We start from the raw sequence: 56,223 nt of genomic DNA on the forward strand, positions 1-56,223 counted from the left end.
AAGTCGCGCCCGCGCGGCCCGGTCTTGCCGGCCTTGCATTCGGCCACATAGCGCTGCACAGGCGGCTCCCAGAAGCGCTCGTTGCTGGTGTTGATTGCAAACTCGCTGGTGTCGGCCGGAATCTGCAGATTGGGATGGGTGAGGATGAAGTTGCCGATTTCGCGATCGAGCGTGAAACCGTGCGTCCCCTTGCCGACGGTGAGCACCAGCATGGTGGCCGGGCCGTAGATGGCATAGCCGGCAGCCACCTGCTCGACCCCGGGACGCAGATAATCGGCCACGGTAGGCTCGCCGATCCTGGTGTGACGCAGTACCGAAAAAATGGTGCCAACCGAGACGTTGACATCGGTGTTGCTCGATCCGTCGAGCGGATCGAAGATCAGCAGATAGGGACCGCGCTCGTATTCCTTGGGCAGGGTGTAGGGCTCGTCCATTTCCTCGGACGCCATGCCGGCAACCAGACCACCCCATTCGCAGGCCTGGATGATGGCCTCGTTGGACAGCACGTCGAGCTTTTTCTGCACCTCGCCCTGTACGTTCTGGGTGTCGAGCGCGCCGAGAAAGCCGCCGAGCGCACCCTTGGAGGTCATCGCGGAGATGGCCTTGACCGCCGCGGTCACATCCACCAGCAGCGCGGCCAGATCGGCCTGGTCATCCGTGCCGTGCAATTGCTCGATGAGAAATTTTGAGACTGTGGTGCGACCGGACTGCATGGTATGGCTCCCAATGTTGAAGGGCCTCGGTCAGCATGTGGCCCCACCGACACCCGGCAGGACAAGCCGCTGGCGCGAGACCCGATGACTTTTTGAAAAAACCTGACACGAATGCGCCAAGTCACTTCAAAAAGCCCGCAGCCCCAAAACGGAGACTCGCATGAACAGACTTCATCGGCTGCGGTAAAAGCTCCGGAAGCGAACTTCGGAGCCCGTTCACAAACGGTGCGATGGCAGGGCAGGCCACGGCGCAGGCGCCACAGACCGAAATCGCAAGTTGCGTATTTAAGCGGCAATCGAAATTAAGGTAAATTCACGATTTATTGATCTTGAGATCAGGAACGCTGATGAAAAATGCCACACTGCGGCAACTTCGGGTGTTCAGCGCCGCGGCGCGCCACCTGCATTTTGGCAAGGCTGCCAAGGAAATGCACCTCACCCCGCCTGCCGTATCGATGCAGATCCGGGAGCTCGAGGCCCAGGTGGGGCTGCCACTGTTCGAGCGTCAAGGCAAGTCAGTCAGCCTGACCCTCACCGGCGAGTATCTGGTGGTCTATGCCCGCAAAGTGCTGGCCACGCTGAAGGATGCCGAAGATGCAATGGCGCGGCTGCGCGGTATCAAGGCAGGGCGGCTAACCATCGGCATGGTCAGCACGGCGCAGTATTTCGTGCCGCGACTGCTGGCGCGGTTTCATGCCGAGTATCCGCATGTGGAACTGCGGCTGTCAGTGGGCAACCGCGAGCAGCTGGTGCATCAGCTGCAGAACAGCGAGCTGGATCTGGCGATCATGGGCCGCCCGCCGCGCGACGTGGCCACCCGCGCCGAGCCGTTTGCCGCGCACCCGATGGGCATCATCGCCTCGCCGCAGCATCCGCTTGCCAGCGGAGGGCCGCATCCGGCGTCGGTGCTGACGCAGTGCAATTTCATCATCCGCGAGCCGGGCTCGGGCACGCGCGCGACGTTCGAGGAGTATCTGAACCAGCGCCAGATGGAATTGCCGATGTTCACCGAGATGCAGAGCAACGAGACCATCAAGCAAGCGGTGATGGCCAATATGGGCATCAGTTTTCTGTCGCTGCACACCATCGAGCTGGAGCTGCGCAGCGGTCTGCTGGCCGTGCCGCAGATCGAGGGCATGCCGCTGCTGCGGCGCTGGTACGCGGTCAACAGCCTGGCCAAGCTGCTCTCGCCGGGCGCGGAGGCGTTTCGCTATTTCATTCTCGAGCATGGCGAGTCCTTCCTCGCGGAGACGTTCGGCAATGTCATCTCGCCGCTGCTCGGCGAGCCAGCCATCACGCCCTGAGGCCAGGTCAAGGCCACATCGCGCTGTTTGGCCCCGCCTTGTGTGCGGCAGGTCTGGACCCTGTTCACACTAGGGACAGGACCGCACCAACGCGGCCAGCGGTGCAGTGTCGGCGCGCAGTATCCGGGGCCCGAGGCTGACCGGGCGAAACCCGGCAGAGATCAGTTGCTCGACTTCCTGTGCATCGAGTCCGCCCTCCGGCCCGGAGACCAGACACACCGACGCGCCGGGGGCGAAGGGCTGCAGCGGCGCGGTGGCGGTCGGGCTCAGCAGGCAGCGGTGCACATCGCCGGCTTGCTGCGCGATGTGCCGCAGCCAGTCTGGCAGGCAGGCGACCGGCGCGATCAGCGGAATGCGGTTGCGACCGCATTGTTCGCAGGCGGCGATCGCCACGCCCTGCCAGTGCGCCACACGGCGCGCGGCGCGCTCGCCCTGCAGGCGCAGCACGCTGCGGCGGGTCAGCAACGGCTGCAGTTGCGCTACGCCCAGTTCTACCGCCTTTTCCACCAGCGTGTCCATGCGCTCGTTGGCCGGCATGCCCACCGCGAGCAGCACCTGCACAGGCGCCTCGCGCTCCACCGCATGATGCTGGCCGAGCAGCAGGGTGTGGCCATCGTGCACCCGGGCGTCCCACTCACCGCCAGTGCCGTCGAACACGGTGACAGGGTCGCCTGGCTTTAGCCGCAACACCTTGAGATGCCGCGCACTGGCTTCGGGCAAGACGCAGGGACCGGGCGACAGCGCCGCCTCGGCAGGCGGGATGTAAAAGCGCATCGGGCGTAACGACAGAGGCGGGCTCAGACCTGTGCAAGCTGTTGCAGCAGCGCCTCGGTGTCGGCGCTGAACAGCCGCACGCCTTCGTCGAGCTTCTCGCTGGCCATGCGGTCGGCCCGCATACCCTGGACGAAGTCCGCCTGGCTGAGCCGCGGCGGCTGCGGGTCGGTGACCGGCCCGGGACGTGCGGCGTCGAGCTGGCGTGGCATGGCCCGGTCGCTGGCGGCCAGGGTGTCGAGCAGGACGGGCGGAATGGTCAGCAGGTCGCAGCCGGCCAGCGCGGCGATTTGGTCGATATCGCGAAAGCTCGCGCCCATCACCTCGGTGTGCGCGCCCTGCTGCTTGTAATAACGCCAGATACGCACCACGGCCTGCACCCCGGGATCGCGGGCGCCGCGATGCGCCTGGGCATCCCAGGCGGCGCCAGCCTGCTGCCGATGCCAGTCGGTGATGCGACCGACGAACGGCGAAATGAGCTGCACACCCGCCGCGGCGCAAGCCTGCGCCTGTGTGAAGCTGAACAGCAGGGTGAGGTTGCAGTGAATGCCTTCGGCCTCGAGCTGGCGCGCTGCGGCAATGCCTTCCCAGGTGGCGGCAATCTTGATGAGCACGCGCTCGCGCGAGACACCTTCTGCGGCGTAGCGCGCCATCAGCGCGCGGGCGCGGCGCACGGTGGCGTCGGTGTCGTGCGACAGCCGGGTATCGACCTCGGTGGACACCCGCCCGGGCACGCGCTGCAGGATTTCCAGACCGAAGGCCACGAGCAGATCGTCGAGGCGATCGTCCACGTCGGCGCTGGCGCGCACCGCCGCACCCACCAGCGCGTGGTAGCGCGGATCGGCTGCGACCTTGCGGATCAGGCTGGGGTTGGTCGTTGCATCGCGCGCACGCCAGCGCTGCAGCAAATCCAGATCGGCGGTATCGGCCACGACGACGGTGGACGCGGCCAGGGCATCGAGTGCGGACATGGGCAATGGCAAGGCGAGGTCTGCGATGACCCGATGGTACGGGCGCAGCTGCGCGCCGACCGGGTCAGAAGTTGTGAATCGTTCTGCTGCGCGGCCCGCTGGCCGTAGAGCGCGGTGCTCGGGCCTTGCCGATCTGATTGATTTGTCTCGACCCTGCGCGCCGCGCGCATGGGCAGCAGGCCGCTTGCGACGACATCTTCACAACTCAATCCTCGTCGTCGAGTTCGGGATTCCAGCCGTGCTGCTGCGCGCGCTGCATCGCCCGCGCATACAGCGCGCGGTGGCGCTCGGCGAGTTCGGCCGGCAGGCGGCTAGGCAGGTTGCCGTACTGATCCCACTGCGCCTCGACCTTTTGCATCAGGGCCTGCATGCGCTGCAGATCCCAGCCCTTGCAGTCTTCGGTTTCGGGCAGCAGACCGAACACCCAGGCATCGAGCACGATCCGCCCAAGCTGGGTAATGCCATGTGCATCGGCGTGATAGCCGCAGTAGATCGGTTTGTCTTGCATGGTGTGCGCCAGGAGGAAAAGGCTGCAGGCGCTGCGCGCGGATTGCGTGGATGGGGCGCTTCAGCCGGCCCAGCGTTGCAGATAGGCGTGGATGAGTTCCGACACTTTATCGGATTTGATGATCAGCCCTAGGTCGATCATCTCCACGCCCAGCGCCATACCACGGTTGTTGGCCGGCACCGGGGCGGGCACGATGGCATGCGCCTCTTCGCGGAAAAACACCGCGGCCACCACGCCGGCGAACAGCAGGTCGCGCGTGGCCTCGCGTCGCAGCGGCTGCGGTCCGCGGCGTTCGATGAACACCGGACTGCCGCTCGATCCGGGGTAGACCGCGGCATCGATCAGGAACTGGCGCTGGCCCTCGAAATCCAGCGCCGCCGGCGTGGCGGTAGTGCCGCGGCGCAGGATGGGCATGAGGTTGATCTGATCCCACACCCCGCTGGGATAGCCGACGAACAGCACGTCTTCCAGCGCGTCGAACTGCTGCCAGGTGGCCGCATCGGGAATCAGGCGGCTGTCGATTGGTTCGACATAGAGCTCCACGCCCTGCTGTTGCGCCGCCTGCTGCAGCGGCGCCAGCGGCACCAGTGCCAGATCGATCTGGGCATCGGGATGGAGAAACCAGGCGGCGGGAAACTCGTCGATGTTGATCTGAAAGCGCTGGCCGAACGCCGGCCGACCCTGGCGCTTTTGCGTGAACACCAGTCCGCCGCGCCGCACGCCCTCGACCAGATGCCGGTTGGTGACGACGAAGTCTGACACCCCCCGGCCATGCGCATGGCGCACGACGAATGCGGTACCCGAGCCCTCGCTGCCGTCTTCGAGCACGGTGTCCACCCGCACGGTGGAAAACAGCAGGCGTTTGGCGGTGGAGTCGATGTCCATGGGAGAATGTTGCGGTTCAGTGATGCGTGGCGGTCTGGTTCAGCCGCTCGATCGCGGCAATCGCCGCGCGCTGCGCCTCGGCGGCCTCGGCCTCGTTGCCCATCATGGTCAGCCGCCCATAGGTGCCAAACGGCCGCACGTCGACCAGAGTGACCTGCGCGGCTTTCTCGGCCTCGTTGGCCGCATAGACGATGTAGCCCGCCGGTTCGACCTCGAGGATGAACATGCTCTTGCCCGGCAGCAGCATCGAGCCCTTGCGGAACTGGCGGTTGATCAGCGTGGCGTGATCTGGGGTGATCGCGCGGATGATTTCGTTCCAGGCGACCTTGCAGCGCAGGCGCGAATCCTCCCGGGTGCCGAGCTGGGTCAGGATGGCTTCGCCGGCTGCCAGCACCTCGCTCTGGTTACGGTAGTGCAGCTCCATCGAGCCAAAGGAGCGCTCGACCACCTGCTCACCCATGCGCACACTGGTCTTTTTCAGCGCGGTGTCCGACAGGCTGTGCACCGCCATGCCGGGGGCCACCTCGACCCACAGGCAGGCATCCCCCGGCACCGGCAGAAAGCCTTGCGACGAGGTGGCCAGGTACGAGGCGAGCTGCGGCTGCAGCGCGTCGATGAACACGAAGGTGCGCAGGGAGATTTTCATGCGGCGCGCACCTTCAGCGGGTCAGGCTCATGTAAAGCATCGGAAGTTTTTCGGGCAGGCGCTCGACCTTGTCGATCACCGTGAAGTTCTTGACGCCGAAAATGCGCGAGACATACAGATCGGCATGCGGGTCGAGCGACAGGGCATAGACCGTGACGCCCTGCTGCAGCAGTTGCTCGACCGCGCGCTTGGTGTCGTGCCGCAGGTATTGCGGGTCGCGCACATCGTTGTCAGCGGGCTCGCCGTCGGTGACGATGAAGCAGATTTTCTTGCGCTTGGGCTGCTGCGCGAGGTAGTGGCCGGCGTGCCGCAGCGCGGCACCCATGCGGGTGGAATAGCTGCCCTTCATGCCGGCCAGCCGCGCCTTGACCAAGTCGCCATACGGCTGGTCGAAATCCTTGAAGCGGTAGTAGTGCACATCGTGCCGCCCGTCGGAACAGAAGCCGTGGATCGCAAACGGGTCGCCGATACGCTGCAGCGCCTCGGCCAGCAGCACGGTGGCCGAGCGGGTGAGGTCGAGCACCGAGTAGTCATGTCCGCGCACCTTGTCGTTGGACGACTCGGACATGTCGAGCAGCACCATCACCGCCAGATCGCGCTGCGCGCGTTTGAGGCGCACCATGATGCGCGGGTCGGGCTGCACGCCCATGCGCACATCGGTCATCGCGCGCACCGCGGCGTCGATGTCGATGTCGTCGCCGTCTTCCTGGTGGCGGATGCGCTGCAGGCCTTGCGGAATCATCGACTCGATCAGGAACTTCAGCCGCGATACCTCCGGCTTGTGCTCGGCGAGGATGGCCTCGATCACCGCCAGGTCGCCCACCGGCGGATGGCGTTCGAGCACGGTGACCCAGCTGGGGCGGTCGAGCTGGATCTGATAGTCCCACTCGGGGTAGTGAAACGGCTCGGAAATCGGCGGGCGGCCTTCGAGCGAGTTGATGGTCACGCCTTCCTGGTCGAGATAGAACTCGGTGGGCAGGATCCACACCTCCTGCGCATCGTCGCCGGCGAACTCGTTGTCCACCTCGTTGACCATTTCCATGACGTTGACCTTGCGCCGCACCTGCTGCCGGGTCTCCCAGGTCGCGGCCAGCGCCTGCGCCTCGTCGTACTCCTCCAGCTCCCAGATGGCGCGGTTATCGTCGCGGTAGATCGCGCGCAGGCCGTCGGTACGGCGGTTGTACTCGGGCAGGTCGAGCGCGGCCAGGCTGTGCGACAGGTCCACGCCCAGGTTCCAGCTGAACTGCGGATCGCGCAGATCGGGCTGGGTGCGGAACTGCGCCACCGCCTGCTGCACCCAAGGGTGCGGGTCGGCACTGCGATCTTCGAGCAGGGCGCGCGCCAGGCGGTTGAGCAGGTCGCCGACGGTCTTGGGCGCGCCAAAGTCGGGCAGCGGATGCAGCGCCAGCCAGGCCTCGCGCATGTTTGGAAACTGGGCGATGGCCAGCGCCTCGACCCGCGCGTCTTCGATCAGCTCGATCAGCCCGATCTGCAGCGGTGAGAGCATCTGCATCGACAGCGGCGCCAGGGTGAACACCAGATGCGCTGCGCAGTGATTGGCCGCGGCGCGATAGATGTCGAGCGCGCCGACCACCTGCTCGGGCGGGGTGTCCGGGCCGAGCGGGCGGTAGTCATCGTAGGCGTCGGCGATGTGAATCACATAGCGCTCGATATAGGGCCGCAGACCCTCGCGGTTCTCGAAGTCGCCCGCGGTGGGGCGCAGGAAAAAGTCGCGTCCCCACATCGCGCGCAGGTAGATGTTCAGCCGCCGCTGCACATCGACGAACAGCGTGCCTTTGCGCTCTTGCTGCAGCACCGACAGCGCGTCGGGGCTTTGCAGCGAGAAGTACGCCACCTGTCCGTCAAAATCGGCCTTGTACGCCTGCGCGCCCCACTGCGCCCAGCGGCGCAGCCCCCCGAGGGTGAGCTGCGACAGCAGGCGCTCGAGGTTTTCGAGCATGGGCCGCAGACCGCGCGGGGCCTGCGCCAGCATCAGCCCGAGCACGCTAAGGAATTGGCGGAACAGTTCTTCATCGCCCAGGCGCTGCGCGGCCAGCGGTGCGGTGCCGGCGATCAGCGCCAGCACTTGCCCCGAGGTCTTGGACGCCATCGAGAGCAGGAAGTTGACCAGGTCGGGCAGCACGTCCTCGCCAATGGCGCGCGCCAGCTCGGGCATAGACTGCAGGTAGGTGACCACCAGCTCCTCGCCGCGTCCGAGCTGGTGCAGCGCCAGCGCGCCCTTGAGGTAGTTGTCCAACCCGCGCGCCGAGAACGCGCGCGCCGCCTCGGCCCAGGACGCGCGCAGCAGATCCTGCGCGCCGCCCGGCAGCTCGTCGACGAGTTCCTGGAATTCCTCGAGGTGGATGGCCATGATGCAGACGCCCCGGCGCCCGCCGCGCGGGCGGGCACGTGGCGGCTTTTAGAAGTAGGTGGTCACCGCGGCGTCGAGTGCGTCGCGCATGTCAGGGTCGTCGGTGATCGGGCGCACCAGCGCCATGCGGCAGGCGGCCAGCGGCGCCACGCCCTGTGCGATCAGCGAGCCGGCGTAAATCAGCATGCGGGTGGACAGACCCTCGTCCAGCCCGTGGCCCTTGAGGTTGCGCGAACGCTCGGCAATGTGCACCAGATTCTTGGCCACATCCAGCCCTACACCCGATTCGTGCGCGACGATCTCGGCCTCGACCTCGTGCTCGGGGTAGTGGAAGTCGAGTGCGGCAAAGCGCTGCTTGGTCGACTGCTTCAGATCTTTCATCAGGCTTTGATAGCCCGGGTTGTACGAGATGACCAGCTGGAAGTCGGGGTGCGCCTGGATGATCTCGCCCTTCTTTTCCAGCGGCAGGATGCGCCGGGCATCGGTCAGCGGGTGGATCGCTACGGTGGTGTCCTGCCGCGCCTCGACCACTTCGTCGAGGTAGCAGATTGCGCCCAGCCGCGCAGCCAGCGCCAGCGGGCCATCCTGCCAGCGGGTGCCGTTGGCGTCGAGCAGAAAGCGGCCAACCAGGTCGGAGGCGGTCATGTCCTCGTTACAGGCCACGGTGATCAGCGGCTTGCCGAGTTTCCACGCCATGTACTCGACAAAGCGGGTCTTGCCGCATCCGGTCGGCCCCTTGAGCATCACCGGCAGCCGCACCGAATAGGCGGCCTCATAGAGAGCGACTTCGTCGCCCACCGCGCGGTAGTACGGTTCGCTGGGCACGCGGTAGGCATCCAGAGCGGACACAGGCGCAGCGGACAGGTCGGCCGCATGCCGGTATGCGGCGGGCATGACAGAACCGGCGCGCGCCACACGGACATCCTGGCGCGGCGCGTACGTGCGGACATAGTCGTCTTGACGCATGGCGTTTTTCTCGAAAGGGTCTGCAGAGTCAGGCCGGCAGTTGGGTTCAGTCCGGCCAGATGCGCTGCGGAAACAATGTGGAGGCCGACGGTGCGGGCTCTGCGGCCAGCGGCGAAGCGGCGGTGAGCGTTGCCGGCGCGGCTGCAGCGCGGGACGCCGCAGCGGTCTTGGCCGCAGGCGCCGGCCTGGCTGCAGGCTTGCGCGTTGGGGCGGCGGTTTTGGCAGGCTGGGCGGTGCGCGCCTGGCGCACGCTCTGGGTCAGTTTGTCCTTGATGCTGCTCATGATAGATCAATCTCCTTGAGGATGGCGTCGATCTCGGCCGCCGCCGCCTGGCCGCGGGCGCCCATTTGATAGACCGACAGGCCGTCGAGCGCCGCGGCGCGGTAGATGGCACGTCGACGCATGGCGGCGCGCAGCACGGGCAGGCCGAACTCAGCCAGCGCGTCCTGCATTGCCGCCGACAGCGCGCTGCGCTGTTCGATCTGATTGAGCACCAGATACGCGCGCAGGCCCGGGTTTTGGCGACGCGCGGCCTCGACCTCCTGCGGCAGGCGCAGGCTGGCCCACAGATCGACCGGCGAAGGCAGCACGGGAATGAGGGCGATGTCGCTCGAGCGCAGCGCCTGGCTGGACGCATGGCTGTCGAGCGATGGCGGGCAGTCGAGCACGATGTGCCGGTAGGCAAGGTAGGTATGGCGCAGCGCCGCGCCATCCCAGCGCCCGGCGATCTGCTTGACCATGGCCGGATAGGGCTGTGCGCCGGCTGCGCCCCACTGCAACGCCGACCCCTGCGGATCGAGGTCGATGACCACGGTCGGGCCACGCCGCGCCAGACCGGCGGCCAGATTCATCGCCAGCGTGGTCTTGCCGGCGCCACCCTTCTGGTTGATGACGGCCAGCACCTTGGCGGCAGCCATGATTCAGCGCGGCCCGGCCGCCAGCGCGTCGATGCGCGCGGCAAAGGCGTGTTCGGCAGCGCCCATGGTCTGGCCATCCTCGGCATCGAGGGTGATGTTGACATAGGTGGTGCCAAAGTTGATGTTCTGCGGATGCCGCCCGGTTTCCTCGGCCAGGGCGGCCAGGGCGTCGAGGAAGGACCGCGTCTGCGCGTAGCTGTCGAATGCAAAGCGTTTGAACAGCGTGGGCGGCTTGCCCTGCTCGCGCCAGCCGGTGGTGTGCTCAGCCATGCGGCTCTCCTTCGGTGTGTTGCACCCGCTGCAGATGCCGGGATTCTTCGTCGAGCAGGCGAGCGAACAGCGCGGCGGAATCATCGTCGCGCACGCGCTGCGCATGGCGCAGCGCATCCGCGTACAAACGCACCGCCGCGGCCTCAAGTTGCGCATCCTGCTGGCGCAGATCGGCAGGACTGCGCCCCAGCCGCGCCGGCGGCAGGTTACCGGCCGACGGCGCGATACCGTGCAGGATGAGCCTTTCCATCAGCGCGCGGGCATGGTCGAGTTCCTCCAGCGCCTCGCGGTGCAGTTCGGCCGCCAGCGCCGCATCGCCCCACAGCCGGGCCAGCACGCTTTGGGCGAGATATTGCTGCACCGCGGTCATTTCATGACCGAGTGCGCGCGTCATCCAGCCCAGAGTGCGGGAATCCACCGCCATGGCCGCTGCCGCGATCAGCTGCGGGTGGAGGTGATTTCGGCATCGCGGCCACCGCCGTCCGCGTCGGGCCGGGTCGGCAGGATGCCTTCGACTTCGCTGTGCACGCGGGCGATGATGTGCGCCGCCACCAGGCCGTCGCCCACCCGCTCGCAGGCGTCTGCACCGGCGCGCACCGCCGCGTTGACCGCACCGGTTTCGCCGCGCACCAGCACGGTCACATAGCCGCCGCCGACGAACTGGCGACCGATCAGACGCACTTCCGCTGCCTTGCACATCGCGTCAGCCGCCTCGATCGCCGGCACCAGGCCGCGGGTTTCGATCATGCCCAGGGCAATGCCCGTCACACTTGCCATTGCAGTTTCTCCTTCAGGTTGGCCCGAAACCCCCGCAGGCGCAAGCCATGCGGGCGGGGTGGGCGCATTCATGCCGCTTGCCGATTAGGCGCTCGGCGCGGAGGGCAGAATGCCCTCGACTTCGCTGTGCACGCGGGCGATGATGTGCGCCGCCACCAGGCCGTCGCCCACCCGCTCGCAGGCGTCTGCACCGGCGCGCACCGCCGCGTTGACCGCACCGGTTTCGCCGCGCACCAGCACGGTCACATAGCCGCCGCCGACGAACTGGCGACCGATCAGACGCACTTCCGCTGCCTTGCACATCGCGTCAGCCGCCTCGATCGCCGGCACCAGGCCGCGGGTTTCGATCATGCCCAGGGCAATTCCATTCACGTTTGCCATTTTTCGCTCCTATTGAGGTTGCAATTACCAATGCCGACCGCTGGGGATCAGGCGGTTGGCGCTTCGGGCAGAATGCCCTCGACTTCGCTGTGCACGCGGGCGATGATGTGCGCCGCCACCAGGCCGTCGCCCACCCGCTCGCAGGCGTCTGCACCGGCGCGCACCGCCGCGTTGACCGCACCGGTTTCGCCGCGCACCAGCACGGTCACATAGCCGCCACCGACGAACTGGCGACCGATCAATCGCACATCCGCGGCCTTGCACATGGCATCCGCCGCTTCGATCGCAGGCACCAGGCCGCGCGTCTCGATCATTCCCAGGGCAATGCCCATCCGTTCAGCCATTTGTCACTCCTTGTCGAAAATCGCCTTCACACCCATCGGCACCGGGCCCCTTGCCCGCATTGCCGTCTTTGCTCGCATGACTGCACGGAAAACCCGCGGTCGGGCTCACGCCTCCCAGTCGTCGATGATTCCGCAGATGGTCAGATCCGTGGTCACGGTCGGGTCGGGCATCGCCAGCCTGGCGGCACTGCCCAGGGTAGTGAACACCCACGTCCCCACCGGCGCGCCCACCGGATCGGTGGCCACCTCGATGTTGCCTCGTTGTCCCTGCAGCACGCGCAGTGACGCGGCTTTCAGCCCCGGCACCCGCCGCGTGCAAACCAGTTCATCCTTGACCCGCCAGATTTCCATCAGCCCTCCGGATTCCAGTGGTCGATGATGCCGACGATGGTCAGATCGGACGGAAAGTCCTTGCTGCCCGCCGCCTCGCGCGCCGCTGACGATCCCACACAGATGACCCAGTCGCCGGGCACGCAGCCCACCGCATCGACCGCCACGCTGCGCGTGCCGCCAGGCTTGTCCTGCACCACCAGCAGCGGGCGATGACCGAAGGAGTCGATCCGGTTGGTCGACACCAGGGTCTTTTCGACTCGCATGATCCGCATCGATCTGTCCTCAATGTCCTGAATCCGCCACCGCTTCATCGACGAACACGCAGCGCTCGGTGTCGAAACGGTCGGACAGCGCCACGCGGCAGATCAGCAGCTCGCGCGCGACCAGCGCCGGGTAGCGGGCTTCGATCGCCGCCTTCACCCGCCGGGCGCGCTTGAGCGCGCGCTCGCGCGAACCGGGCACACGTGACGAGTAGTAAAAATGCACGAGCACCGGCACGGCCAGGCCGTGCTGGACATTCAGGCCGGTGAAAATCTTGATGCCCACGTCGATGTCGGGCGCGCCTTCCTCGACCGTGTCCAGATGAGCGAAGTAGTACTTGTTGCGCATCTGCACATAGTCGGTGGCTTCTCCGGCGCAGATGAATTCCTCGTCATGCCCGAGCACGCTGTAGCGGCCCTGATGATGGTGGATGACGTACTCGATCTGCGACAGGTTCGCCTCGGCCAGGGCCAGCACCAGCCGGCGCATACCGGGCGCCATCGCGCCGCGGCCCTGTGCCCAGCCGTCCATGTTCTGCGCCTCGTCCACACGCTGCGCGATCAGCGCGCGCGCACCTTCGGCCGACAGACCAACGGTGTCCCGGTACAGTTCGGCGGTATCGACATAGCGATAGGGGTTGACGTCGCCGTCGGCGTCGGGCAGGTGGATGCGCAATGCATCCAGATCGGTGTCTAGGCCGATCAGCAACACGTCGGGCGCAGCGCCAATCCCATAGGTGCGCTCGATTGCAACGCGCAGTTCATCCAGGCGTTGTTTGGCCGACTCGACCGCCTGCTTGTCGTTGCTGGCATGAAAGGCACAGCCCTGCTCGTGCGCGTGTGAGCTGCTGAAGTGGTAGACAGCGATCTTGAGATAGTTCTGCGACTCGCCGCCAGGAATTCCGCCACTCAAGCGCTCAACTTCGCGATGCGCCCAGTCGACCATGTCGGCCTCGACATCGAACATCGCTCCGGCATAGGCCTTGAGGTAGACATTTCGGTTGGGCGCCATGCGCAGCACGAAGGGCAGCAGGCCCTGCAGCCGTCCATCTGCACAGGGGGTGATGTCCACGGTGTGGTAGCCGCAGTCCGCGAGGAAATCGGGCGTGATCGCCATGCGGTCGAGCCACAGCGCCTGATCCGTCTCGGTCTGGTCGACGCAAAGCTTGAAGCTCTGGAAAATGCAGTGCGCATGCAGCGCCTTCATGTCCAGCCCCGACACCCAGGCATCGTCGAGCAACTGCTGCGGCAGGGTGTAGCCCAGCCGTTGCTGGGCCAGACGCTGCGCGCTTTGCGCAAAGTCGGGGGCATGCTGCATGGCCGAGATCTGCTTGAGCACATCGACAATGCCGTTGAAGCGCCCGCGCACCCGATGCTCGTAGTCGGACAGGCGCTGGTTGAGCTCGGCGTCGACCAGCGCATGCTCGCAGCGCTGGCCCGGGCCGATGACACAGACCGGATGGCCCGTGCCCTGATCGACCACGCTGCGCGCCTGCCGCACCGCGGGCAACAGCGGCGCGGCAGGCGTCAGGCTGAGCGCCGTCGAGGTCACGGAGACACCGCCTGCCTGGAGAGCCATTCTGCGCTTGAGCGTATTCATGCCTGGAGTCCCGTGATCAGCCGCGCGCACCGCCGGAGACGGTGACCGGCGCGCCGCGCACGGTGGTGCCGGCCGAGCCGGTCACGCGAGAGGACGCAAGCTCGGGGCGCTCGATGTCGCGAAAGCTCATCGCATTACGACCCGCACCGCGCGGCTCGCCGCGCAGCGACGGATTGCGCACCAGGCTAGACGTGCCTTCGGTGCCAGTCACGCGCGACTTGTCCAGCCACACATCACCGGAAATCCGCGGGCCTTGCTGACTGCCTTCGCCGCTCAGGCGCTGGGCTGCGCTCTGCTGCAGCGCGTCTTTCTGCTCCTGCTGCAGCGATTGCAGGCGCTGCACGTCCTGCTTGCGGAATTCGGGCGTGCCGGTGATCAGGCCCTCGGCCTTGTTGATCGACCCGGTGATGCGCTCGGTGCCCAGCGCGCTGCCGGTCACGCCCTGATCGCGCTCGCGACCCAGCGAGGCATGGCCCGGGGTGACGATGCTGAACGCCCGGGGCGCAGCCTCGCGCACCGGCGGCTCGGCAGGGCGCACGCGCGGCACGAAGCGGCCGCTGGTAGCGCATTGCGCCGGCAGGGTGTCCAACCCGACATAGGGCGTGCCGGTGACCGGCTCACACGCGCCGCGCTCGTCTCCTGTCATCACCGAACCCCCAGCGCCAGGCCGGTCGCCGGTAATCGCACGAAGAAGAATGGTGGCGCTGTCGCGCAGCACGTTGCGCTGCTGCTGCAGCGCGGAAGGCGGACAGAACTGTGCATACTGCCCCTGACCGTAGTAGCCGTTGCCGCTGATTGGCGCGCAGGCGCCAGCCTCGGTACCAGTGACTTTAGCGCTGGGCGCAGGCAGACTGCCGGTGACCGGCAGACCACCCCAGGTCTGGTCGGTCGCCACCTTGGCGACCGGCTCGATCACGGGCGGCGCCTCGCAGACAACGGCCAGTTGTTGGGTGCCGATGTAATCGACGCCGGTGACGGGTTGGCACCCGTATGACTCATCACCGGACAATTTTGGGCTGGGCGCGACCTCCGAACCGGTCACGACACGGCCACCCAGGGTCTGCATGGCGCTGACCTTGGACGGGGCCGCATTCACCGCGCCGCCGAAATCCTTGGTGTTGAAATACTGGTTTCCGGTCACGGCACGCGACGCGCCAGCTTCGTTGCCGGTCACGCGCGGGCTGCGGCCCACGTCGGTGCCGGTCACGCTCTGGCCGTCACGGCTGGACATGACGCTGACCTTGCGCGGCGGCTTGGGTACCTCGGTATTGCAGAACTGCACGAATTGCTCGGTCGACAAGTATTGTGTGCCGGTCACCGGGCGACAGGCGCCGGCCTCATCGCCGGTCATGCCCTTGCGCGAGCCGATGCCGGTGCCGGTCACCGGCTTGCCCAGCAGGGTGGTCGTCACCTCGACCTTGTTCGGCGCCAGATCGGGCGCGGTGACGGTGTAGCCGGTACCAGTGATCACGCGGTCGGCACCCTGTTCACCGCCAGTGACCTTGACCGGACGGTCCACCAGCGTGCCGGTGAAGCGCTGCCCCATTTCAGTCGTGCCACGGCCGACCTTGACCGGCCCAGCAGGCGGCCGGGTGTCGCAGAACTGCTCGAAGCGCTCCGCACCAAGGTATTCGGTGCCGGTGACGATGCGGCAGGCGCCGGGCTCGTCGCCGGTGACCTTGGGCGAGCGGCCGACCTCGGTGCCCGTCACCCGCTGCTCGCGCAGGGTGGTGCTGACCCCCACCTTGGGTGGATTGGGCGCTGGGCGGGTACTGCACAGGGTCTCGAACTGTTCCGTGCCAATGTACTCGGTGCCGGTGATCACCCGGCAGGAACCCGGCTCGTTGCCGGTGACCCGCTGGCTGCGCTCGACCTGGGTGCCGGTGACGCGCTGGCCTGACAGGGTATGCCCCTCCTCGACTTTGGGCGGCACGGCTGCAGCGCGCAGGTCACGCGCTTTCATCCTGCCCGAAGGACGGGGGGTGCTGTCGCTCGCCGCCCCAGCGCGGCCGACCAGCGACTGCACATGGCGGCGCTGCATTGCCACCTGGCGCGCGGTGGCACCCTTGGTCATCGCAGCCTGCCAGTCCTGGCCTGGCAGCGATGCGGCAATCTTGGTGGCCTGCGCCACGCGACGCAACCCAGCCTTGCCATCTTGCGCCAAGGCGGCGCGGCGCGCCTGCGCCAGCGCACGCCCACTGGCCACTGGCACAGCACGTACGATGTCTCGCGCGACTTCCTGGTTTTCCGTGCCCGAGAATGCCGCCGCGCTGACAGACGCCGCCGGGGCGCAGCCACACTCGGCCTTCACCCCGCAGCCGCAAGATCCGGCCCGCCCGGCGGTCTCGCCAGCCCCCATGCCCGCTGAGGCACCCGGACGCAGATGCGCACTCGGGCGGCGGCTGGCGGGAGCGGCCTGTTGCGCCGGCAGCGCCGCCTTGCCCTGCTGCGACAGCGCAAGCCGGCGCGCCCTGGCCGGGCTCAGGCTGGCCGGCGGCAGGGCAGGCGGCGCCTCGAACGCCGGCATCGCCCGCACTGCGGCAGCGTAGGACGCAGCCGGCGCGGGCCGCTGCTGCGCCGACATCGGCGCGGCGGGCGACTCCGACCGGACACGCATCGGCGTGGCGGACGGTCTGGCCGCTGCGGCCTTGCCGTGCAAGGCCATGGCCTGGCGCCGCTTGAGTGCCAGCTCGCGACCCGAGAGGGTCGCCTGCGCATGGCGATCGGCAGGGTTTGTCATGGTGGACCTCGATGCAGAGAGTCGGGGAGTCGGGGATTCGGGGCGACCCAGGACGCGGGCCGCAGGACACGGCATCAGCGGCGGACGCGGCAGCAACAGCCGTCACGCCCGCCGGGGGGCTCAGCGGTAGACGACGAACGCGGTGCCCTGACTCTGGGCGTAGTTGTCGTAGGCCACGAAGCGCACCATGTGGTCGGGAAACTCGCGGTGGCAGGCTTCGATTTCGGCCAGCACCGCGTCGACGGACTGCTCACCAAACATCGGCAGCTTCCACATGTACCAGAAGCTCACTCTTGCGGGCGTGCCCTTTTCGGTGTGTTCAACCGCGGGATTCCAGCCCTGCGCGATGGCGTAGGCGATCTGGCGGCGGACCTGCTCGGGCGTCATTTGCGGCAGGTAAGAGAAGGTCTCGTACTTCTTGGTGGACTTGTAGGCTTGCACATTGGCCATGATGAATTCCTTTCGAGGCTATCGGTGGCAGGTGGCGGCAGCCGCGCAGGTGGCGACCGCCGCAGGCGCGATCACTTGTTGGCGACGTCCAGCTTGTCGACCGTGTCGAACTCGAACTTGATCTCTTTCCAGGTTTCCATGGCGATCTTCAGTTCGGGCGAGTGCTGGGCGGCAGCGGTGAGAATCTCCTTGCCTTCCTTCTCGACCTGACGGCCTTCGTTGCGGGCCTGGACGCAGGCTTCCAGCGCGACACGGTTGGCCGCGGCGCCGGCGGCGTTGCCCCAGGGGTGGCCGAGCGTGCCGCCGCCGAACTGCAGCACCGAGTCGTCACCAAAGATGGTGACCAGCGCCGGCATGTGCCAGACGTGGATGCCGCCGGATGCCACGGCGAAGGCGCCAGGCATCGAGCCCCAGTCCTGGTCGAAGAAGATGCCGCGCGAGCGGTCTTCCGGCACGAAGGATTCACGCAACAGATCGATCCAGCCCAGGGTGGAGGCGCGGTCGCCTTCGAGCTTACCCACCACAGTGCCGGTGTGCAGGTGGTCGCCACCCGACAGACGCAGGATCTTGGTCAGCACGCGGAAGTGGATGCCGTGATGCGGGTTGCGGTCGAGCACGGCATGCATGGCGCGGTGGATATGCAGCAGCATGCCGTTGTTGCGGCACCAGTTGGCCAGACCGGTGTTGGCGCAAAAACCGCCGGTGATGTAGTCGTGCATGATGATGGGCGCGCCGATTTCCTTGGCGTATTCGGCGCGCTTGTACATCTCTTCCGGCGTCGGCGCGGTGACGTTGAGGTAGTGACCCTTGCGCTCACCCGTTTCTGCTTCCGCTTTCTGGATCGCCTCGACGACGAAATCGAAGCGCTCGCGCCAGCGCATGAACGGCTGGCTGTTGACGTTCTCGTCGTCCTTGGTGAAGTCCAGGCCGCCGCGCAGGCATTCGTACACCGCGCGACCGTAGTTCTTGGCCGACAGGCCGAGCTTGGGCTTGATGGTGCAGCCCAGCAGCGGGCGTCCGTATTTGTTGAGCTTGTCGCGCTCGACCTGGATACCCATCGGGGGGCCGCCGCAGGTCTTGACATAGGCCAGCGGGAAGCGCACGTCTTCCAGGCGCAGCGCGCGGATGGCCTTAAAGCCGAACACGTTGCCCACCAGCGAGGTGAACACGTTGACCACAGAACCCTCTTCGAACAGGTCAATCGGATAGGCGATGAAAGCGTAGAAGCAGGTGTCATCACCGGGCACGTCTTCGATGCGGTAAGCGCGGCCCTTGTAGTAGTCCAGGTCGGTCAGCAGATCGGTCCACACCGTGGTCCAGGTGCCAGTAGACGACTCGGCGGCCACGGCGGCGGCGGCCTCCTCCCGATCGACGCCCGGCTGCGGGGTGATCTTGAAGCAGGCCAATAGATCGGTGTCCAGAGGCGTGTACTCCGGCATCCAGTAGGTTTGCCGGTACTCCTTGACGCCGGCCTGATAGGTCTTGACTGCCATATCGATCACTCCTTAGCGATGAAACGCGACAAAAAATCCAATGTTCGACCGTTGCACAGGGACGGCCTTCCCGAAATACGCCGTGGCGCGCATGCAGCGCGCGCCGGATGAAACACCATGGGCGACCTTGCGATGCAGCACCGTGTCCTTTGGGCCCGGGCAGTGCGCCGGGACATCCCGGGGGCGCAGCACAGGTCTGAAGGCGAGGCAGAGAATACCGCCCAGTTCACATAAGAATCAATTTATATCGACAACACATTCGTTCAGACTAACTGAACAATCCACGCATCAGGTTCAGCGCTCAATCACGGAACTTGACCAGACGACCGACCTGGATATCCGAGATGAACACCACGCCGGAATGCGCCTCGAAAAATGCCTGGAAGCCTTCGAGCAGCGGCCCGACCAGTTCTTCCGGCACGGCAACGATGATCATCAGCAGGGCATCGTCCTCGTTGAACATCAGATGACCTTCGTAAAAGCCGTGGCTGCCCTTGCCGGAGAGGTTGCCCACGATGGTGTAACCCTTGACTCCGGCGCGATCGAGCAGATCGGTGGCGAACTCCTTGTGTGCGCCTTCGAGGATGATTTCCAGCTTTTTCAGTGGGTGCAGCTTGATGGCGTTCATATGGCGGCTTCCTCCTGCGGCATGGGTGCGAGCGCTGGGCGCTCCTCCCACTGCCCGTTGTTGTACACATAGGGTTTGTAGCCCTGGGTCGGGTCGATCACGATGGCGCGAATCCACCCGCCGAGCACCAGGCTCTTGACCTTGACCACGGCCTGCAGCGCACGCGCGGCGAAATCCAGCGGCGCCTCGATCAGCGCGATCAGCCGCATCGGTTCGTGGTAAGGCCTGCCCTCGCGCATCACGGTCTGCATCGGCAGCCCGGTGCGCAGGTCGGACAGGTTGCCGGTCATCACGCCGAAGCGGCCGGCCACGTTGTGATAGACCTTGCTGCCGCTGCCCATGTGGGCGTTATCGACGGTGGAGAAAAAATGCTCCAGGTTGATCCACTCGCCCACCACGACGGGCGCCGCGAGAATGTTCTCAAGAAGACGCCCCTTGGGGTCGCAGCGCCAGTCGTAGGACAACAGGAACGACCGCCCCTGCAGATCGGCCGCCTGCGACAGGCTGCGCCGACCGATGATGCCGTAGAGGTTCCCGGACAATCCCCATTCAGGTCGGGTCTGTGCCCAGTCCACCGCCATGCGGTGCGACAGGCGGTAGGCTTCTGCCGGCTCGAGAGGGCGCGCACGCGGCAGCAGCTTGGGCATGCGCTCGGCCGCGGCCAGCCGCGATGCGGCGCGCAGGCCGTTGCGCAATCGCTCCAGATAGACCAGCAGCTGCGGCGGCAGCAAATCCAGATCGAGCAGTTCCACCGCGTCGGTGGTGGTGTTGTGCAGCGCGGGCAGGAACCATGTGTCCTCGGGAATGGAAATGCCCCTGTCGCGCAAGCGCTCGCGTACCGCGGTCTTGTTGGCCATCTGCGACAGCACACGCGCATTGACCAGGCCCGAGCCGCCACCGCAGGCGCCGCAGTCGAGCGCAGACTCGTAAGGGTTGTTCTCGGTCTGGCCGTTGTGCCCGACGATCAGGACGAAGCGCGAGAACTGCTCGGTCAGTCCGATCATAGTCAACGCGGTGTGCACATAGTTGACCTGCTCGTCGAGCGAGTAGCCGATGCGCCCCAGCCGCACCAGCTGGTAGTTGGCGTAGTCGGGATCGACCCGGTAAATTTCGCGCAGCTTGTCGATGAACTCGGCCTCGGCCTTGGCGCTGATGCCGAAGTCCGACTGCAGGCGGGTCGGGCCGTCGCGGTGGCGCAACGCGGTTTCGCGCAGCTCGCGGATCAGCGCGTCGTTTACGCGCTCGCGCTCGATGCGCAGCTCGGCACGCAGCGCTTTGACGATCATCGCTCGCTGCAAGGTGCGGATGATGGAGTCGGCCTGCTCGCGGGTCAGCTTGTCAAGCAGCAAGCGGGTGACCGGCTTGTCGCCGTCGATGCGCCGGCGCCAGCGGCTGTAGCCCAGCGGCGCCAGGGTCTTGCCGAACAGATCGAGCCCGAACAGCATGCCCACGGCCTCGACCGTCACATACGGCGACAGCACCGAGCTCTTGAGGTCGTGCAGCACATGTCCTAGGGTGCTGACGAAGTCTTCGTCGCTCGGGTCGAGCACGGCGGGCAGCTCGAGCACCAGGTTTTTCGGTGTGACAACCGCCGGGCAGAAATGCTCCTCGCTGCCCTTGCCATAGCCGAGAAAACCCACCGGCACCCCGAAGAACCCGGCGATGCCGAAGGTTTGGTAGTCACCCACCCGCTCGAGATGGCGGCGAATCGGCTCGGAGCGTACATCGATGCAGAACATGGCCTGGGCAAATGGCCGCTTGCTCGCAGGTAGATCCTGTGGCACCTGAATATTGGCCAGCAAACGGTCGATCGCCTGCGCTTCCATCCCCAGGGTCCAGACCATGCCCTCCTGCTCGGCAAACGTTTGCAAGCCCTGCATCAGCCCGGCCAGACCCGCGGTATCGATCGTCTCGAGTACGGCCTCAGCGCCCGCGACCTGCGCCAGCGTGCGCAGCGCGGCGGCCTGTGCCTGCGCCCGCTGCAGCCGCGCCTGCGGTGCGTAGTCGCGCAGCAAGGCGTCACAGCGCGCACGGTTGCCGCGAGCCAGCGCGTCGTCGATGCGATGCGCCCAGTCCGGCAAGACCTCGCCGCTGTGCAGTTCCAGACGCAGCGCGCATTCCGCGGTGCGCTCGCGTAGCAGGGCATCGAGCTGCTCGCGATTGGCCGGGGTGCGACGGTGGCGCGCGCTCTCCTGCACCAGCGCCAGACCGACCACCAGGCGGATGGCCAGCAGATCGACGATGTCGGCCGGGTAGCGCTGCGCCCAGTAGTAATGCTTGGCCGAGGCCCGCCAGCGCACGAAACCGGTCCAGCCGTGCAGGCGGGTGAGTTCGCGGGTGAAGTAGTCCGGCCAGTCGTCCGCGGCGATGCCCAACTCCTGCATCACATGCACGACCGCGCTTTCGCCATCCTGCACCGCGTCGAGGATGCGCCGCACATGCAGGCCGCGCAGGAACAGCCGGGCATTGCGCCGTGCGATCTCGCTCCAGGCGGCAAACAGCCCGCGCTCGCGTCCCGGCATGCGCCAGGACGACTGATCCTCATCGAAAAAATCCAGGCAGCTCTTGATCACCAGTTCGTCGAGCTCGGTGGCGATCTGCGTACCCCAAAGCGCATCGACCGCCTCAGGCAAGGTGTGTCCGCGCAGGCGCTGGCGCAGCACGTCGGGCGTGACCTGTGCATCGTCCTGGTCTGCGGGCAGCGCCACGCCGCGCAGCACCGCGTGCACATCGGCAGGCCGCGCCCGCGGATCCACCGGGTCGCGATCGCTAGCGGCGTGCATCACCGCATCCAGCCAGCGCGGCCAGTCCACCTGCGGCACCGCGGGCAACGCCTGGCTGCGCCGGGACAGCTCTTGCTCGACCGTCGCACGGCAAACCTTGCCCTGACGCTCCCAGGCCTGATAGTGGCTGCGGGACAGGAACATGCGCGCGTGAAACAACTCCGCGCCGCGGCGCACCGCCTGCTCGAACGGCAAGTGCTCGAGCCCGTACAGTGGGTTGTGGTGAATGAAGGTGCGCATCGGCCAGAAATACGGCACGGGCTCGCCCGCCACGTACGCGGTCGAGCGCACCCGCAGGCGCCGGCCCAGATTCAGTGCATCGACCATCCCCAACCTCCGATCAGACTCACCGCCATCGCTGCCAGCGCCAACAGCACCCAGACCAGCACCGCGCCGCGCGACAGGTCTGTGGTGCCCTCGGCACGCGGCTGCAACGGACCGAACAGCGCGTGCTGCCACAGCACCGCCGCCGCCCAGCTCCACACCAGCCACACCGTCAGCACCGTCAGCACCAGCAGCGCAGGCAGCTGCCGCAGCACGGCCAGCAGCGCAAAGAATCCGGGAAACGGTGGCGCCGCCAGCGCGGCCAGCAGCGCCACCACCCAGGCGCCAGCAAGCCGCGGGTAGGCCGGCCCGATGCGGCCCTGCAGCCCCGGATAGGCCGCCCCCAGCCGCCGGCGCAGACCGCAGGCCAGGATCATCAGCACTGCGGCGGGCACGGTCAGTGCCACGGCCACGGCCAGCAGCCGCTCGGCCTGCATGCCATGCAGCCAGGCCAGCCACACCAGCGGCCAGGCCGAGGTGGCCTGCAGCCGCGCCCAGATGAAGACCTCACGCACCGCCAGTAGACGCCAGGCATACAGCAGCGCAGTCAGTGCTGCCAAAGCGCTCAGTCCCTGCGCCAAGGGCCCCGCGGGCACCGGTGTCATGCCCAGCAGCAGCGCTCCACCGGCAGGCAGCACCAGCAGTGCCGGAATGCGCAGCCACACCGGCACGGCTTGCAACACGGCATTGACCAGCAGGCTGGCAGGAAACAGCGGCAGGGCCAGCAGCGCAAGAGCGAGTTCGGTCATCATGGTCTGCCCACTCACACCCAGCGCAGCCAGACGTTGATGCGCTTGGCCCAGCTCACCAGCGCACGCGAGAGCTGGACATAGACGTCAGACAGATAGAACTCGCGCGAGAACAGGGTGTAGAGATTGAGGTAGACCGCATTCCACAGGCTGCCCTGCCGCCCTTCGAGATCAAGCGAATGTGCGTAGAAGGTCACCAGCCAGGCGCCCACCAGCACCACGGTGAGGAACACCACCAGGATGTCGAACGCCAGCAGGTTGATGCCAGCCGCGGCGTAGCCTGCATCCCGCAGTGCTGGGTCGGGGTAGAGGAAGGTTTCGAACGCATGCGCGATCAGGGTGTAGCCCACCACCACGATGAGAAAGGACAGGAAGATCAGCGTGAGCGACCGCCAGGGATTTTCGCTCGGCAGCTTGTGGATGGAAAAGAACACCTGCGCGCCGGTCACCCAGCCGAAGAACAGCAGGATCACCGCGCCCTGCTTGTTGAAAAAGTTGGCCGCCACCAGCCAGTGCGACAGCCCGAGCACCACGGCGGGCACCAACACGGTGATCAGCGCGGCCAGCAGCCACGGCACCTGCACCGAGCGCGCCGGGCGACGCTCGGCGACGAAGGTGTAGATGTCATCGGGCGGCACGCCGTCGTCCTTGCGTGTGTCGCCGATCACATTGCCCGAGCCAAGAAACAGTGTGGCCTTGAATAGACCGTGCGCGATGAGGTGATACACCGCCAGCGAAAACGCCCCCAGCCCGCACTCCATAATCATGAAGCCCATCTGCCCCATGGTGGAATAGCCGAGCGATTTCTTGATGTCGTTTTGCGTAAGCATCAGCGCCGAGCCCAGCAACGCGGTGACCAACCCGACGATGAAGGCCAGATGCAGCACATCGGGCGCCTGGATGAACAGCGGCGCCAGGCGGTTGAACAGAAAGCCACCGGCGTTGACGATGCCCGCGTGCATCAGCGCCGACACTGGGGTTGGGCCGTCCATGGTGTAGGGCAACCAGGTGTGCAGCGGAAACTGCGCCGAACGCGCAAACGCTGCCAGCGCCGCCAGCAGCCCGGCCAGCGGCACCACCGCCACCCCGCCGAGCTGGAGATGCGGATCGGCGCCGATGCGCTCGAACAGCGTGGGTAGATCCCAGGCGCCGTACCCCCGCACCAGCAGCAGCGCCGCGCCCAGCAGCGCCAGGTCGCCCAGGCGGTAGGTGATGTAGGTCCAGAACGCGTAGCGCCCCGCAGCCGGGCGTTCGGTGTTGTGCCCGAGCAGGAAATACAGCAGTTGACCGACCGCGAACCAGGCCATCAGCAGCGTGACCAGATCGCCCGCGCAGACCATCAGCAGGATCGCCGCGGTCATCAGGTCGAGCAGGGCATAAAAACGCACATAGCCCGGCTCGTCGGCCATGTAGTTGAGCGAGTAGACATGCACGATCAGGCTGATGCCCGCCACCAGCACGGTCATGGCCGTGCTCAACGGATCGAGCAGCAGCCCGGCTTGACCGAGGCCGACGAACTGCGCCGGCGCGTCCAGCCCGGCGCGCAGGTGATACACCAGCAGCACCAGCGCCACCACCAGGGTGAGGGTGATGGCGCCGATACTCCACTGCGCCGCACGCCGCTTGGACCCACCACACAGCAGCGGCACCAGGGCAGCCGACAGCAACGGCAACGCGGGCAAGGCTAGGACGGCGACTTCGATCCAGTTCATCGGGCTGGGGCTCAGTGAGCGCAGGAGAGGACGCGCACGCGGCGGGAGCGCCCGCCGCGGTTCCGATCGTGCCGCTGCCCAGTCGGGGCTGGACGTCGGCTGCGCATCGCATCGTATGCGCAGCCGTCAGTAAGAGGAATTGATAATTTCTGTTCTTGGCTTCAGCTTGTCTGAGCGATGGGCCGCCCCGGCTGGGCCGCAGTCGCGGCATCCGCCGCGGGCAGAGTCTGCGCGCCGAACACCGCGCGGGTGAGCGCCTGCACCGCAGCGCGCTCGGCCTGCAGGCTGTCTGCGGTCACCCGCGCGGCCTGCGCGCCGGCCAGACGTTCGCGGTGCTGGATGCGGCGCAGTTCGCGATAGGCGTCGGCAGCGGCGCGGCCGACGCCCGCAGGCAGCAGGCCCAGCGCCTCGGCCATGCCCAGCAGGGCGATGTTGCCCAGATCGGCGGTGAGCTGCGGGTAGTCGGCGGCATGCGCCAGCACGAGGTATTGCACGGCGAATTCGACATCGACCATGCCACCGGGGTCGTGCTTGACGTCGAACTGGCCGCTGCGGTTGGGGTGACCGTCGGCCACCTTCTGCCGCATCGCCAGGATTTCGCGGCGCAGCGCGTCACGGTCGCGCCGGGTGGTGAGCACCGCGATGCGGATGGCCTCGAACCGTGCGCCGATGGCCTGATCGCCGGCGCAGCAGCGCGCGCGGGTCAGCGCCTGGTGTTCCCAGGTCCACGCGGTGTTGCTGCCGCGGCCGCGCTGGTAGGCGTCGAACGCGTCCAGGCTGGTGACCAGCAGCCCGGCGTTGCCGTTGGGGCGCAGCCGGGTGTCGATCTCGAACAGCCGCCCGGCTGCGGTGTGCGCGGTGAGCCACCACACCAACTTGCGCGCAAATGCGGCGTAGATGTCGGGCGCGTTGTCCGCCGGGTCGTCGTAGAGAAAGACCAGATCGAGGTCGCTGCCGTAGCCCAGTTCCTTACCACCGAGCTTGCCGTAGGCGATGACCGCGAACGCCGGCTGCGCGCGGTGGCGCTGCGGCAGCTCCTTCCAACACCATTCGAGCGCGAGCTGCACCGTGGCATCGGCCAGCGCGGAGAGTTCGTCGGCCACCTGCTCGACCCGCAGCATCCCGGCCAGATCGCGCGACAGGGTGCGGAACATCTCGGCATGAAAACCCTGACGCAGCAGATCCATGCCCTCGCCGGCGTCCCAGCGGCCGCGCTCGACCAGCGCGGCATGCTGGCGCAGCAGCTCCAGGCGATAGGTGTCCGCATGGAAGCGCTCTCCCGGCGGGGTGATGAGTTCGTCGACCACCGCGGGATGACGCTTGATGTAGTCCGCCGCCCAGGCGGAGGTTTCGAGCACATTGCACAGCCGCGCCAGCGCAGGAGGCTGTTCGGCGAAGAAGGCCAGATAGGTTTCGCGCCGACCGATGGCATCGAGCAGGTCGATCAGGCGGCTGAGGCAGACCACGGCGCCCGGGCGTTCGACCGCCATGCCGATCACGCGGTCGAGCACGCGCAGCAGCCGCAGCCGCCCGGTTTCGCTCAGCGCGGCATAACGCGGCGAGGTTTCGAGCGCTTTGAGACGGGCGACGATGGCATCATGCGCCAGCCCGGCCTTGGCCAGACGGTGGCGCACCGCATCCATGGTTTCCGGCGGCCGGCCACAGCCAGTGCATTGCGGGCCGTTGTGCAGCAGGGCGTCGAACTCGCCGGCGACGAATTCGCGCACATTGTCGAGCTCGCGCAGCAGCTTGCAGCCCTTTGGGCAGGCGGCGCGCAGCTCGGCGGCGTCGTCGACGAAGCCCATCGCCCAGGCCAGCGCGTGCAGGTCGGCGTCCTCGGCGGGCATGCTGTGGGTCTGCGCGTCGTCGAGGTACTGGATGCGATGCTCCAGCCGCCGTAAAAAGCGATAGCTCGCGGCCAGCCGCTGTCCGGGCTCGGCCTGCAGCAGACCGTGCTGCACCAGCAGGTCGAGCGCAGGCAGAGTGGCACGCTCTCGGATCTGCGGCATGCGACCGCCGCGCACCACCTGCAGCAACTGCACGATGAATTCGATTTCGCGGATGCCGCCGCGCCCGAGCTTGACATCGTTGGCCCTGTCCGGCCGTGCGGCGGCGCGCTTGGTGGCCTCGGTGCGGATCTGCCGGTGCAGCGCGCGCAGGGCTTCGAGCATGCCGAAGTCGAGATAGCGCCGCCAGACGAAAGGCTCGACCACAGCGTCCAGCGCCTGCGCCGCGCGCACGGCAGCGGGGCTGTCCAGCGGCGAGACCACGCGCGACTTCAGCCAGGCAAAGCGCTCCCACTCGCGCCCCTGCACCAGAAAATACTCCTCGAGCATCGCCAGGCTGACCACCGGCGGGCCGCTGTCGCCGTTGGGCCGCAGCCGAGTGTCGACGCGGAACACGAAACCGTCTGCGGTGGCGTCCGACAGCAGCGGCACCAAGGCGCGCACCACACGGCCGAAATACTCGCGGTTGCTCAGCGAGACCGCGCCGTCGGTCTGGCCATCTTCGTCGTACACGAACACCAGATCGATGTCGGACGAGACATTGAGCTCGCGCCCGCCCAGCTTGCCCATGCCGACCACGAGGAACTGCGCCGGCTCGCCGCTTGCGGTGCGTGGCACGCCATAGCGGGCACGCAATTCAGCGTGCGCCGCGCGCAGCCCGCTGTCCACCACGCTTTCTGCCAGATCGCTGATGCCGATGCAGACGGCCTCGAGCGGCGCCCCCGACAGATCAGATTCGATGAGCCGCAGCATCAGCGCGTTGCGCACCCGGCGCAGCGCGGTCGGCAGCGCGGCACCGACCTGCTGCAGCGTGGCACTGGCGGCATCAAGCGCGGCGCGGTCGGGAATGCCCTGCGACCACAGCGCCAGCACATCGTCGAAACGACCGGCATGGCGGCGGTAAAAGCGGGAAAACTGCGACAACTCCATCGATTCGGTCTGACCACGGCAAAGGATGGCGCAGCATATTCCAGCCACGCCGGTGCTGCACCGGCCGCGCGCAGAGCCTGTTGCCCATGCGCTGGATTGCCCTCGCGGCGCAGCAGGGGCTGCGTCGCAAGACGCGGGGGATTGACTACCATCGATTGCGTTGCCTCCCGGCTTTTTCCGCCTCGCGCGCCGTCTGCCTTGTCTGTGCTCCATCTGTCGCTGCGCGCCGCCACCCGCATCTGGGAAGCGGCTGTTCTGCTCGTGCTGACGGTGTATTTCGTGCTCGGCCTGGGGCTGCTAACCCTGCGCTACGCCGTGCTCCCCAACGCGCAGCAGTTCCGCCCGTGGGTGGAACAGGCCAGCAGCCGCGCACTGGGCCTGCCGGTGCACATCGGCACGATCCGCACCCAGTGGCACGGCCTCATGCCGCAGCTCTCGCTACACGATGTGCGCATCGACGGCCCGCAGGGCCAGCCGGCGCTGCAGTTCGCTGCAGTGCAGGCTGCGCCGAGCTGGAAAAGCCTCACCCGCCTGACCCTGAGCTTCGACCAGCTGGTGATCCGCGGCGCCGACCTCACCATCACTCGGCCCGACGCCAACCATCTGGACATCGGCGGCATCCGCATTGCGCTGAGCGGCACTGCTAAGAGCGATGCAGCACAACAGTTCGCCGACTGGCTGTTCGAGCAGGACGAGATCCTCATCCTCGACAGCCGGCTGACCTGGGTGAATGCCGTGCAGCATGCACCGCCGTTGCCGCTGTCGCAGGTCAACATCCTGCTGCGCAACAGCCTGCTCAGCCACCGTGCCGCGCTCACCGCGGTGCCGCCTGCGGCATTCGGCGGCCCGATCGACCTGCGCGCCAGCTTCCGTCAGCCGTTGTTCCTGCGCCACACCGCCGACTTTTCGCGCTGGAAGGGCCAGCTCTACGGCCTGGTGCAGGGCGTCGATCTGGCCGCGCTGCAGCCGCAGCTGCCGTTGCACCTGCCGGCGAGCACGCAGACCGGACGCGGCTCGGTGCGCGCCTGGGCACAGGTCGACCGTGGCGCTCTCACTGCGCTGACCGCCGATCTGGCGCTGCGCGGCGTGGCCATCGAACTGGCGTCGACGTCCACACCGGCGCCGCTGCGCGCCACCGCCGCGCTGCCGCCGTTTGCGCTCGACAGTCTGAGCACGCGCATGACCTGGGCGCCGCTGCCCGGCGGCGAGGACGCCAGCCTGCAGAACCTGCAGCTGCGCACCGCGCAGGGGCAGGCCCTCACCCCGGTGACGATCCACTGGCGCTGGCAGCAGCCGCAGGACGGCGCCGCGCAGGCCCGCCTGCAGACCGGCGCCCTCGATCTGGGCGCGCTGTCCGCGCTGGCGCAACGCCTGCCGCTGCCCGCGCTCTGGCACGCGCGCCTGACTGCGCTGCAGCCGCAAGGCCACCTGCTCGGATTGAATCTGCAGGCCAGCTGGCCCAAGGGCGCGGCTCCCACGGGCCTGCCAGCGACCTACAGCGTGCGGGCGCAATTTGCCGATCTGCACTGGAACAGCCCGGCCGGGCCTGGCGAGCCCACGCCACCAGCCGACCCGAAGCCCCTGATCGCCCAAGGCAAGGACGCAGCCAAAGCACTGCAACTGCCGGCCGACCTGCCCGGAGTCAGCGGGCTGTCGGGCACGCTCAGCGCCACGCAGTCGGGCGGCAGCGCGCAGCTGATCATGGACAACGGCGCGCTCGATCTGCCACTGGTGTTCGCGCCGGCTCGCCTTGGCCTAAACAGCCTACAGGCCGATCTGGACTGGAAGCGCGACCGACAGGGCAACTGGCGGCTCGACACCCGGCGATTGACCTTTGCCAATGCCGATGCCGCAGGCCAGGCGCGGCTGGTCTGGCGCAGCGCGCCGCAGGGGCTGGGCAGTATGGATCTGCAGGGTCGGCTCACCCGTGCCGACGCCCGCGCGGTGTGGCGTTACCTGCCGATCGACATATCCCTACACACCCGCGACTATCTGCGCAGCGCCATCGCCGCGGGCAGCGCAAGGCAGGTGGATTTCACAGTCAAGGGGCGAGTCGAGGACTTTCCGTTCGACACCCCGGCCCGGCTCGGCGTGTTCCAGGTCAGCGCGCAGATCGAGCACGGCGTATTCAATTACGCGCCGCGCAACATGCTGCCGCCGGGGCAGACCGCCAGCGCCGCCACCGCGCATGCCAACGCTCTGTGGCCGGAGTTCACCGAGGTCAGCGGCACGCTGCTGCTCACCTCGCACAGCCTGCAGGTACGCAACGCCTCGGCGCAGGTCTACGGCACGCGCATCACCGCAGTCAACGGCAGCCTGCCGAGCTTTCATGACGGCGTGCTGCGCATCGGCGGCAAGGCACAGGCGCCTGCTGCAGATCTGCTGCGCTACCTGACCGACAGCCCGATCAACCGCCGGCTGGGCGGCGTATTCGACACGGTGCAGGCGCAAGGGATGGTGGCGCTGGACATCGCGCTGAAACTGCCGCTCGGCGACATGCAGGCCGCCACCCTCAAAGGACAGGCCATGCTGCAGGGCGTCGATCTGCGCTGGAGCCCCGATCTGCCGCCGTTTCCCGGGGTGCGCGGCACGGTGGATTTCAGCCATGCGGGGTTCAGCCTGGCGCTGAACGCACCCGATGTGCTAGGCGGCCCGGTCAGCCTGCGCGGCGGGCAGCAGCAAGGCCAGGCGCTACGACTGCAGGCCAGCGGCAGCTTCAGCGGCGCGGGCCTGCGCGCCGCCGGCCAGGACTGGATGCAAACCCTGGGCAAGGTGTTGCACGGCCAGGCGCCCTACACCCTGACCATTACCCAGCCGCCCGGCGCAACCCAAGCCGCGCTGGAGCTACGCACCAATCTGGTGGGCGCGGCGATCGATCTGCCCTATCCGCTGGGCAAGCCTGCTGCCGCCTCCGAGTCGCTGCTGTACACCCGCACCCCGCTGCCCCCCGGCGCCGACGGCGCGGCGCGCAGTGTGGTGCAGATCGACCTGGGTGACATCGCCCAGGCGCGGTATGTCATCGAAGATCCGCCTGCTGCGGCGGCAGCCCCCTCCCAATCTCCCCCTCCAGGTGGGGGAGGGGCGAGTCTGCCCAATGGCTTGCGTGTGCTCAGCGGCGCCCTGGCGATCGGCCCACAGGTCGCGCTGCCACAGCCGGTGAACTCGGTGCAGGCCAATGTGCGCCTACCCTCACTCGATCTGGACGCCTGGGAGGCTGCGATCAAGCCTTTACTGCCCGCGCATTCTGCGCAAACCCCCGTGGTGCTGCAGGCCGGCCAGGACAGCGGGCTGACCGCGCTACTGCCCACCACCGCGGCGCTGGACATCGGACGTCTGACCCTGATGCACCGCGTCATCAGCCAGGTGGTGATCGGCGGCAGCCGCAGCGGCAACCTGCTGCAGGCCAATGTGAACGCAAAGCAGCTCTCGGGCTATCTGGGCTGGCAGATCGGCAGCGGCAACAACCCGGGCACGCTCAGCGCCCGGCTGGCGCGGCTGGAACTGCCCAGGTCGAGCGATCCGGACGTCGAGCAGCTGCTCGACGAGCAGCCCAAGAGCATTCCGGCGCTGGACATCGTGGCCGACAACGTCGATCTGCACGGCCACCATTTCGACCGCCTGGTCGTGCAGGCGGTCAACCGTGGCCGGATCGACGGCAGCAAGGAATGGCAGCTCACCCATTTTTCGCTCAGCGCACCCGACGGCGTGCTCACTGGTAGCGGCAGCTGGACCGCACTGGGTGCACAGCTCACCGCCCCGGGCAGCAGCGACGCCGCCTCACCCGCGCGCCGCACCGTGATGCAGTTCAAGCTTGCCATCAGCGACGCCGGCGGCCTGCTCGCCACCCTGGGCAAGCCGGGGTTGCTCAAGGGCGGCAAGGGTGAGATCACCGGCCGTCTGGCCTGGCTGGGCTCGCCGTTAAGCCTGGATTTCCCGACCCTGGACGGCGCGTTCACGCTGTCGCTCGGTCCCGGACAGTTCCTCAAGGCCGACCCGGGCATCGCCAAGCTGCTGGGCGTGCTCAGCCTGCAAAGCCTGCCGCGCCGTTTCACGCTGGACTTTCGCGACCTGTTCGCCTCGGGCTTTGCGTTCGACAAGGTGGACGCCGACGTCACCGTGCGTCATGGCGTGGCCACCACCCGCGATTTCCGCATGAGCGGCGTGGCCGCCAGCGTGCGCATCGAAGGCAGTGCCAACCTGGCCAACGAAACACAGAACCTGCGCGTGGTCGTGGTGCCCAACATCAACGCCGGTGCGGCCTCGCTGGCCTATGCCCTGGTCAACCCGGTCATCGGCCTGGGCACCTTCCTGGCCCAATACATCGCCCGCGAGCCGCTGGCGCGCGCCTTCACCCATGTGTACGACATCACCGGCACCTGGGTCACGCCCAATGTCACCGAAGTCTCGCCAGATGCACCCAAACCCGGCGGTGCCACACCGGCGGCGCCCTGACGTAAGCTGGCGCAGTCGATCACCACACCGCACCCACCGATGAAAGTCGCCGCCATTCAGATGGTCTCGAGCACCTGCGTTGACGCCAACCTGCAGCGTGCAGACAGCCTGCTCGCCCAGGCCGCCGCGCAGGGCGCGCGCCTGGCCGTGCTGCCAGAATACTTTTGCCTCATGGGCCAGAGCGACGCCGACAAGGTGCGCGTGCGCGAAAAGCCCGGCAGCGGAAAGATTCAGGACTTTCTGGCCGACGCCGCGCGCCGCCACGGCCTGTGGCTGGCCGGCGGCACGCTGCCGCTGGAAGACCCCAACCCGAACCGGGTGCGCAACTCCACCCTGGTGTTCAACCCCGCAGGCGAGCTGGTGGCGCGCTACGACAAGATGCACCTGTTCGCCTTCGCACGCGGCACCGAGCGCTATGCCGAGGCCGACAGCATCACTCCTGGCACGCAGCCAGTCGCGTTCGACTGCGAGGGTCTGCGCGTCGGCCTGGCGATCTGCTACGACCTGCGCTTTCCAGAGCTGTTCCGGGCGCTGTCACAACCCGCGGCGTGCGACCTGTTCCTCCTGCCCGCCGCCTTCACTCACACCACCGGCGAAAAACACTGGGAAGTGCTGCTGCGCGCCCGGGCGATCGAGAACCTGGCCTATCTGGTGGGCAGCGCGCAGGGCGGTGTGCATGAAAACGGCCGCCGCACCTGGGGCCACAGCATGATCGTCGATCCCTGGGGCGAGGTGCTGGCGATGCAGGCTGAAGGCGAAGCGGTGGTCACCGCCACCCTGGAGCGCGAGCGCATCGCGCGCTACCGGGAAAACCTGCCGGCGCTGCGGCACCGCAGGGTATGAGGCCGCCGCGCGCGCCCGACCGCGCCCTCAACGCATCACCGCCTCGATGTCCGCCACGGTCTTGGGCGCGGCGGCGGTGAGGATCTCGCAGGGCTGGCCGGCGGCGCGGATGGCAATGTCGTCCTCGATGCGGATGCCGATGCCGTGGAACGCGGCAGGCAGGTCGTCTGCGGCGCGCACATACAGGCCGGGCTCGATGGTCAGCACCATGCGCTCGCGCAGGATACGCGCGGGGCGCTTGCGGCTGCCGTCGGGCTGGATGTCTACGGCCTCGCCCGGTTCGGCATAGTCGCCGCAGTCGTGCACGTCCATGCCCATCCAGTGGCTGGTACGGTGCATGTAAAAGCGCTTGTATGCGCCGGTGGCGATCACGCCGTCGACATCGCTGGCCTTGCTGCGATCGATCAGGCCGTGGTCGAGCAGACCCTGCGCCAACACGCGCAGCGCGGCGTCGTGCGGATCGGTGAAGCGCGCGCCCTCCACCGCGGCCCCCAGCGCGGCCTGCTGCGCTTCGAGCACCACGTCGTAGAGCGCGCGCTGCGCGCCGGTGAAGCGGCCATCGGCCGGAAAGGTGCGGGTGATGTCGCTGGCGTAGCCGTCGAGTTCGCAGGCGGCGTCGATCAGCACCAGCGCGCCCGCGCGCACCGGGGCGTCGCTGGCGCGGTAGTGCAGCACGCAGGCGTTGGCGCCAGCGGCGACGATGGAGCCATACGCCGGCGCCTGCGCACCGCCCAAGCGGAAGGTGTGCAGCAGCTCGGCCTCGAGGTGGTATTCGCGCAGGCCCTGCGGCGGGGGCTGACGCAGGCCGCTTCTGCTGGCCTGCATCGCGCGGATATGCGCCTGCGCGGAAATGGCGCAGGCGCGGCGGATGGTGTCGAGCTCGTAGGCGTCCTTGAACAGCCGCATTTCGTCGAGCACGGCGCACAGATCGTGCTGGGTGCGCGGCGCGGTCACACCGGTGCGGGCCTGCGCACGCACCGCAGACAGCCAGCGCTCGACCTGGGTTTCCAGTCCCGGATGCACCGCAAACGGCCACCACACCGCGGGCTGGTCGGCGAGCAGCTTGGGCAGCTCGGCGTCGAGGCTGGTGATCGGCAGCGCGACGTCGAAACCGAAGGCCTCGCGCGCAGCCTCGGGCCCCCAACGGAAACCGTCCCAGATTTCGCGCTCCATGTCCTTGTCGCGGCAGAACAGCACACTGCGGCTGTGCCCGCAGGCACTGGCCTGCAGCACCAGCAGGCTGTGCGGCTCGGTGAAACCGGTGAGGTAGTAGAAATAGCTGTCGTGCCGGTAGGGGTAGTCGGCATCGCGGTTGCGCATCACTTCGGGCGCGGTGGGCAGGATGGCCACACCGCCGCCGGCTGCGGCAAGCCAGCGGACGACTTCGGCGCGACGCGCGGCGCAGCGGGCAAGCAGGGTGGAATCGGGCATGGCAAAGCGGTGAGGGTGCGAATCAGGCCAAAGCCTAGCCGGCGGCGGGCGAAGCGCGGGCTGCGGGGTCTTGCGCGGCGGCGCGCAGCTCGGCATCGAGCGCGGCCAGTTGCGCGGGGGTGCCGATGTTGTGCCAGGCGCCGCGGAACAGTTCGCCGCTCACCCGGCCGGCATCCACCGTCGCGTACAACCAGGGAAACAGCTTCCACGCCTGTGCGCGGGGCTGGCTTGCGAACAGCGCCGGGTGGAACACGCCGATGTTGCCGTAGTTCAGCCGCGCGCCGTCGCGCCGGATGCGGCCTTGCGCGTCCAGCGCCATATCACCATCCGGGTTGTGCGCGGGGTTGGGCGTGAGCACGAGGTGCGCCGCGGTGCGCTGCGGCGCGGTGGCGATGCGCTGCGCGACCGCGTGCAGCTGGGCGTAGTCGAAGGTGGTGTAGATGTCGCCGCTGACCACGACGAACGGCTTTTCCCCCAGCAGCGGCAGCGCGGTGGCGATGCCGCCGCCGGTTTCGTACGCCTGGGCGGGCTCGGGCGAGTAACGCAGGCGTACGCCGAAGGCGCTGCCGTCGCCCAGCGCCGCCGGGATCTGCGATCCTAGCCAGCCGGTGTTGATGATGAGATCGCGCCAGCCGCCTGCGGCCAGGCGTTCGATCTGCCACTGGATCAGCGGCTTGCCACCGACCGCGAGCAGCGGCTTGGGGCAGGTGTCGGTCAGCGGGCGCATGCGCTGGCCGCGCCCGGCGGCAAGAATCATCGCACGCATCGCCGGCAGCCAGCCTTCAGAAGGTGTAGCCCACCTGCGGGCTGCGCTGCTCGATCTGGTCGAGCAGTTGCAGCACCGGCTTGAACGCGCCGTAGCGCGCCGCCACCAGCCGGGTGTGCTGCAGCACCACGGGCAGATCGTCCAGGTACTGCGCCTTGCCGTCGCGGTGGTGCAGGCGGGCAAAAATGCCCAGCACCTTGAGCGCGCGCTGCAGACCCATCCAGTCGAGGTCGCGGTAGAAATCGGCAGCATCGGGCGCCACCGGCAGGCCGGCCTTGCGCGCGTGCTCCCAGTAGCGGATCGCCCAGTCGATCTGTTGCTCTTCGGGCCAGGCGATGTAGGCATCGCGCAGCAGCGAGACCAGGTCGTAGGTGATCGGGCCGGTCACCGCATCTTGAAAGTCGAGCACGCCGGGGTTGCGCTCGGGCGTGACCATCAGATTGCGGCTGTGCCAGTCGCGGTGGACCAGCACCTGCGGCTGCGCGAGATTGTTGGCGATCAGCGCATCGAACACGCGCTGCAAAGCGTCGCGCTGCGCGTCGGTGAGCATGTGGCCGTGATGTGTCTGCACGAACCACTCGGGAAACAGGTCGAGTTCGCGCTGCAGCAGCGCGCGATCGTAGGCGGGCACCACACCCGCGCCATCGATGCGCTGCAGCGCCACCAGCGCAGCCAGCGCCTGGCGCATCAGGTCGTCTGCGCGCTCGGGCTGGGCGGTGAAGGCCTGCAGATAGGTGGTGGTGCCCAGGTCGGTGAGCAAGAGAAAGCCCTGCTGCGCGTCCTGCTCCAGGACCTGCGGCACCTGCACGCCGCCTTGCGCCAGCAGCGCGGCGATGCGCACGAAGGGCCGCACGTTTTCCATCGGCGGCGGCGCATCCATCACGATGAAGCTGCCCTCGTCGGCCTGGACGCGGAAATAGCGGCGAAAGCTCGCATCGCTCGATGCCGGCTGCAGGCTCCCGGGCTGCAGTCCGTGACGCGGAGCGATGGCCTGCAGCCAGTGTTCGAGCGCCTGCGCGCGTGCAGGGGACGGGGTGAAGGTCATGGCGTGAGGGCGGCCGGTGTGGGCAAAGCGGGGCGGAATGCGCTCCCTATAATCCGCGAACATTTTAGGCATCGCCGCGCGCGGCCTGCCGCCCGAGCGCGGCGATGCCAAGCGGCGCGGCGATGACCTCGACGCGCCTGCCGCCCTCGACCTCGACTCCTGTGCCTTTCCCGCCTCCGACCCGCCCGTTGCGCCCGTGCGCCTCGGGGCCGTGCCGACGCCTTGCGCGGACGCTTCGTCTATCGCCGCTGGCGCTGGCCCTCGCGCTGAGCTGGAGTCGCGCCGCGCTGGCCGATCCGCCGCATGCCGCAGAGTCGCTGCAGCTCACCCCCAGCCTGGACTTGCTGCAACACCTGCCGCCGCAGGCACAGGAGTTCGAGCCGCTGTTCGTCATCGCCGACAAAATCACCGGGCAGAATAATGTGGATGTGCATGCCAGCGGCGATGTGCAGTTGCGCAAGCACAGTGTGGTGATCAAGGCCGACCGGCTGAGCTATTACTACGTCGAAAACGAGGCGGTAGCGCGCGGCCATGTGCGCGTGCTGCGCGGCGGCAATCTGTTTTCCGGCCCGTCGCTGCGCATGCAGCTCGACACCTACCGCGGCCAGATGCCCGACGCCAGTTATTACTTCAATGTCACGCAAGGGCATGGCCACGCCGATCTGATCGATTTCCTCGGCCGCGACCATGTACAGGCCGACAACGCCACCTACACCACCTGCACCGCCAGCCCGGTGGACTGGTTTGTGCAGGCCACGCATCTCGACCTGAACCTGGCCGACAACACCGGCACCGCGCGCGATGCCCGCGTGGTGTTCAAGGGCGCGACCATCCTGCCGCTGCCCTATGCCAGCTTTCCGTTGACCGACGCGCGCAAGTCCGGCTGGCTGCCGCCCACCCTGGGCGTGGACAGCCGCAACGGCATCGATCTGGCGGTGCCGTACTACTGGAACATCGCGCCCAATTACGACGCCACGCTCACCCCCCGCATCATCCTGCGCCGCGGCTTCATGGGCAGTCTGGCCACGCGCTGGCTGCAGCCCGACTACTCCGGACGCAGCCAGATCGACCTGCTGCCCGCCGATGGCGCCGACAGCGGCAGCAGCCGCTGGGCCGGGTATCTGCAGCAAAACGGCAACCTCGGCCACGGCCTGAGCTATGCGCTGAACTATCAGCATGTGTCCGACGACAACTGGTGGCAGGACTTCGGCGGCGTCAACCCGGTCATCGGCGCCAACCGCACCCTGCCACAGCAGGCCAGTCTGACCTATGGCCTGCCGCTGGGCTATATGCAACTCAGCGTCAACCGCTGGCAGACGCAGCAGAACACCGTGGCGCCGATTGGCGTGCCGTACAACCAGCAGCCGCAGTTCTACACCCATCTGCAAAGCGCGAACTACACCGGCCTGACCTGGCAGTTCGACGCAGCCGCCACCCGTTTCACCAACTCCACGGCGATTTCCGGCGACCGGCTATACCTCAACCCGCAGATCAGCGAGCCGCTGGTACGGCCTGGCGGCTTTGTCACGCCCAAGCTGTCGCTGCACCTCACCCGCTACCGCACCGACACCCCGATGCCCGATGGCGCCACCACCGCCGACCGCGCGGTGCCCACTTTCAGCCTGGACAGCGGGCTGGTGTTCGAGCGCCCGATCACGCTTCTAGGGCGGCCGCTCACGCAGACCCTGGAGCCGCGCCTCTACTACGTCTACACCCCATACCGCAACCAGCAGAACCTGCCAAACTTCGACAGCGCCGACCTCGACCTGAACCTCTCCACCATCTACACCGACAATGTGTTCTCGGGCAACGACCGCATCGCCGACGCCAACAACCTGACCGGCGGGGTCACCACGCGGCTGCTCGACCCGCAGACCGGAGTGGAGCTCGGGCGGCTGACCCTGGCGCAGCGGGTGCTGTTCTCGCCGCAGCGCGTGGTGCTCAGCGGCAACCCCATTCCCTCCGGGCTGAACGACGCCTTCGCGCTGGCCAGCGTCCACTTCGATCCGCACTGGAGCGCTAACGCCGCGCTGCAGTACAACATGCGCCTGAGGCAAAGTCAGCAAATCGCCGTGAGCGCGCGCTGGTCGCCCGCACCCTACAAGACCGTCAGCTCCAGCTACCTCTACCAGACCGCCGCCTCTGGGCAGATTCCGCTGCGCTACATCAACACCGCATGGCAATGGCAGCTCAGCCCGCGCTGGTATTCGGTAGGGCAGGCCAACTACAGCATTCTGGACAAGCGCTTGAACGACGGCCTGCTCGGCCTCGAGTACGACGGCGGTTGCTGGGTCGGCCGGATCGTGCTGCAGCGCAACTCGCTGACCCCGGCCACTGCCTACACCCGGGTGCTGTTCCAGCTGGAGCTCGTCGGCTTTTCCCGGCTGGGCAACAATCCTCTATCTGCGCTCAAGCAGAATATCCCCGGCTATCAGATCCTCAAGCAATCCACCGCACCCCCGAGCCGCTTTGCCAACTATGAATAAGTCCCGTTTGTCTCGCACCCTGCTGGCCGCCGCCCTGGCGACTGCGAACGTCTGTGCGTCTGCGCAGGGCCTGCGGCTGCCCCCCGGCACGGGCGCGGGACTGTCCGCCCCCGGGGGTGCGCCGGAAGCGGCCACACCGCCGATGGCCGCTGCGCCGGCCCTGCCCTCGAGCTTCGGCAGCACGCGATCGAGCGACGGCATCGCCGCCATCGTCGGCAATCAGGTCATCACCGACTACGACCTGCGGCTGCGCGAGCAAGCCACCCGCCAGCAGGCGCAGGCCGCAGGCGCCACCCTGCCGCCGCCCGCGCAGCTGCGCGCGCAGGTGCTCAACCAGATGATCGACGAGCTGGCGCTGGCGCAATACGCTGAGCAGACCGGCCTGGGCGTGAGCGCGGACACGGTGGACCGCGCGGTGGCACAAGTGGCCCGCAACAACAAGCTGAGCGTCGACGAACTGCGCCGCGAGGTCGAGCGCGAGGGCATGGGCTGGAACACTTACCGTGACCAGCTCCAACGCGAAATTCTCATCAACCGCCTGCGCGAACGCATCATGGCGCAGGTGCCGCCGGTGACCGAAAGCCAGATCGACGAATTTCTCGCCAGACAAAACGCCAGCGCCAGCGCGCAGACGCAATACGACATCGCACAGATCTTTCTGCCGGTGCCACAGAATGCCAGCCCGGAACAGGTGGCTGCGGTCAAGCAGAAGATCGATGCCATTGCCGCGCAACTCAAGGCCGGTGCCGACTTTGCCCAGCTCGCCCGCCAAGACTCGCAGGGTGAGGGTGCCAAACAAGGCGGCGACCTGGGCATGCGCCCGGCCGACCGGCTGCCCACCCTGTTCGTCGACACCGTGCGCAACCTTCAGCCCGGCGAGATCAGCCCGGTGATCCGCAGCGCCGCGGGCTTTCACATCCTCAAGCTGCTGCAGGTCGGCGGCGAGGCTGCTGCGCCGGCCACCGCAATGCAAAGCGAGGTGCGCGAAATCGTGCTGCGTGCCACCACCGACGCCGAGCGCGAGCGTGCCCGCGCCGAGCTCAATGCCGTTGCGCAGGCGGTGAGCAGCGGCAAGGTCAAATTCAGCGAAAAAGCGCGTGAACTATCGCAGGATCCGGCAACCGCGGCCAAGGGGGGCGATCTGGGCTGGGTGCTGCCCGGACAGCTCGACCCGGTGCTCGACGCCGCGCTGCAACGCCTGAACCCAGGCGAGGTGTCGACGCCCATCGTGATGGGCAACAAGGTGGTGCTGCTGCAGCTCGTGGACCGCGCCGTGCGCCCGCTGACCGAGTCGCAAAAGCGCGCGCTCGCCAGGGAGATCCTGCAGCGGCAGAAGGCGGCGCAGGATTTCGACGAGCTGGTGCGCGACGTGCGCGCCCGCACCTATGTGCACATCCCGGAAAACGACTGAACCGGTCGCCCGGCGCGGTGCTGCATGAGGCGGGCGAACCTGCCGCGCGGCGCGGCGCAGACCGGCCATGTGGCGCGTAAGCGCTTCGGTCAGCATTTTCTCGTCGATCGCCAGGTCATCTGCGACATCGTCGATGGCATCGATCCGCAGCCCGGCGAGCGGCTGGTGGAAATCGGCCCCGGCCTGGGCGCGCTGACCCTGGCGCTGCTGCAGCGCATTGCGCGGCTGACCGCAATCGAGATCGACCGCGATCTGGCCGCGCGGTGGCGCCGGCTGGCGCCGGACACGGTCGAACTGATCGAGGCCGATGCGCTGGATTTCGATTTTTCCAGCCTGGGCGACGATCTGCGCATCGTCGGCAATCTGCCCTACAACATTTCCACGCCGCTGCTGTTTCACCTGCTCAATGTCGCCGACCAGGTGCGCGACCAGCATTTCATGCTGCAAAAAGAGGTGATCGACCGCATGGTGGCCGCCCCTGGCGGGCGCGATTTCGGGCGGCTGTCGGTGATGCTGCAGTGGCGCTACCGCATGGACAAGCTGCTGGATGTGCCGCCCGAGGCCTTCGATCCGCCGCCGCAGGTGGATTCTGCCGTGGTGCGCATGGTGCCGCTGCCGGCTGACGCGCTACCCGCAGTCGACCGCGGCAGGCTCGCCGCGCTGGTTGCCGCCGCGTTTTCACAGCGACGCAAGCTGCTGCGCCACAGCCTCGGCCCGTGGCTGGAGCGTCAGGGATTTTGCGGCCAGTTCGACCTGCAGCGCCGCGCCGAGGAGGTCAGCACCGCGGAATACATCGCACTGGCGCAGGCTCTACCGCGCGCCTGAAGCGCGCCGCGGCGGCTCAGCGGCCTGCCTGCGGCCGCGCCGCGAAGGGATTGACAACGTCTCAGGCGACTAGCTGCGCCCAGGCGCCTTCCCACGGCGTGCAGACCTTGACCGCCTTGACCCCGGATTCCGGTACCGCTTCGCCCCGCAACTCCCCCCGGACAGGAGTGCGGGTTACAGAAAAGAATAGAAGACCCTGAAGGGGACGCCGCGCTCGGCCCAGTAGTCTGCCGCGTCGCGGAACACATCGAGCAGGGTTTCGCGCGCCTCCTTGTCGAAACGCTGCGTTGCCGGGATCTGTTCGAGCACGACCACGAAGCCCGGCTGCGGGCCGCTGCCATGAACCACGTCGGTCAGGCAGTCGTGCAGGGCGTCGAGATTCTTGCCGAAGTGCTTTGGAAACAGGAACGCGCGAGCAATGGTCTCGAGCACTTCCTGCTTGGTCGTGGCGTCGGCAAGGTTGGCATAGAGAAAATGCTGGCCGGTCTTCTCGGCTGCTTCCTGCAGCTGGGCGACGCGGTAAGCCCGGATCGACTGCACGATGTTCGGCCGCACCGCCTTGAGCAGTTCGGCGGGATCGGCATCAATGTTCGATGCGTCGGAAACTGGCATAGTGATCATCGGTGTAGTAACAGACTTCGGGATGATGCCGGGCTCCACCGCAGACGATGCGGCGCGCCCCGCGATTGCGGGCGCCTGGAGTCGGTACGGTGTATTCGCGGTAGTAGCCGCGCGGTTTGGACGGCAGCAGTCGCTCATAGTTTCCGAACACGATGCCATCCTTCTCGTAGGCGAACGGCCCGCCCTGCTCGATGCGCCGCAGCACCTCGCGCGCCTGCACCGGCAGGTCGGCAACCGAAATCGCTCCGACCGCGCCAGACTGGCCTGCCCGGTCGGGCAATTCGCGAGCCTGCGCCGCAGGCCAGATCGACCACGTCGCCAGCCCCCAGACGGAAGGGGCAAACGGCAGAGCAGCCAGCAAAAGCCCGGTCAGGATCAGGGAACGCAGCGTGGAACGAATGCACCGGCGATTCATGCTGCAGCGCGCCATTCATGCGCGATCGAGGCAATTGGACGCAAAAGCGTGGAAGTACGAGCAGATGGCCGGCAAACTCAGGCTCGGCGCTGCTTGAAAGCTCGTATTGGGAAAGGGCAAATCGTAGCGAAATCGCCACGAAAACACAAGGATTCGCCCATTTTTTAAGCAGGCTTTACAGTCCGCCCCGCGAGCGGGGCGAACGCCGCAAGGGCCGCGCAAGCGGCGGCAGCCCGACGGTTTGCGCCGGATCGCTGCCGCGCTGCAGCAGTTCAGAGGTTGGCTTCGGCCACGGTCAGCGCGGTCATGTTGACGATGCGGCGCACGGTGCTCGACGCGGTGAGGATGTGCACCGGCTTGGCCGCACCCAGCAGAATGGGGCCGATGGCGATGTTGTTGCCGGCCGTGGCCTTGAGCAGGTTGTAGGAAATATTGGCCGCATCCAGGTCGGGAAACACCAGCAGGTTGGCCTCGCCGCTGAGGGTGGAGTCGGCCAGCAGGCTGGCGCGCAGCGCGGGATCGACCGCGGTGTCGCCCTGCATTTCGCCGTCGACCTCCAGTTCTGGCTCGCTTTCGCGCAGCAGCGCCAGCGCCTGGCGCATTTTGACCGCGCTGTGCGCCGGCGACGAGCCGAAGTTGGAATGTGACAGTAGTGCCACCTTGGGCGTGATGCCAAAGCGCCGCAGTTGCTTTGCCGCCATGCCGGTGATCTCGGCGATCTCGGCGGCGCTGGGATCGAAGTTGACATGGGTGTCGACCAGTGCGAGTTGCCTGCCGGGCAACACCAGCAGGTTCATCGCGGCATAGACATTGGCACCGGGGCGGCGGCCGATGACCTGGTCGATATAGTGCAGGTGGATGTGGGTATGGCCCCAGGTACCGCAGAGCATGCCATCGGCCTCGCCCTTGTGCAGCATCATGGAGCTGATGAGGGTCAGGCGGCGGCGCATTTCGATCTTGGCCATCGCCGGGGTCACACCTTTGCGACCCGCGAGCTGGTGATAGGTCTGCCAGAAGTCGCGGTAGCGCTCATCGTGATCGGTGTTGACCACGTCGTAGTCGCGCCCTTGTTCCATGCGCAGGCCGAAGCGGTCGATGCGCTGCGCGATGATGGCGGGCCGCCCGACCAGGATCGGCCGCGCCAGATGTTCGTCGACCACCACGCGCACCGCGCGCAGCACACGCTCATCCTCGCCCTCGGCGTAGACGATGCGCTTTTTCTCCGCCTTGCGCGCAATCGAAAACAGCGGCCGCATCAGCGCACCGGACTGGTAGACGAACTGCTGCAGGCTGTCGCGGTAAGCGTCCATGTCGGCAATGGGCCGCCGCGCCACACCGCTTCTGGCCGCCGCCTCAGCCACCGCCGGGGCGATCTTGATCATCAGCCGCGGATCGAAAGGCTTGGGGATGAGGTAGTCCGGGCCGAAGCGCAGCGACTCTCCCACATAGGTGGCCGCCACCACATCGCTCTGCTCGGCCTGCGCCAGCTCGGCAATGGCGTGCACTGCGGCGATTTCCATCTCGGCGGTGATGGTGGTCGCGCCGCAGTCCAGGGCACCGCGGAAGATGTACGGAAAGCACAGCACATTGTTGACCTGGTTCGGATAGTCCGACCGGCCGGTGGCGATGATCGCGTCGGGCCGTACCGCGCGGGCCTCTTCCGGCAGGATTTCCGGCGTGGGGTTGGCCAGCGCGAGGATGATGGGCTTTTCCCCCATGCGCTGGGCGTACTCGGGCTTGAGCACGCCGCCGGCGGACAAACCGAGGAACACGTCGGCGCCGTCGATGATCTCGGCCAGGGTGCGTGCAGCAGTGTCCTGCGCGAAACGGCGCTTGTCTTCGTCCATCAGCTCGGTGCGCCCGGTGTGGACCACACCGGCCAGATCGCTGACCCAGATGTTTTTGCGCGGCAGCCCCAGGTCAACCAGCAGGTTCAGACAGGCCAACGCCGCCGCCCCCGCGCCCGAGCACACCAGCTTGACCTGGGCGATGTCCTTGCCCACCACCTTCAGGCCGTTGAGGATGGCCGCTCCGACGATGATCGCGGTGCCGTGCTGGTCGTCATGGAACACCGGAATGTTCATGCGGGTGCGCAGCTTGCGCTCGACCGCGAAGCACTCAGGCGCCTTGATGTCCTCGAGGTTGATGCCGCCGAACGTGGGCTCCAGCGCGGCGATGATCTCGACCAGCCTGTCGGGGTCTTTTTCATTCACCTCGATGTCGAACACGTCGATGCCGGCAAATTTCTTGAACAGCACCGCCTTGCCTTCCATCACCGGCTTGGCCGCCAACGGGCCGATGTCGCCCAGACCGAGCACCGCGGTGCCGTTGGAAATCACCGCCACCAGATTGCCGCGGGCGGTGTAGCGAAACACATCGTCCGGGCGAGCGTGGATTTCCTCGCAGGCGGACGCCACGCCGGGGGAGTAGGCCAGCGCCAGATCGCGCTGGTTGGACAGTTGCTTGGTGGCGACGACCGCGAGCTTGCCAGGGCGCGGAAATTCGTGATATTCGAGGGCGGCCTGGCGCAGTTTGGCCTTGGAATCTTCGGGGCTGGACATGTCTGTCTCCGCATCGCGCAGCCGTTGTGAACGCTTCGCATCTTGTCGCCGCGCAAGCGATCGATTCTAGGAGACTGTCCATGCGCTGTTGTGCGAACATGCCGCGCACGCACCGCGCTCTTGCACCGCCTTCCATGACCGCTACGCCTGGCGAATTCGACCTGATTGCCCGTTTTTTCACCCGGCCGGTGCGCCGCGCCGCGGTGGGCGTGGGCGACGACTGCGCGCTGCTGCCCGCGCCCGCCGCGGGCGAGCAACTGGCCGTGTCCAGCGACATGCTCGTCGAAGGCCGTCATTTCCTGCCCGGCGCTGACCCCGAGGCGCTGGGGCACAAGGCGCTTGCGGTCAATCTGTCCGATCTGGCCGCGATCGGCGCGCAGCCGCTGGCCTTCACCCTGGCGCTAGCGCTGCCGCAGGCCGACGCCGCCTGGCTGGGCGCCTTCGCCCGCGGGCTGTTCGCGCTGGCCGACGCGCACGCCATCGAACTGGTCGGCGGCGACACCACCCGCGGGCCGCGCAATCTGTGTTTGACCGTGCTCGGCACCGTGCCGCAAGGGCAAGCGCTGCTGCGCAGCGCAGCGCAGCCGGGGGACGATCTCTGGGTGTCGGGTACGGTGGGCGATGCGCGGCTGGCGCTCGGGCATCGCCTGGGCGAATGGGCGCTGGATACCGCGGATCAGGCCGCGACCCTGGCCCGCATGGACCGGCCGACACCGCGGGTCGCGCTGGGTCTGGCACTGCGTGGCGTCGCGCATGCCGCGATCGACGTGTCCGATGGTCTGCTCGCCGATCTCGACCACATCCTGCGGCGCAGCGGGGTGGGTGCCACGGTCGATGCCGACGCCTGCCCGGCCAGCGCGGCGCTGCGTGCGCAGCCGCTGCAGCGCCGCCGTCTGTGCCAGCTCGCCGGTGGCGACGACTACGAACTGCTGTTCACCGCACCGTCAGCCGCGCGCGACGCGGTACGGGCGGCTGCAGCTCAGACGGCCACCGCGGTCACGCGCATCGGCCGCATCGCGGCGCAGCCGGGGCTGCGACTAGTCGACGCGGGCGGGCAGGTGTTGGACAATGTCTATGCGGGCTTCGATCATTTCCGCACCGCCTGACTTCATTGCTCCATGACCACTCCTGCCCCTGCTGCGGCCGCGCCCCCGCGCGCCGACTGGCGCTTTCTGTGGCGCAATCCCTTGCATCTGCTTGCCCTCGGCTTTGGTAGCGGGCTGTCGCCGATCGCCCCGGGCACGGCGGGCACGCTGTTCGCCTGGGTCAGCTTCGATCTGCTGTCGATCTGGCTCGGCCCGCAGGTCTGGGCCGTGCTGATCGCCGCGGGTGCACTGGTCGGCATCTGGGCTTGCGGCCACACCGCTCGCGCGCTCGCGCTGGACGATCCCTCTCCGGTGGTGTGGGACGAGATCATCGCCTTCTGGCTGGTGCTGCTGTTGATCACCCCGGCGGGCGGGGCCGAGCAGCTGGCCGCCTTTTTGCTGTTTCGCGCGTTCGACGCGGGCAAGTGGCTGGCGGTGGGCTGGGCCGACCGGCATGTGCATGGCGGCCTGGGCATCATGCTCGACGACCTGATCGCCGCCGCCTTCACCCTGCTGGTGATGGCGCTGGGCATTCGGCTGTTCGCCGCGTTCTGAACGCAGCGCACCATGCCGCCACCAGATTTCGCCGCCCTGCAGCCGCTGGCCGAACAGCTCGGCGCCGCGCTGCGTAAACGCGGCTGGCGCGTAACCGCCGCCGAATCGTGCACCGGCGGCCTGGTCTGCGCCGCGCTGACCAGCGTGGCTGGGTCGAGCAACTGGTTCGACTGCGGCTTCGTCACCTACAGCAACGCTGCCAAGACCGACATGCTCGGGGTCGATGCCGCGCTGTTTCCCCGGGTCGGCGCGGTCAGCGCCGAGGTGGCTGCGGCGATGGCGCAGGGCGCGCTGCACCGGGCCGGGGCCGATCTGGCGGTGGCGATCACCGGCATCGCCGGGCCGGACGGCGGCACACCGGACAAGCCAGTGGGCACGGTGTGGTTCGGACTAGCCCGGTGCGACAGCCCCGCACCGCACGGCCAGACCCGTCGGATGCTGTTCGACGGCGACCGCAGCACAGTCCGGCTGCAAGCGGCTGCGTTCGCCCTACGCTGGGCGCTGGAGGCGGCGCTGAGGGCTTGAAGTCTGGCGCTGCTCAGCCCTGCGGCGGCACCGTATCGCGGAACGACGGGCGCTGCATCAGCTTGTCGTACAGCTTGGCGAGGTTCGGATACTGCTGCTGCCAGCCCTGTTCGGGAAAGCGAAATTCCACATAGCCCAGCGCCGCGCCCACGGCGATGTCGGCCAGGCTCAGATGGTTGCCGCAGCAAAACGGCTTGTCACCCAGACCATGCGACATGGCCTTGATGCCCGACTCGACCTTGCCCATCTGCCGCGCGATCCACGCCGGGCAGCGCTGCGCCTCGGTGCGGCCGGGCCAGGTCTGCTCCAGCCGCGCGGTGGCGGCGGCGTCCATCACACCGTCGGCCAACGCCTCCCAGGTGCGCACCTCGGCGCGCTCGCGCCCGCCCGCCGGGATCAGCTTGCCCACGGGGGTGAGGGTGTCGAGATATTCCACGATCACGCGCGAGTCGAAAATCGCCTCGCCGTCGTCGAGCACCAGGCAGGGCACCTTGCCCAGCGGGTTGTACCGCATGATCTGCGTCGAATCCGCCCAGACGTTTTCCTCTTCCCACTTGGCGTCGATCTTTTTCTCGGCCAGCATGATGCGCACCTTGCGCACATAGGGGCTGGTCAGGGAACCGATGAGTTTCATGTTCTGGAGCTGCGGTGAAAAGGCGCTGCAGTATATCAACGCATCACAACGGCAAAGCACTGCCTTCCAGCTGCGCAGCGCTTTCTACAATGGCCCGATGAGCACGAATCCACAACCCGCCGACGTGTCCGTCCTGGACGCCCTCAGCCCGCTGGACGGGCGCTACAGCACCAAGGTCGACAGCCTGCGCCCGCACCTGTCCGAAGCCGCACTGATGCGCTGCCGCGTGCAGGTCGAGGTGGCCTGGTTCATTGGCCTATCCGATCTGGGGCTGCCCGAATTCCCCGCACTGCCAGCGACGGCACGCGCCGCGCTACACGCGCTGGTGGCGGGTTTCGGCAGCGCACAGGCGGCGCAGATCAAGGCCATCGAGCGAACCACCAATCACGATGTCAAGGCGGTGGAATACTGGCTGAAGGCGCAGACCGCACACCTGGCCGGGGTGAAGGAGCATGCCGAATTCTTCCACTTTGCCTGCACCTCGGAAGACATCAACAACACCGCGCACGGGCTGATGCTCAGCGGCGCCCGGCGCGAAGTGCTGCTGCCGCTGCTGCGGCGGGTGCTCGGCCGCCTGCTCGATCTGACTGCCGAGCTGGCCGAGCAGCCGATGCTCTCGCGCACCCACGGCCAGACCGCCAGCCCCACCACCCTGGGCAAAGAGTTCGCCAACGTGGCGCACCGCCTGCAGCGCGCCATTGCCGCCATCGAGGGGGTGCAGCTTACCGCCAAGATGAACGGCGCGGTCGGCAACTACAACGCGCACATCGCCGCTTATCCGGAGGTGGACTGGGAAGCTTTTTCGCGCCGGGTGGTCGAATCGCTCGGGCTGCACTTCAACCCCTACACCATCCAGATCGAGCCGCATGACGCCATGGCCGAGCTGTTCGACGCCGTGGCCCGCACCAACACCATCCTGATCGATCTCAGCCGCGACATCTGGGGCTACATCTCCTGGGGTTATTTCAAGCAAAAGACCAAGGCGGGCGAGATCGGCTCATCGACCATGCCGCACAAGGTCAACCCGATCGATTTTGAGAATGCCGAGGGCAATCTGGGCATCGCCAACGCCCTGCTGCGGCACCTGAGCGACAAGCTGCCGATCTCGCGCTTCCAGCGCGACCTGACCGACTCCACCGTGCTACGCAACATGGGTGTGGCGCTCGGCCACAGCGTGCTGGCCTGGGATGCGCTGCTGCGTGGGCTGGACAAGCTGCTGGTCAACTCCGAGCGCCTGGCCGAAGACCTGGACGCGGCTTGGGAGGTGCTGGCCGAGCCGGTGCAGACCGTGATGCGTCGCCACGGCCTGCCCAATCCCTACGAGCAGCTCAAGGAACTCACCCGCGGCAAGGCCATCACCGAAGAGTCGATGCGCGCCTTCATTGCTGGGCTGAACCTTCCCGAAGCCGACCGGCAGCGCCTGCTCACCCTGACCCCGGCGAGCTACACCGGCTTGGCCGCCGCGCTGGCCAGGCGCCTGGCTGCCGACCGCTGACCTTCGAGGAGCCCGTCATGCTCAAACTGCTGTTGAAGTGGCTGTTGTCTGCCTGTGCGCTACTGGCCGTGGCGTATCTCTACAGCGGCGTGCAGGTGGCGGGTTTTGCCGCGGCGATGTGGGCGGCGCTGCTCATCGGTCTGCTCAACACCCTGGTGCGGCCGATTTTGTTCATTCTCACCCTGCCGATCACCATTCTCACCCTCGGCCTGTTCCTGTTCGTTCTTAACGCCTTGATGTTCTACGCTGCCTCGGGGATGATCGACGGCTTTGCCGTGCGCAGCTTCGGCGCGGCGTTGATCGGATCGATTCTCTACAGCATCGCCGGGGTGGTCATCGACAGCGCGCTAGAGGGGCTGCGGCCCGACCGCAGACCCTAGGGCGGCTCAGCCGGGACACTCAGCCCTGCCAGGCGCGCATGCTGCCCTGACGCGCCATCTCCAGCAGCCGGGCCACGCGCTCCTCGGTGGACGGATGGGTGCTGAACAGCCTGGCGATACCGCCGCCGTGCAGCGGGTTGAGGATCATCATCTGCGCGGTTGCCGGGTGCTCCTCGGCCGCGACGAACGGCACGCCGCGGGCATAGGCTTCGATTTTCTGCAGCGCTGAGGCCAGCGCCTGCGGATCGCCCGAAATCTCGGCACCGCCACGGTCGGCCTCGAATTCGCGGGCGCGCGAGATCGCCATCTGGATCAAACTGGCTGCCAGCGGCGCCAACAGAGCCACGGCAATGCCGGCCACCGGGTTGGTCGGCCGCCCCTCGGAATCCCGCCCCCCAAAGATCATCGCAAAGTTCGCCAGCGCCGAGATCGCACCGGCCATCGTCGCCGAAATGGTGGAAATGAGGATGTCACGATGCTTCACATGCGCCAGTTCATGCGCCATCACGCCGCGCAGCTCGCGCGCGCTGAGCACGCGCAGCAGACCGGTGGTTGCGGCCACCGCGGCATGTTCCGGGTTGCGCCCGGTGGCAAAGGCGTTGGGCGCGTCTTCCTCGATGAGATAGACCCGCGGCATCGGCAGACCGGCGCGCTGCGCGAGCTCTTGCACCAAACCGTAAAACTGCGGCGCGCTGCTGGCATCGACCTCCTGCGCGTGATACATCCTCAGCACCATCTTGTCGCTGAACCAGTAGCTGAAGAAATTCATACCCAAGGCAAACAGCAGCGCCAGCACCATGCCCTGCTGACCGCCGAGCAAGGAGCCGATGACCACGAACAGGGCGGTGATCGCAGCCATCAGGATGGCGGTTTTCATGATGTTGAACATGGGGTTCTCCGATACGTTTGGATACAACACACCACAGATTGTGCAGCCTGTCGAAAGTTCAACCCAGATTGTTCATTGGGGTTTGGGGGACGCACCAGTGCGCCGCATCATGCACCCAAAAGCACCGCAGGTGCGCCCAATGGACGATCTGGGTTCAAGCCGCCTGCGCCGGCGGCAGCGGCAATGTCATGCCCTCTGCCAGATCCGCACTCTGCAGCCACTGTGCCACATCCTGCATGGTGCCGCCAGGTTTTTGCAGGCGTGTGATGCGCAGCGCACCGACGCTGCAGCGCACATCCAGACCGTCGGCCTGCGCCCGCAGCACCGTGCCGGCAGAACGGTGCTGCGGATCCGCCGAGAGTTCGATCGCATGCGCCGCCCCGACCTTGATGATGCGCCCGTCGGGCAGCGCAAACTGCGTTCCGGGCCAAGGGGTGAACGCGCGCACCCGCCGCGCCAGCGCCGCGGCGGGCTGGGCCCAGTCGAGCGCGGCCTCGGATTTGGCGATCTTGGGGGCGTAGGTCACACCATCCTGCGGTTGCGGCCGTGGCTCGAGGGCTCCGCGCGCGAGCAGATCGAGCCCCTGCACGATCAGTTCGGCGCCCAGCGCGGCCAGTCGGTCGTGCAGCGTGGCCGCAGTGTCGCCGTTCGTAATCGGCAGCGCCCTTGCCAGCAGGATGTCGCCGGTATCCAGCCCGGCGTCCATCTGCATCAGGGTGATGCCGGTCTGGGCATCGCCGGCCTCGATCGCCCGCTGGATCGGCGCCGCACCGCGCCAGCGCGGCAGCAGCGAGGCGTGAATGTTCACACAGCCCAGGCGCGGCAAGGTCAGCACCGAGGTCGGCAGGATCAGCCCGTAGGCCGCCACCACCAGCACGTCCGGCGCCGTAGCGCGCAGCGCCGCATGTGCGGCCCGGGCCTGATCGGCATAGCGCCCGTCGAGCCGCAGGCCCAGTGGCTGGATCAGCGCAAGCCCCGCGGCCTGCGCCACCTGCTTGACCGCGCTGGCCTGCAGCTTCAGGCCGCGTCCGGCCGGGCGATCGGGCTGGGTGAGCACCAGCGGCACCGCATAACCGGCCTGCACGATGGCACGCAGCGCCTGTGCAGCGAATTCCGGGGTGCCGGCAAACGCCACGCGCAGGCGCCGGGTCGGCGCGGTGGCGCTGGGTGTGCTCAAGCCGCCTGCCTCTGCCGCTTGAGCATCTTGGTCTTGATGCGGCTGCGCTTGAGCGGCGAGAGATAGTCGACGAACACCTTGCCCTGCAGGTGATCCATCTCATGTTGGATGCACACGGCGGTCAGGCCATCGGCGTCCATCTCGAAAGGCTCGCCGTTGATGTCGAGCGCACGCACCCGCACAGCGGCCGGGCGCACGACCTTGTCGTAAATGCCGGGAACCGATAGGCAGCCCTCCTCCCATTCCTTGTCCTCGTCGCTGCGGCGCAGGATTTCCGGGTTGATCAGCACCACCGGCCTGTTGCGCTCCTCGGAGGTATCCATCACGATGATGCGTTCGTGCACATCGACCTGGGTCGCAGCGAGCCCAACCCCATTGGCCTTGTACATCACGTCGAACATCGCCGCGACCAGGGCGCGCACCCGATCGTCGACCACCGCGACCGGCTTGGCCACGGTGTGAAGACGCGGGTCGGGATATTGGAGGATGGTCAGCTCTTTCACGCTGCTAATTTTAGACTTTTCCATAGCGGGTGGGAGGCACCATCGATCGCCGGCCAGCGCCGCAACATTCTTGCAACTGCCGACCGCGTGCAGACCGCGATTCGATTGCCGCGTCAAGGTGTTGCATGCACAATGTCAGCCAGTTTCTTCACAGACAGCCCTGGAGTCGCAAACTTCCACGGGGGGCAGATTCAAAAAACCACACCGCACCGGTTGTGGCCACGGGTTCAATCTGGGGACATGCGCCATGCTCAGACAGGCTTTCCTTCACCCATTGCGGCATCATGCCCTGACCGCCGCGCTGCTTTTGTGCAGCGCGTTGCCACTTGCTGCAGCCCGCGCCGCAGACCTCCCGGCCAGCGCTGCATCCGCACCATCACTGCATGGCCTGCCCAACTACCCGGTGGCGCCGGCTCAGCGTGCACTGGCCGAGCTGACCGCGCAGACCGGGGTGCCGGTTTCCGAACTCGCGCCGAACGCGCCGTCGCGCTATACGGTCAAGCGCGGTGACACGCTGTGGGCCATTTCCGGCATGTATCTGCGCAAGCCCTGGGATTGGCCCAAGCTCTGGGGCATGAATCTGCAGCAGATCCGCAATCCGCACTGGATTTTCCCCGGACAGGTGCTCTACCTCAACATCTCGGGCGGCCGCGCCAGTCTGAGCCTGGGCGGCGACAATCAGGGCATCCCGACGGTCAAGCTCAATCCGCAGGTCGAATCCTCGCCGCTGCCGCCCGAGGGCATTCCCACCATCTCGCCCGAGCTGATCGGCCCGTTCCTCGCCCAGCCGCTGATCGTCGAGCCCGACACGCTGGACGCCTCGCCGCGCATCGTTGCGCTGCCCAAGGGTCACACCATGGCCTCGCCCGGCACACAGGTGTATGTGCGCGGTGATGTGAGCAAGGCCACACGCTATCAGCTCTACCGTCCGGCCAAACCGCTGATCGATCCGCAGACCAAGAAGATCATCGCCTATCAGGCCGAATATCTGGGCACCACCAGCCTAGCGCAGCCACCTTCTGGGCCGGATGCAGTATCGGTGTTCCGAGTGGACGGCATCGAGCGCGAAGTGGGTGTGGGCGACCGGCTGGTGATCGCGCCGCCGCGCGAGTATCTGAACTACGCCCCGCACGCGCCGGCCAAGCCGGTCAGTGGGGAGGTCGTGTCGATCTATGGTGACCTGAACATGGGCGCGAAGAACAGCGTGGTCGCGCTCAACCGCGGAGCGAACGACGGCCTGGAGCGCGGCGATGTGCTGGCCCTGTGGCACAGCAGCCGCATGGTCAAGGACGTCACCGCGCCCGGCAAGCCAGACATCGAAATCCCCGACCGTCGCATCGGCCTGATGATGGTGTTCCGCACCTTCCAGCACGTGGCCTACGCGCTCATCCTGTCGGCGGACGAACCGGTCGAAGTGGCGGACCGCTTCACCCAGCCTTGACCGCTCCTGACCAGTATCGCTGTGCAGGTGTTGCCCCAGCGTGACGGCGCATGGCTGCTGACGACGATCTAGCCCACTGGCTGCGGTTGATGCAGACCCCGGGCGTGGGCGCGTTCACCGCCCGGCAACTGCTCCAGACCTTCGGAACGCCGCAGCGGATTTTTCAGTCCTCGCATGCCGCGCTTGCGCGCGCGGCCGGCACCGCGGTCGCCAGCGCATTGCTGGCCGAACCCGATCGCCAGACACAAGACCTCATCGCGCGCACGCTGGAATGGGCCGCCCAGCCCGGCCATGCCTGCATCACCCTGGACGATCCGGCCTACCCGTCGAGCCTGCTCGACATCAGCGATCCGCCACCATTGCTCTACGCCCAGGGCGACGCCGGGCTGTTGCGCGCACCCAGGCTGCTGGCGATGGTCGGCGCCCGCACCCCCACGGCGCAGGGCGAGCGCGATGCCCATGCCTTCGCCCGGGCATTCAGCGCGGCGGGGGTGACCATCGTCTCCGGCTTTGCCCTGGGCATCGACGCGGCGGCGCATCGCGGGGCGCTGGCGGCCACCGGCGAACAGGCCGGATCGACCATCGCCGTGCTCGGCACCGGCTGCGACCGCGTCTATCCGCCGCGCCACCGCGATCTGGCGCATGCGGTGGCCGAGCGTGGGCTGCTGCTGTCCGAATTTCCGCTGGGAACGTCTCCGTCGAAAGGCAATTTCCCGCGGCGCAACCGCCTGATCAGCGGGCTGTCCCGCGGTGTGCTGGTGGTCGAGGCGGCCACGCACTCGGGCTCGCTGATCACCGCGCGCCTGGCCGGCGAGCAGGGGCGTGAGGTGTTCGCCATGCCCGGCTCGATCCACAACCCGCTGGCACACGGCTGCCACCGCCTGATCCGCGAAGGCGCCAAGCTGGTGGAAACCGCGCAGGACGTGCTCGAGGAATTCGGCTGGGATACCCTGCCTGTCGCTGCTACCCAGGCCCCGGAGCAATCACCGGACAGCGCCGCCGCCGGCGCGCCCGACTGCGACATCCTGCGTGCGCTGGGCTACGACATTCGCGACTTCGACGATCTGGCCGCCCGCACCGGCTGGCCCGCAGACCGGCTGGGCGCTCGTTTGCTCGAGCTGGAGCTGCAGGGCCATGTCGCCCGCCTGCCCGGCGGCCGCTTCCAGCGCATCGCCCGCGTCTGAGGGCACCTGCGGGCCATTTCCATGGCCGCAACGACACAATGCACCGGCTACCAGACCGGCCACGCGCTGTGCATAGAATGGCCGCATGTTCGACATCCTTATGTATCTTTACGAGTCCTACTGGCACCCGCAGGCCTGCCCAGAGTTCGGCCAGCTCACGCGCAAGCTCAGCGCCGCCGGTTTCGAGAGTGACGACATCCACGACGCGCTGGACTGGCTACGCGGGCTCGACGATGCCGTGAGTGGACTGCAGACCCAGCAGGCGCAAGGCGCCACATCCATGCGCCTGTACGCCCAGCAGGAGCTCGACTGCCTGGGCATGGAGGCCATCGGCTACCTGAACTTCCTCGAAACCGCCGGAGTGCTCAAGCCGCACCTGCGCGAACTCACCATCGAGCGCGCGCTGGCCACCGGCATGCAGCCGCTACCGCTGGAACACCTCAAGACCATCGTGCTGATGATTTTCTGGCGCCTGGACGAGGAGCCAGACGCCCTCATCCTCGACGAGCTGTTCGTCGAAGCGGAAAACCGCGTGGTGCACTAAGCCGCTCTGGCCCCATGCCCGCAGCCGGTCGCCTCAGCTTGCCGTTCCCACAGTTCCTGAAAGACCTCCGATGCCATTTTCCAGACTCCGCATCCGCCTGAGCGCCGCGCTGCTCGGCAGCCTGACCCTCGCCGCCTGCGGCGGCGGTGCCAGCAGTCAGTACGACGGCTCGGTCGTCACCGGGCAGGTGCTGATGGGCCCGCAATACCCCGGAGACACCTCGGGCGGGCCAGTCTCGGGGGCCACGGTGTGCGCGTATGCCTTTCTCGCCAACGGCTCACCGCTCTACACCATCTCCACCCTGACCGCGCCCTACACCTATTTCAACAGCCCGGCGGCGACCTGCCAGACCACCGGGGCCAACGGCAGCTTCAGCTTCAACCTGATCAACGGCGTCTATGGCCCGGTGCTGCTGCAGGCAACACTGGGCAGCTACCAGTTCGGCGCCAGCAGCGCATCGCTCAAGAGCTACACCCTGAACCAGCTCACCTCGACCGCGCTGAACCTGGCGGGCAATACCTCGACGGCGCCGGCCAACTACTTCATCGCCACCAACACCACGCTGCAGGCCGTGATCAACGTGGGCGGCGGCGGCACGGTATCGACCAACATCACCCCGCTGACCACCTTTGCCGTGGCCCGCTCCAACCCGATCAACGGTTTCACCGTGGCCACCTATCAGGGCAATCTGGACAATATCGCCACGCAGCTCCGCATCAACGGTGTGACCAATCTGACCACCGCCGTTCCCGGCAATCCGGCCACCGACCCCAATGGCACCTACGGCAAGGCCATGCTCGGCGTCGAGCAATACCTGGCCACCATGGCGCCCAACGGCAACAACACCGACGACCCCTACGGCGCCAATCTGCTGAATTGGTATGGCCCGAACCTAGGCACGGTGTCAAGCGACTACACCGCAGCCTATCGGGCGATCAACGGCGACAGTCAGTCGTTCAGCTTCAACTGATCGCCTACGCTGCGGAACAGAAAAGCCCGCCCTGCGCCAAGCCCCTCGCCTCACCTGTCGAAAAGCAGGGCCTGATCGGCATACTGGCCCGTCAGTTCAGCGACTGACGGGGCGGTTTTCTTGGTCTCTCCAACCCCCTTCAGAGCAACCTT

At 67.3% G+C, this 56,223-nt stretch carries 51 protein-coding genes (1 of these 51 only partly in view); 15 read left to right on the top strand and 36 right to left on the bottom strand.

All coding sequences use genetic code 11. The annotated features are described in order from the left end of the window. Nucleotides 1–713 carry the 5' portion of a class 1 fructose-bisphosphatase gene (locus ACZ47F_RS03605; protein ID WP_464925933.1) on the bottom strand. 367 nt of this gene lie to the left of the window's left edge, so the window shows 713 of its 1,080 coding nt (coding positions 1–713); it begins with the start codon at nt 711–713; its stop codon lies beyond the left edge, outside the window. A gap of 347 nt (nt 714–1,060) precedes the next feature. On the opposite strand from ACZ47F_RS03605, the gene ACZ47F_RS03610 reads away from it, so the two are divergent. Continuing rightward, nucleotides 1,061–2,017 carry a LysR substrate-binding domain-containing protein gene (locus ACZ47F_RS03610; protein ID WP_464925934.1) on the top strand — a complete coding sequence of 319 codons (957 nt, stop codon included), beginning with the start codon at nt 1,061–1,063 and terminating at the stop codon, nt 2,015–2,017. 69 nt (nt 2,018–2,086) lie between these two features. On the opposite strand, the gene ACZ47F_RS03615 is transcribed toward ACZ47F_RS03610, so the two are convergent. The 25 genes from ACZ47F_RS03615 to glnE form a co-directional block, all read right to left on the bottom strand. Beyond that, nucleotides 2,087–2,791: a 16S rRNA (uracil(1498)-N(3))-methyltransferase gene (locus ACZ47F_RS03615; RefSeq protein WP_464925935.1), complete on the bottom strand. Its 705-nt coding sequence runs from the start codon at nt 2,789–2,791 to the stop codon at nt 2,087–2,089. 23 nt (nt 2,792–2,814) lie between these two features. Then, nucleotides 2,815–3,759 carry a transaldolase gene (locus ACZ47F_RS03620; RefSeq protein ID WP_464925936.1) on the bottom strand — a complete coding sequence of 315 codons (945 nt, stop codon included), beginning with the start codon at nt 3,757–3,759 and terminating at the stop codon, nt 2,815–2,817. 205 nt (nt 3,760–3,964) lie between these two features. Next, nucleotides 3,965–4,267: a hypothetical protein gene (locus ACZ47F_RS03625; protein WP_464925937.1), complete on the bottom strand. Its 303-nt coding sequence runs from the start codon at nt 4,265–4,267 to the stop codon at nt 3,965–3,967. 60 nt (nt 4,268–4,327) lie between these two features. Then, entirely contained in the window at nt 4,328–5,152 is an 825-nt protein-coding gene (locus tag ACZ47F_RS03630) for a S1 family peptidase (RefSeq protein ID WP_464925938.1), read from the bottom strand. Nucleotides 5,153–5,168: 16 nt separating this feature from the next. Further along, complete coding sequence (locus ACZ47F_RS03635; RefSeq protein ID WP_464925939.1) at nt 5,169–5,798, bottom strand: hypothetical protein; 630 nt, start codon at nt 5,796–5,798, stop codon at nt 5,169–5,171. A gap of 13 nt (nt 5,799–5,811) precedes the next feature. Further along, complete coding sequence (locus ACZ47F_RS03640; protein WP_464925940.1) at nt 5,812–8,169, bottom strand: nitric oxide reductase activation protein NorD; 2,358 nt, start codon at nt 8,167–8,169, stop codon at nt 5,812–5,814. Between the two features lie 48 nt (nt 8,170–8,217). After that, complete coding sequence (locus tag ACZ47F_RS03645; RefSeq protein ID WP_464926565.1) at nt 8,218–9,063, bottom strand: CbbQ/NirQ/NorQ domain-containing protein; 846 nt, start codon at nt 9,061–9,063, stop codon at nt 8,218–8,220. Between the two features lie 118 nt (nt 9,064–9,181). Then, nucleotides 9,182–9,418 carry a hypothetical protein gene (locus ACZ47F_RS03650; protein ID WP_464925941.1) on the bottom strand — a complete coding sequence of 79 codons (237 nt, stop codon included), beginning with the start codon at nt 9,416–9,418 and terminating at the stop codon, nt 9,182–9,184. Then, nucleotides 9,415–10,053, bottom strand: a complete 639-nt coding sequence (parA, locus tag ACZ47F_RS03655) for a ParA family partition ATPase (RefSeq protein WP_464925942.1) — start codon at nt 10,051–10,053, stop codon at nt 9,415–9,417. Before parA ends, ACZ47F_RS03650 begins: the two co-directional genes overlap by 4 nt. 3 nt (nt 10,054–10,056) lie before the next feature. Further along, nucleotides 10,057–10,323, bottom strand: coding sequence for a 4a-hydroxytetrahydrobiopterin dehydratase (locus ACZ47F_RS03660; protein WP_464925943.1), 267 nt, complete (start codon nt 10,321–10,323; stop codon nt 10,057–10,059). After that, on the bottom strand, nt 10,316–10,747 hold the full coding sequence (locus ACZ47F_RS03665; protein WP_464925944.1) for a ferritin-like domain-containing protein: 432 nt from the start codon (nt 10,745–10,747) through the stop codon (nt 10,316–10,318). The genes ACZ47F_RS03660 and ACZ47F_RS03665 overlap by 8 nt, the downstream gene beginning before the upstream one ends. Before the next feature lie 14 nt (nt 10,748–10,761). Further along, the gene (locus ACZ47F_RS03670; protein ID WP_464925945.1) at nt 10,762–11,100 is read right to left on the bottom strand and encodes a BMC domain-containing protein; all 339 of its coding nucleotides are present in this window, start codon (nt 11,098–11,100) and stop codon (nt 10,762–10,764) included. Nucleotides 11,101–11,184: 84 nt separating this feature from the next. Further along, complete coding sequence (locus ACZ47F_RS03675; protein ID WP_464925946.1) at nt 11,185–11,481, bottom strand: BMC domain-containing protein; 297 nt, start codon at nt 11,479–11,481, stop codon at nt 11,185–11,187. Nucleotides 11,482–11,528: 47 nt separating this feature from the next. Further along, complete coding sequence (locus tag ACZ47F_RS03680) at nt 11,529–11,825, bottom strand: BMC domain-containing protein (protein ID WP_464925947.1); 297 nt, start codon at nt 11,823–11,825, stop codon at nt 11,529–11,531. Nucleotides 11,826–11,930: 105 nt separating this feature from the next. Then, a complete protein-coding gene (locus ACZ47F_RS03685) occupies nt 11,931–12,176 on the bottom strand; it encodes a carboxysome peptide B (protein WP_464925948.1) in 246 nt (81 codons plus the stop codon). Continuing rightward, a complete protein-coding gene (locus ACZ47F_RS03690) occupies nt 12,176–12,430 on the bottom strand; it encodes a carboxysome peptide A (protein WP_464925949.1) in 255 nt (84 codons plus the stop codon). The genes ACZ47F_RS03685 and ACZ47F_RS03690 overlap by 1 nt, the downstream gene beginning before the upstream one ends. Nucleotides 12,431–12,440: 10 nt before the next feature. Then, nucleotides 12,441–14,018: a carboxysome shell carbonic anhydrase gene (locus tag ACZ47F_RS03695; RefSeq protein WP_464925950.1), complete on the bottom strand. Its 1,578-nt coding sequence runs from the start codon at nt 14,016–14,018 to the stop codon at nt 12,441–12,443. Nucleotides 14,019–14,034: 16 nt separating this feature from the next. Beyond that, entirely contained in the window at nt 14,035–16,758 is a 2,724-nt protein-coding gene (locus tag ACZ47F_RS03700) for a CsoS2 family carboxysome shell protein (RefSeq protein ID WP_464925951.1), read from the bottom strand. 120 nt (nt 16,759–16,878) lie between these two features. Next, the gene (locus ACZ47F_RS03705; protein ID WP_464925952.1) at nt 16,879–17,208 is read right to left on the bottom strand and encodes a ribulose bisphosphate carboxylase small subunit; all 330 of its coding nucleotides are present in this window, start codon (nt 17,206–17,208) and stop codon (nt 16,879–16,881) included. Nucleotides 17,209–17,279: 71 nt separating this feature from the next. Next, nucleotides 17,280–18,701, bottom strand: coding sequence for a form I ribulose bisphosphate carboxylase large subunit (locus ACZ47F_RS03710; protein ID WP_464925953.1), 1,422 nt, complete (start codon nt 18,699–18,701; stop codon nt 17,280–17,282). Between the two features lie 301 nt (nt 18,702–19,002). After that, nucleotides 19,003–19,329, bottom strand: coding sequence for a P-II family nitrogen regulator (locus ACZ47F_RS03715; RefSeq protein WP_464925954.1), 327 nt, complete (start codon nt 19,327–19,329; stop codon nt 19,003–19,005). Next, nucleotides 19,326–22,439 (bottom strand): DUF2309 domain-containing protein, encoded by a 3,114-nt coding sequence (locus ACZ47F_RS03720; RefSeq protein ID WP_464925955.1) that lies wholly within the window; start codon nt 22,437–22,439, stop codon nt 19,326–19,328. Before ACZ47F_RS03720 ends, ACZ47F_RS03715 begins: the two co-directional genes overlap by 4 nt. Next, on the bottom strand, nt 22,424–23,185 hold the full coding sequence (locus ACZ47F_RS03725) for a hypothetical protein (RefSeq protein ID WP_464925956.1): 762 nt from the start codon (nt 23,183–23,185) through the stop codon (nt 22,424–22,426). Before ACZ47F_RS03725 ends, ACZ47F_RS03720 begins: the two co-directional genes overlap by 16 nt. 14 nt (nt 23,186–23,199) lie before the next feature. Further along, nucleotides 23,200–24,897, bottom strand: a complete 1,698-nt coding sequence (locus ACZ47F_RS03730) for a proton-conducting transporter transmembrane domain-containing protein (RefSeq protein WP_464925957.1) — start codon at nt 24,895–24,897, stop codon at nt 23,200–23,202. A 161-nt stretch (nt 24,898–25,058) separates the two neighbouring features. After that, nucleotides 25,059–27,833, bottom strand: a complete 2,775-nt coding sequence (glnE, locus tag ACZ47F_RS03735; RefSeq protein ID WP_464925958.1) for a bifunctional [glutamate--ammonia ligase]-adenylyl-L-tyrosine phosphorylase/[glutamate--ammonia-ligase] adenylyltransferase — start codon at nt 27,831–27,833, stop codon at nt 25,059–25,061. A 204-nt stretch (nt 27,834–28,037) separates the two neighbouring features. Here glnE and ACZ47F_RS03740 point away from each other — a divergent pair, with 204 nt between their 5' ends. Next, nucleotides 28,038–32,285, top strand: coding sequence for a YhdP family phospholipid transporter (locus ACZ47F_RS03740; protein ID WP_464926566.1), 4,248 nt, complete (start codon nt 28,038–28,040; stop codon nt 32,283–32,285). A gap of 39 nt (nt 32,286–32,324) precedes the next feature. Beyond that, nucleotides 32,325–33,128, top strand: a complete 804-nt coding sequence (locus ACZ47F_RS03745) for a carbon-nitrogen hydrolase family protein (protein ID WP_464925959.1) — start codon at nt 32,325–32,327, stop codon at nt 33,126–33,128. Nucleotides 33,129–33,155: 27 nt separating this feature from the next. Here the strand turns inward: ACZ47F_RS03745 and ACZ47F_RS03750 are convergent, their stop codons facing one another. The 3 genes from ACZ47F_RS03750 to ACZ47F_RS03760 are packed head-to-tail and all read right to left on the bottom strand — an operon-like array spanning nt 33,156 to nt 36,370. Continuing rightward, nucleotides 33,156–34,559: an aminopeptidase P N-terminal domain-containing protein gene (locus tag ACZ47F_RS03750; RefSeq protein ID WP_464925960.1), complete on the bottom strand. Its 1,404-nt coding sequence runs from the start codon at nt 34,557–34,559 to the stop codon at nt 33,156–33,158. A 34-nt stretch (nt 34,560–34,593) separates the two neighbouring features. After that, nucleotides 34,594–35,316 carry an N-acetylmuramate alpha-1-phosphate uridylyltransferase MurU gene (murU, locus tag ACZ47F_RS03755; RefSeq protein ID WP_464926567.1) on the bottom strand — a complete coding sequence of 241 codons (723 nt, stop codon included), beginning with the start codon at nt 35,314–35,316 and terminating at the stop codon, nt 34,594–34,596. Between the two features lie 25 nt (nt 35,317–35,341). Continuing rightward, the gene (locus tag ACZ47F_RS03760) at nt 35,342–36,370 is read right to left on the bottom strand and encodes an aminoglycoside phosphotransferase family protein (protein WP_464925961.1); all 1,029 of its coding nucleotides are present in this window, start codon (nt 36,368–36,370) and stop codon (nt 35,342–35,344) included. Between the two features lie 122 nt (nt 36,371–36,492). Here ACZ47F_RS03760 and ACZ47F_RS03765 point away from each other — a divergent pair, with 122 nt between their 5' ends. The 3 genes from ACZ47F_RS03765 to rsmA are packed head-to-tail and all read left to right on the top strand — an operon-like array spanning nt 36,493 to nt 41,092. Beyond that, nucleotides 36,493–38,856: an LPS-assembly protein LptD gene (locus ACZ47F_RS03765; RefSeq protein ID WP_464925962.1), complete on the top strand. Its 2,364-nt coding sequence runs from the start codon at nt 36,493–36,495 to the stop codon at nt 38,854–38,856. Next, nucleotides 38,849–40,267, top strand: coding sequence for a peptidylprolyl isomerase (locus tag ACZ47F_RS03770; RefSeq protein ID WP_464925963.1), 1,419 nt, complete (start codon nt 38,849–38,851; stop codon nt 40,265–40,267). The genes ACZ47F_RS03765 and ACZ47F_RS03770 overlap by 8 nt, the downstream gene beginning before the upstream one ends. Before the next feature lie 24 nt (nt 40,268–40,291). Next, nucleotides 40,292–41,092, top strand: a complete 801-nt coding sequence (gene rsmA / locus ACZ47F_RS03775) for a 16S rRNA (adenine(1518)-N(6)/adenine(1519)-N(6))-dimethyltransferase RsmA (RefSeq protein WP_464925964.1) — start codon at nt 40,292–40,294, stop codon at nt 41,090–41,092. A 174-nt stretch (nt 41,093–41,266) separates the two neighbouring features. Here the strand turns inward: rsmA and ACZ47F_RS03780 are convergent, their stop codons facing one another. The 3 genes from ACZ47F_RS03780 to ACZ47F_RS03790 form a co-directional block, all read right to left on the bottom strand. Continuing rightward, the gene (locus tag ACZ47F_RS03780) at nt 41,267–41,779 is read right to left on the bottom strand and encodes a barstar family protein (RefSeq protein WP_464926568.1); all 513 of its coding nucleotides are present in this window, start codon (nt 41,777–41,779) and stop codon (nt 41,267–41,269) included. After that, entirely contained in the window at nt 41,676–42,128 is a 453-nt protein-coding gene (locus ACZ47F_RS03785; RefSeq protein ID WP_464925965.1) for a guanyl-specific ribonuclease, read from the bottom strand. Before ACZ47F_RS03785 ends, ACZ47F_RS03780 begins: the two co-directional genes overlap by 104 nt. 272 nt (nt 42,129–42,400) lie before the next feature. Continuing rightward, on the bottom strand, nt 42,401–44,689 hold the full coding sequence (locus ACZ47F_RS03790) for an NADP-dependent malic enzyme (RefSeq protein ID WP_464925966.1): 2,289 nt from the start codon (nt 44,687–44,689) through the stop codon (nt 42,401–42,403). Nucleotides 44,690–44,823: 134 nt separating this feature from the next. On the opposite strand from ACZ47F_RS03790, the gene thiL reads away from it, so the two are divergent. Genes thiL through ACZ47F_RS03805 form a run of 3 tightly spaced genes read left to right on the top strand, consistent with a single transcriptional unit; the run spans nt 44,824 to nt 46,854 of the window. Continuing rightward, on the top strand, nt 44,824–45,795 hold the full coding sequence (gene thiL, locus ACZ47F_RS03795; RefSeq protein WP_464925967.1) for a thiamine-phosphate kinase: 972 nt from the start codon (nt 44,824–44,826) through the stop codon (nt 45,793–45,795). 12 nt (nt 45,796–45,807) lie between these two features. Continuing rightward, on the top strand, nt 45,808–46,329 hold the full coding sequence (locus tag ACZ47F_RS03800) for a phosphatidylglycerophosphatase A family protein (RefSeq protein ID WP_464925968.1): 522 nt from the start codon (nt 45,808–45,810) through the stop codon (nt 46,327–46,329). A gap of 12 nt (nt 46,330–46,341) precedes the next feature. Further along, on the top strand, nt 46,342–46,854 hold the full coding sequence (locus ACZ47F_RS03805) for a CinA family protein (protein WP_464925969.1): 513 nt from the start codon (nt 46,342–46,344) through the stop codon (nt 46,852–46,854). A 13-nt stretch (nt 46,855–46,867) separates the two neighbouring features. On the opposite strand, the gene ACZ47F_RS03810 is transcribed toward ACZ47F_RS03805, so the two are convergent. Next, nucleotides 46,868–47,488: a glutathione S-transferase N-terminal domain-containing protein gene (locus tag ACZ47F_RS03810; RefSeq protein WP_464925970.1), complete on the bottom strand. Its 621-nt coding sequence runs from the start codon at nt 47,486–47,488 to the stop codon at nt 46,868–46,870. A gap of 97 nt (nt 47,489–47,585) precedes the next feature. On the opposite strand from ACZ47F_RS03810, the gene purB reads away from it, so the two are divergent. Continuing rightward, a complete protein-coding gene (gene purB / locus ACZ47F_RS03815) occupies nt 47,586–48,983 on the top strand; it encodes an adenylosuccinate lyase (protein WP_464925971.1) in 1,398 nt (465 codons plus the stop codon). A 17-nt stretch (nt 48,984–49,000) separates the two neighbouring features. After that, complete coding sequence (locus ACZ47F_RS03820; protein WP_464925972.1) at nt 49,001–49,363, top strand: phage holin family protein; 363 nt, start codon at nt 49,001–49,003, stop codon at nt 49,361–49,363. Between the two features lie 19 nt (nt 49,364–49,382). On the opposite strand, the gene htpX is transcribed toward ACZ47F_RS03820, so the two are convergent. From htpX to def, 3 genes are all read right to left on the bottom strand, one after another. Next, nucleotides 49,383–50,252, bottom strand: coding sequence for a zinc metalloprotease HtpX (htpX, locus tag ACZ47F_RS03825; RefSeq protein WP_464925973.1), 870 nt, complete (start codon nt 50,250–50,252; stop codon nt 49,383–49,385). 154 nt (nt 50,253–50,406) lie between these two features. Beyond that, complete coding sequence (gene fmt / locus ACZ47F_RS03830) at nt 50,407–51,429, bottom strand: methionyl-tRNA formyltransferase (RefSeq protein ID WP_464925974.1); 1,023 nt, start codon at nt 51,427–51,429, stop codon at nt 50,407–50,409. Further along, the gene (gene def, locus ACZ47F_RS03835; RefSeq protein WP_464925975.1) at nt 51,426–51,932 is read right to left on the bottom strand and encodes a peptide deformylase; all 507 of its coding nucleotides are present in this window, start codon (nt 51,930–51,932) and stop codon (nt 51,426–51,428) included. Before def ends, fmt begins: the two co-directional genes overlap by 4 nt. Nucleotides 51,933–52,179: 247 nt before the next feature. Here def and ACZ47F_RS03840 point away from each other — a divergent pair, with 247 nt between their 5' ends. From ACZ47F_RS03840 to ACZ47F_RS03855, 4 genes are all read left to right on the top strand, one after another. After that, the gene (locus tag ACZ47F_RS03840; RefSeq protein WP_464925976.1) at nt 52,180–53,373 is read left to right on the top strand and encodes a LysM peptidoglycan-binding domain-containing protein; all 1,194 of its coding nucleotides are present in this window, start codon (nt 52,180–52,182) and stop codon (nt 53,371–53,373) included. A 50-nt stretch (nt 53,374–53,423) separates the two neighbouring features. Continuing rightward, nucleotides 53,424–54,557 carry a DNA-processing protein DprA gene (gene dprA, locus ACZ47F_RS03845; RefSeq protein ID WP_464925977.1) on the top strand — a complete coding sequence of 378 codons (1,134 nt, stop codon included), beginning with the start codon at nt 53,424–53,426 and terminating at the stop codon, nt 54,555–54,557. Between the two features lie 85 nt (nt 54,558–54,642). Then, nucleotides 54,643–55,101 (top strand): Smg family protein, encoded by a 459-nt coding sequence (locus ACZ47F_RS03850; RefSeq protein WP_464925978.1) that lies wholly within the window; start codon nt 54,643–54,645, stop codon nt 55,099–55,101. 70 nt (nt 55,102–55,171) lie between these two features. Beyond that, the gene (locus ACZ47F_RS03855) at nt 55,172–56,071 is read left to right on the top strand and encodes a hypothetical protein (RefSeq protein ID WP_464925979.1); all 900 of its coding nucleotides are present in this window, start codon (nt 55,172–55,174) and stop codon (nt 56,069–56,071) included. Nucleotides 56,072–56,223 lie beyond the last annotated feature (152 nt).

Source organism: Thiomonas islandica, assembly GCF_055383445.1.

Excerpts from the sequence above, each read along its gene's own strand:
- ACZ47F_RS03660 (WP_464925943.1), bottom strand. The coding sequence starts at position 10,323 with ATGGCTGAGCACACCACCGGCTGGCGCGAGCAGGGCAAGCCGCCCACG.
- ACZ47F_RS03645 (WP_464926565.1), bottom strand. The coding sequence starts at position 9,063 with ATGCCCGCCGCATACCGGCATGCGGCCGACCTGTCCGCTGCGCCTGTG.
- htpX (WP_464925973.1), bottom strand. The coding sequence starts at position 50,252 with ATGTTCAACATCATGAAAACCGCCATCCTGATGGCTGCGATCACCGCC.
- ACZ47F_RS03720 (WP_464925955.1), bottom strand. The coding sequence starts at position 22,439 with ATGGTCGATGCACTGAATCTGGGCCGGCGCCTGCGGGTGCGCTCGACC.
- ACZ47F_RS03820 (WP_464925972.1), top strand. The coding sequence starts at position 49,001 with ATGCTCAAACTGCTGTTGAAGTGGCTGTTGTCTGCCTGTGCGCTACTG.
- ACZ47F_RS03840 (WP_464925976.1), top strand. The coding sequence starts at position 52,180 with ATGCTCAGACAGGCTTTCCTTCACCCATTGCGGCATCATGCCCTGACC.
- ACZ47F_RS03635 (WP_464925939.1), bottom strand. The coding sequence starts at position 5,798 with ATGAAAATCTCCCTGCGCACCTTCGTGTTCATCGACGCGCTGCAGCCG.
- ACZ47F_RS03665 (WP_464925944.1), bottom strand. The coding sequence starts at position 10,747 with ATGGCGGTGGATTCCCGCACTCTGGGCTGGATGACGCGCGCACTCGGT.
- ACZ47F_RS03805 (WP_464925969.1), top strand. The coding sequence starts at position 46,342 with ATGCCGCCACCAGATTTCGCCGCCCTGCAGCCGCTGGCCGAACAGCTC.
- rsmA (WP_464925964.1), top strand. The coding sequence starts at position 40,292 with ATGAGGCGGGCGAACCTGCCGCGCGGCGCGGCGCAGACCGGCCATGTG.
- ACZ47F_RS03810 (WP_464925970.1), bottom strand. The coding sequence starts at position 47,488 with ATGAAACTCATCGGTTCCCTGACCAGCCCCTATGTGCGCAAGGTGCGC.
- ACZ47F_RS03750 (WP_464925960.1), bottom strand. The coding sequence starts at position 34,559 with ATGCCCGATTCCACCCTGCTTGCCCGCTGCGCCGCGCGTCGCGCCGAA.
- dprA (WP_464925977.1), top strand. The coding sequence starts at position 53,424 with ATGGCTGCTGACGACGATCTAGCCCACTGGCTGCGGTTGATGCAGACC.
- ACZ47F_RS03710 (WP_464925953.1), bottom strand. The coding sequence starts at position 18,701 with ATGGCAGTCAAGACCTATCAGGCCGGCGTCAAGGAGTACCGGCAAACC.
- ACZ47F_RS03785 (WP_464925965.1), bottom strand. The coding sequence starts at position 42,128 with ATGAATCGCCGGTGCATTCGTTCCACGCTGCGTTCCCTGATCCTGACC.
- ACZ47F_RS03670 (WP_464925945.1), bottom strand. The coding sequence starts at position 11,100 with ATGGCAAGTGTGACGGGCATTGCCCTGGGCATGATCGAAACCCGCGGC.
- ACZ47F_RS03690 (WP_464925949.1), bottom strand. The coding sequence starts at position 12,430 with ATGCGGATCATGCGAGTCGAAAAGACCCTGGTGTCGACCAACCGGATC.
- parA (WP_464925942.1), bottom strand. The coding sequence starts at position 10,053 with ATGGCTGCCGCCAAGGTGCTGGCCGTCATCAACCAGAAGGGTGGCGCC.
- ACZ47F_RS03675 (WP_464925946.1), bottom strand. The coding sequence starts at position 11,481 with ATGGCAAACGTGAATGGAATTGCCCTGGGCATGATCGAAACCCGCGGC.
- ACZ47F_RS03800 (WP_464925968.1), top strand. The coding sequence starts at position 45,808 with ATGACCACTCCTGCCCCTGCTGCGGCCGCGCCCCCGCGCGCCGACTGG.
- ACZ47F_RS03730 (WP_464925957.1), bottom strand. The coding sequence starts at position 24,897 with ATGAACTGGATCGAAGTCGCCGTCCTAGCCTTGCCCGCGTTGCCGTTG.
- ACZ47F_RS03640 (WP_464925940.1), bottom strand. The coding sequence starts at position 8,169 with ATGGCCATCCACCTCGAGGAATTCCAGGAACTCGTCGACGAGCTGCCG.
- ACZ47F_RS03615 (WP_464925935.1), bottom strand. The coding sequence starts at position 2,791 with ATGCGCTTTTACATCCCGCCTGCCGAGGCGGCGCTGTCGCCCGGTCCC.
- ACZ47F_RS03855 (WP_464925979.1), top strand. The coding sequence starts at position 55,172 with ATGCCATTTTCCAGACTCCGCATCCGCCTGAGCGCCGCGCTGCTCGGC.
- thiL (WP_464925967.1), top strand. The coding sequence starts at position 44,824 with ATGACCGCTACGCCTGGCGAATTCGACCTGATTGCCCGTTTTTTCACC.
- glnE (WP_464925958.1), bottom strand. The coding sequence starts at position 27,833 with ATGGAGTTGTCGCAGTTTTCCCGCTTTTACCGCCGCCATGCCGGTCGT.
- ACZ47F_RS03705 (WP_464925952.1), bottom strand. The coding sequence starts at position 17,208 with ATGGCCAATGTGCAAGCCTACAAGTCCACCAAGAAGTACGAGACCTTC.
- ACZ47F_RS03680 (WP_464925947.1), bottom strand. The coding sequence starts at position 11,825 with ATGGCTGAACGGATGGGCATTGCCCTGGGAATGATCGAGACGCGCGGC.
- ACZ47F_RS03850 (WP_464925978.1), top strand. The coding sequence starts at position 54,643 with ATGTTCGACATCCTTATGTATCTTTACGAGTCCTACTGGCACCCGCAG.
- ACZ47F_RS03685 (WP_464925948.1), bottom strand. The coding sequence starts at position 12,176 with ATGGAAATCTGGCGGGTCAAGGATGAACTGGTTTGCACGCGGCGGGTG.
- ACZ47F_RS03760 (WP_464925961.1), bottom strand. The coding sequence starts at position 36,370 with ATGACCTTCACCCCGTCCCCTGCACGCGCGCAGGCGCTCGAACACTGG.
- ACZ47F_RS03630 (WP_464925938.1), bottom strand. The coding sequence starts at position 5,152 with ATGGACATCGACTCCACCGCCAAACGCCTGCTGTTTTCCACCGTGCGG.
- purB (WP_464925971.1), top strand. The coding sequence starts at position 47,586 with ATGAGCACGAATCCACAACCCGCCGACGTGTCCGTCCTGGACGCCCTC.
- ACZ47F_RS03695 (WP_464925950.1), bottom strand. The coding sequence starts at position 14,018 with ATGAATACGCTCAAGCGCAGAATGGCTCTCCAGGCAGGCGGTGTCTCC.
- ACZ47F_RS03790 (WP_464925966.1), bottom strand. The coding sequence starts at position 44,689 with ATGTCCAGCCCCGAAGATTCCAAGGCCAAACTGCGCCAGGCCGCCCTC.
- ACZ47F_RS03625 (WP_464925937.1), bottom strand. The coding sequence starts at position 4,267 with ATGCAAGACAAACCGATCTACTGCGGCTATCACGCCGATGCACATGGC.
- ACZ47F_RS03620 (WP_464925936.1), bottom strand. The coding sequence starts at position 3,759 with ATGTCCGCACTCGATGCCCTGGCCGCGTCCACCGTCGTCGTGGCCGAT.
- ACZ47F_RS03700 (WP_464925951.1), bottom strand. The coding sequence starts at position 16,758 with ATGACAAACCCTGCCGATCGCCATGCGCAGGCGACCCTCTCGGGTCGC.
- ACZ47F_RS03770 (WP_464925963.1), top strand. The coding sequence starts at position 38,849 with ATGAATAAGTCCCGTTTGTCTCGCACCCTGCTGGCCGCCGCCCTGGCG.
- ACZ47F_RS03650 (WP_464925941.1), bottom strand. The coding sequence starts at position 9,418 with ATGAGCAGCATCAAGGACAAACTGACCCAGAGCGTGCGCCAGGCGCGC.
- ACZ47F_RS03765 (WP_464925962.1), top strand. The coding sequence starts at position 36,493 with ATGACCTCGACGCGCCTGCCGCCCTCGACCTCGACTCCTGTGCCTTTC.
- ACZ47F_RS03745 (WP_464925959.1), top strand. The coding sequence starts at position 32,325 with ATGAAAGTCGCCGCCATTCAGATGGTCTCGAGCACCTGCGTTGACGCC.
- murU (WP_464926567.1), bottom strand. The coding sequence starts at position 35,316 with ATGATTCTTGCCGCCGGGCGCGGCCAGCGCATGCGCCCGCTGACCGAC.
- ACZ47F_RS03610 (WP_464925934.1), top strand. The coding sequence starts at position 1,061 with ATGAAAAATGCCACACTGCGGCAACTTCGGGTGTTCAGCGCCGCGGCG.
- ACZ47F_RS03725 (WP_464925956.1), bottom strand. The coding sequence starts at position 23,185 with ATGACCGAACTCGCTCTTGCGCTGCTGGCCCTGCCGCTGTTTCCTGCC.
- ACZ47F_RS03715 (WP_464925954.1), bottom strand. The coding sequence starts at position 19,329 with ATGAACGCCATCAAGCTGCACCCACTGAAAAAGCTGGAAATCATCCTC.